Origin of the sequence: Halalkalibacter nanhaiisediminis, assembly GCF_007830185.1 — a bacterium.
Taxonomy (GTDB): domain Bacteria; phylum Bacillota; class Bacilli; order Bacillales; family Bacillaceae_D; genus Halalkalibacter; species Halalkalibacter nanhaiisediminis.
This window is the reverse complement of sequence record NZ_VLKZ01000006.1, coordinates 250,259-304,734: the sequence shown is the minus strand read 5'-3', so window position 1 is coordinate 304,734 and position 54,476 is coordinate 250,259. Positions and strand designations below refer to the sequence as shown.

Genomic DNA, 54,476 nt, shown 5'->3' with positions numbered 1-54,476 from the left:
GTCGAGGACTTATCCAAACATATTCTTGATACGTTGTTTCTTACACATTATCTAGTTTTGAGAGAATCATTTCTTTCAACATAGTTGAACAAAGAGAACCAAGAGATTCGAGGAAGCAACCGTACGAATGCCCGGAGCGTATGTGATGATACGTGAGGACATGAGAAGGGAAGCTGACGAAGAAGATCGTAGGTTATCTGACGTTCAAACAAATAGTCTGGTGGCGATAGCGAAGAGGCCACACCCGTTCCCATGCCGAACACGGTCGTTAAGCTCTTCAGCGCCGATGGTAGTTGGGGGCTTCCCCCTGTGAGAGTAGGACGTTGCCGGGCAATTAAAGCACAATCCAATAGGGTTGTGCTTTTTTATGTGCAAAAAGGTACCAAATTTGATTAAAAACTATGGTTAAATCAAAGAAATTGATACTAAACTAGAAACTTCATGAAATAGCGCCCTTTCAAACGTCATGATAGAAGTTAGGATGTTAAGGGGTGATAAAATATAATCTAATAGGATTGTATTTTATATATATAGAAATAACATGGGATCTTCTTGAAAGCGAGACATGTTTGGTGGTCACACGGAGAGTGAATACTAGGAGATTTTTATCGTTTATTTCAGTCAAGCACAATCCAAATAAGTTTGTGCTTTTTACATACAAAAATAGATGGTACTTCCTTTGTCCAATGAGCGAATATGCATGAACATCAAAATATTGGTAATCCTAACATTACATTATAGAGTTAGGGTAGGTGAAGCTTCTATGCCATCGATTGCTTCAGTCAGTACATTTACACTTCCACATGTATTGAATCAAGAGACAACAACAGAATTTGCACGTGAATTGTTTGAAGAAAATTTTCAAGACATAGAGCGTCTGTTAACGGTATTTGCTAATGGTCAAATTGAAGAGAGGCAATTTGCGGTTCCGATTGATTGGTTTCAAGAGGATCATACGTTGCAAGAACGGAATGATTTATATATTGAATTAGCAACGAACTATAGTGTTAAGGCTATTAAACGATGTCTGAGCCAATTAAGCTTTTTAAAAGAAGAGGTCGATGTTATGGCTATCGATACGATTATACTCGTTTCGAGTTCTGGCATGGCAACGCCTAGTTTAGATGCAAGAATTATGAATGTACTACCTTTTTCCAAGCATACAAAACGAATCCCTTTATGGGGACTTGGTTGTGCAGGGGGAGCTGTTGGGATTAGTCGAGCATATGAGTATTGCAGAGCGTTTCCAGAATCTAATGCTTTGGTTGTTTGCGTGGAGCTATGTAGCCTAACCTTTCAAAGAAATGACCGCTCTAAAAGCAATCTTATTGGTACTTCTTTGTTTGCAGATGGTGTGGCTTGTGCTCTCATTATAGGAGATCAATCTGAATTGATTACATTGGTAAATCGAGCTGTTCGCCCAGTTATTTTAGCGACGCAGTCCACATTGTTGCCGAATTCTGAAAAGGTGATGGGATGGGATGTGAAGGATTCGGGATTACATGTTGTATTTTCTCGTGATATACCGAGTATTATTAGCAATTGGCTAGAACCGAATGTAAGGAGCTTTCTTGAAGGGCAGGAATTAGACCTTGGTCAGTTATCTTCCTTTATTGCGCATCCGGGTGGAAAAAAAGTGCTGGATACATATATGAATGCGCTTGGTATAGCAGAAGAAATGATAACTGAATCGAAAAATGTTCTAAAGAGACACGGAAATATGTCTTCGCCGACTGTTATTTATGTCCTTGAACAAGTGATGATGCAAGGACATCGAGAAGGAGATTATGGTCTCATGGCTGCTCTTGGTCCTGGTTTTTGTTCTGAGCTTGTGCTTTTGCAATGGAAGGGGATTCAATAATGATTGGAATCTATTTATTCATTCTACTTGTTATTGTTCAAAGGCTGATAGAAGTGGTTATTGCTAAACGCAATGCAAGATGGATAAAAAGTCAAGGGGGATACGAGACGGGAAGCGAGCATTACAGATTAATGATAGCTACCCATGTCTTTTTTTTTCTCTCGTTGATCATAGAAGTGACATTAAAAGAGTATAGCTTTGCGGGATGGAGCCTGATTCCATTAACCGTTTTTTTGCTTGCACAAATAGCACGTGTTTGGGCACTGTCGTCATTAGGACGTTTTTGGAATACGAGAATTATGATTTTGCCAGGAGCAAAGGTTATAGCAAAAGGGCCTTACCGCTTTGTTCGCCACCCTAACTATGTAGTTGTTATAACTGAAATTGCAATGCTTCCCCTCATTTTTCAAGCGTACTGGACAGCAATAGTGTTTACGATTATCAATGCCCTCGTTCTTTCTATTAGAATTAAAGAAGAAGAGGCAGCCCTTAATAAGGCTACTGATTATAGAAATGTCTTTGCAAAGAGGAGTAGGTTTATGCCGAAGTATGAAGAATAATAAAAGATCATAAAGAAAACATCGAAAATTTAGATTCTCTATGCATAGGAAATCTATTTGATGTTATGATTGAAATTAAGATTAAAAAGTAACTGACTGTAAGTTATTTTTCTAAAAACGAGCTAAGTAAGGAAAACAGGGCATGAATAGATAGAACAGATGTTTTGAAGGAAGAGCGTTTATTGATAAGATTTTGACCTCTCTGCTGCAAGCATTGGTTAAAAAGCTTGATCTAAAGCCTTCCTTTTTTCTTGTGAGACAAAAGTTTTTTGAATTCATGGTATATGGAATACGGAGGTAAGTAAATTTGACGAAAAAACGAAAATTGCAATTTGAAGTAATGGAATCAGAGACAATTGAGGAGTGCCTAAATAGAATGAAAAAAGAAGGTTATCAGCCAGTGAGGCGTATGGAAAAGCCGATTTTTGAAGAAAGAACAACAAAATCGACGAAAGAATATGTTCCAGTTCGTCAACAGATTGTTTTTGAAGGGATTTTAATAGAAGGCGAACAATAATAGTCTGACATTTTTTATCGTTCGACTTTTTGTTGACAGTGTTCGTCGATCCTTGTAAGATATACCTATAAGAACGAATGAAAAACGAATAAAACCTCATATAACATTGGAAATATGGTCCAAAAGTTTCTACCCGATTACCGTAAAAAATCGGACTATGAGGGAAAGTGGTTGCAGTATCGCTGAACCATGAAAGCGTAGAAGTGGCTTCCTTTCTCTCAACTGAGCAGGTTAAGAAAGCTAATTCTACGCTTTTTTTATGAGAATAGATCAAGGTCATGAAAGGGGAACAAAAGCAATGAATCCTGAAGTTGGTGTCATCATGGGAAGTACATCAGATTGGGACACGATGAGTGCAGCCTGTAACGTGCTTGATGAGTTAGGAATTGCCTATGAAAAGAAGGTTGTGTCGGCTCATCGTACACCTGATCTAATGTTTGAATATGCAGAACAGGCAAGGGAGAGAGGCCTGAAAGTGATTATTGCTGGTGCTGGGGGGGCGGCTCACTTGCCAGGAATGGTCGCTGCGAAAACAACACTTCCTGTCATCGGAGTACCTGTTCAATCAAAGGCGCTAAATGGTTTGGATTCACTGTTATCGATTGTTCAAATGCCAGGAGGTGTTCCAGTTGCGACAGTAGCAATTGGAACAGCAGGTGCAACAAATGCTGGCTTACTTGCTGCACAAATTCTAGGTACACATCAAAAAGACGTTAGTGAGCGCCTTGAGGCACGTCGTGAAAAGACGAAACTAGCAGTCTTAGAAAGTAGTCAAGAGCTATGAGTCGTCTCGTTAAACCAGGTCAAACGATTGGTATCATTGGCGGTGGACAATTAGGGAGAATGATGGCGATCGCTGCAAAGCAAATGGGCTACCGCATAGCAGTGCTCGAGCCAACGACGGATTCACCATGTGGACAAGTTGCAGATGTCGTCATTGAAGCTGCTTATGATGACCGTAAAGGTGCACAGCGTCTTGCAGATGTATCAGAAGTGATTACGTATGAATTTGAAAATATTGATGAAGAAACAGCAAATTGGCTTACTGAGCAAACTGATTTTCCACAAGGTGCAAAGGTACTCGGTATTACCCAGCATCGTTTAACGGAAAAGGAAGCGATTCAGGACCTTGGTATTCCTGTTGCGCCATTTGAAGCGATTCGAACGGTTGCTGATGTAGATGCTGCGGCAAAGAAGATTGGATTCCCAGCAGTGCTAAAGACATGCCGAGGTGGCTATGACGGAAAAGGTCAAAGTGTTGTTAAAAATATAGAAGAATTTAAACAGGCAGCAGAAGAGTTAGTGGCGCACGGAGAATGTGTTCTTGAAGCGTGGATCCCATTTGCTTTAGAGCTTTCCGTGATTGTGACGCGCTCTAGAAACGGAGAAACAGCCGTATTTCCTGTTGCGGAAAATGAACATCGTAATAACATTCTTCATCGCTCCCATGTACCGGCTCGAGTAGGTGACGACGTTCAAAAGCAAGCAAAGGAAATCGCGCTTAAACTGGTGACAGAGTTAGATGTTGTTGGGACGCTTGCTGTTGAACTTTTTATGCTTGATGCTGGCAGATTATATGTCAATGAATTAGCGCCTCGTCCACACAACTCAGGTCATTACACAATTGAGGCATGTGAGACGTCACAATTTGAACAGCACATTCGCGCTGTTTGTGGTTTACCTCTTGGGGCAACGACACTGAAATCACCTGTCGTGATGGAGAACATCTTAGGAGAGCATTTAGAAGGAATTCTTGATGCAACGCCTAGACTATCAGAAGTTAAGCTTCACTTATATGGAAAAGAAGAGGCAAAGCCTAAACGGAAGATGGGGCATTTGACAGCAACGGCTGAATCAGTAGAGGAAGCGTGTCAGAAGCTAGATCGTCTTAATGGATAATTGTGCTAGAATAAATAAGGTTTTTAACATTTAAATATAGCGGAGGCTGGTATCATGATCGAACGTTACACTCGCCCTGAAATGGGTGCAATTTGGACAGAACAAAACAGATTTCAAGCGTGGCTTGAAGTAGAAATTGTTGCTTGTGAAGCATGGGCAGAGCTTGGAGAAATTCCAAAGGAAGACGTTGAGAAAATTCGTCAAAACGCTAGCTTTGATGTAGCACGTATTCACGAAATTGAAGAAGAGACACGTCATGATGTTGTCGCTTTTACTCGTGCAGTATCTGAAACGCTTGGTGAAGAGCGTAAGTGGGTGCATTACGGATTAACGTCAACGGATGTGGTTGATACAGCCTTATCTTATTTATTAAAGCAAGCAAATGATATATTACTAGCAGATATCGAGCGTTTTATTGACATTTTAAAAGATAAAGCAATTGAACATAAATATACCGTGATGATGGGGCGTACACATGGTGTTCATGCTGAACCAACTACGTTTGGTTTGAAACTTGCATTATGGCACGAAGAAATGAAGCGTAACCTAGAGCGTTTTAAGCTCGCTGCTGAAGGTGTTCGTTTCGGGAAGCTTTCTGGAGCAGTTGGAACGTATGCAAATATTGACCCAGCTGTTGAACAAATCGTGTGTGAAAAGCTTGGTCTTAATGCAGCGCCAATCTCAACACAAACATTGCAACGTGATCGTCATGCTGATTACATGTCTGCATTGGCACTTGTGGCAACATCAATTGAGAAGTTTGCTGTAGAAGTTCGAGGCTTGCAAAAAAGTGAGACGCGTGAAGTTGAGGAATTTTTCGCAAAAGGTCAAAAAGGGTCTTCTGCAATGCCTCATAAGCGTAATCCAATTGGTTCAGAAAACATGACAGGTCTTGCTCGTGTCATTCGTGGCTATATGTTAACTGCTTATGAGAATGTTCCGCTTTGGCATGAAAGAGATATTTCGCATTCATCTGCAGAGCGTGTCATTCTGCCAGATGCAACGATTGCACTTAACTACATGTTAAATCGTTTTGGAAATATTATTAAAAATCTTACTGTGTTCCCTGAAAACATGAAGCGTAATATGACGCGTACTTATGGGCTTATTTATTCTCAACGTGTGCTGTTATCACTTATTGATAAAGGTATGGTTCGTGAGGAAGCTTATGACCTTGTTCAACCAAAGGCGATGGAAGCATGGGACAAGGGTGTTCAATTCCGTGAGCTAGTTGAAGCGGAAGAGCGTATTACAAGCATGCTTTCACCTGAAGAAATTGAAGAATGCTTTAATTATGAGCACCACCTGAAGCATGTTGATACAATTTTCACGCGTGTGGGGTTAACAGAAAAATAATCGGAAAAGCGGAGGGCTTATCCCTCCCTATATACTAAGTAGTTCCAATATTCAGGACTTGGAGGGTCAAAGATGGAAAAAGGTGCCTTGCTCTATGAAGGAAAAGCGAAACAAATCTATCAAACAAGCAAAGAAGATGAATTGTGGGTAAGTTACAAGGATGACGCTACTGCTTTTAATGGTGAGAAGAAAGAAACATTAGCAGGGAAATCACGACTTAATAATGAAATTTCATCATTGATTTTCACTTACTTACAAGAGAACGGAATTGAAAGTCACTTTGTTAAAAAGTTATCTGAGACAGAACAGCTTGTTAAAAAAGTAGAGATCATTCCACTTGAGGTTGTTGCCCGTAATGTTGTAGCAGGGAGCCTAGCAAATCGTCTTGGTATGGAAGAAGGAACGCAACTCGAGTCACCGATTGTTGAATTTTACTATAAAGATGATGATCTTGGAGATCCACTTGTAACTGAAGATCATATCGCTATTTTACAAGTTGCTTCAAGTGAAGATTTAAACGTTTTAAGAGAAAAAGCGTTAGAAGTAAATAAACATTTAATTACGTTATTTGATGAATTGAATGTTCGTCTTGTCGATTTCAAATTAGAGTTTGGTCGCACGAGCTCAGGAGACATTTTGCTTGCTGATGAAATTTCACCTGATACATGCCGTTTATGGGATAAAGAAACGAATCAACGTTTTGATAAAGATATTTTCAGACGCAATTTAGGAAGTTTGCAAGAAGGGTATCAAGAAATTCTATCACGTTTAGGGGGATCATCATGGTCAAAGTAAAGGTTTATGTAACGTTAAGAGAAAGTGTTCTAGATCCACAAGGTGGCGCAGTAAAGCGTGCATTACACACAATGAATTACAACGAAGTAGAAGAAGTTCGTATCGGTAAATATATGGAATTAATACTGGAAAAAACAGATGATCTTGATAAGCGTGTTGATGAAATGTGCTCTAAGCTTTTAGCTAACACAGTTATTGAAGATTATCGCTATGAAATTGAGGAGGTAGTCTCATCATGAAATTTGCGGTGATCGTCTTTCCTGGTTCTAACTGTGATGCGGATATGTTTCATGCCATTAAGGACGCATTGAAAGAAGAAGTCACTTACGTTCGTTACGACGAAACATCGCTTGAAGGCTTTGATGGGGTGCTCTTACCTGGAGGATTCTCTTACGGCGATTACTTACGTTCAGGCGCAATCGCAGGTTTTGCTCCAATTATGACTGCTGTAAGACAATTTGCCGAAGCTGGTAAGCCTGTTCTCGGCGTATGTAATGGATTTCAAATGTTGCTTGAGCTAGGTCTACTTCCTGGCGCAATGAAAAGAAATGATGGGTTGAAGTTCATTTGTCGCCCAACTACACTAATCGTTGAAAACAATGACACAATGTTTACAACTGGCTATGAAAAAGGTCAAGAGATCACAATCCCTGTTGCACATGGTGAAGGGAACTATGAGTGTGATGCGGAAACATTAGCACAACTAGAGATTAATAATCAAGTAGTCTTCCGTTATAAAGAAAACATTAATGGTTCAAAGGCAAATATTGCTGGAATTAAAAATGAGCAAGGGAATGTACTTGGTATGATGCCACACCCAGAGCGCGCTGTGGAATCATTACTTGGCAGCGATGATGGATTAAGCTTATTTCAATCGATAGTACGAAATTGGAGGGAATCTCATGTCACAACTTCTTGAACCAACAGCAGAGCGTGTAAAGGAAGAAAAGCTTTACCGCGAGATGGGGTTAACAGATGATGAATTTGCCATGGTTGAGCAAATTATCGGTCGTACACCTAATTACACAGAAACTGGATTATTTTCGGTTATGTGGTCTGAGCATTGTAGCTACAAAAATTCTAAAGTTCTACTCAGAAAGTTCCCAACTAAAGGAGAACGAGTTCTTCAAGGTCCTGGTGAAGGGGCTGGTATCATTGACATTGGCGATGAGCAAGCGGTTGTGTTTAAAGTTGAGAGTCACAATCACCCTTCTGCGATTGAACCTTATCAAGGGGCTGCAACTGGTGTAGGTGGAATTTTGCGCGATGTCTTTTCTATGGGAGCTCGTCCAATTTCGTTGCTTAATTCCCTACGTTTCGGTGAGTTAGATGCATCACCACGCGTTCGCTACTTATTTGAAGAAGTCGTTGCTGGTATTGCTGGATACGGAAACTGCATGGGTGTTCCAACAGTTGGTGGAGAAATTCAATTTGATCCTTGCTATGAAGGAAATCCATTAGTAAATGCCATGTGTGTCGGTTTAATTGACCATAAAGACATCCAAAAAGGCCAAGCAAAAGGTGTCGGCAACACAGTTATGTATGTTGGTGCAAGCACTGGTCGTGACGGAATTCACGGTGCGACATTTGCTTCAGAAGAGCTTGGAGAAGACTCTGATGAGAAGCGTCCAGCAGTTCAAGTAGGGGATCCATTTATGGAGAAGCTTCTTCTTGAAGCATGCTTAGAGCTTATACAAAATGATGCCCTTGTAGGAATTCAAGATATGGGTGCTGCAGGCTTAACATCATCATCAGCTGAGATGGCAAGTAAGGCTGGTTCAGGGATTGAGATGAACCTTGACTTAGTGCCACAACGTGAAAAAGGAATGACACCATATGAAATGATGCTTTCTGAATCACAAGAGCGTATGCTGATCGTTGTGAAAAAGGGTCGTGAGCAAGAAATCAAAGACATTTTTGATCGTTGGGGATTATTATCTGCCGAGGTCGGTCACGTAACAGATGATAAGCGCCTTCGTTTGATTCATAAAGGTGAAGTGGTAGCGGATCTTCCAGTTGATGCACTTGCAGAAGAAGCTCCTGAATACCATAAGCCATCAAGTGTTCCTGCTTATTATGAAGCGTTCCAAAAGCAAGAAGAAAAGACTCCAGTTGTGAATGATTATAAAGAAACACTTTTAAAACTACTTGCACAGCCAACAATTGCGAGCAAGGAATGGGTTTATGATCAATATGATTACATGGTACAAACAAATACAGTCGTTGAGCCAGGTTCAGATGCAGCTGTTGTTCGTATTCGCGATACAAGAAAAGCACTTGCAATGACAACGGATTGTAATTCACGTTATATCTATCTTGACCCAGAAGTTGGCGGACAGATTGCTGTTGCTGAAGCAGCGCGTAACGTTGTCTGCTCTGGGGGTGTACCACTTGGCCTTACAGATGGTTTGAATTACGGAAGCCCAGATAAGCCTGAAATTTTCTGGCAGCTTGAGAAATCTACTGATGGTATGAGTGAAGCTTGTCGTGTTCTTGAAACACCGGTTATTGGAGGAAACGTATCTCTTTATAACGAAACAGCAGGTGTCGCAATCTACCCAACACCAGTTATTGGGATGGTTGGTTTGATCGAAGACATTGATCATATTACAACACAATCATTCAAACAAGCAGGCGATGTGATTTACCTTCTTGGAGAAACGAAGCCAGAGTTTGGCGGAAGTGAATTACAAAAGCTTGTTGAAGGTGATATCTCAGGAAAGTCTCCTTCTCTTGATTTAGAAGTAGAAAAGAAACTTCAAAAGCAGCTTTTACAAGCGATTCAATCAGGTCTTGTAGCATCAGCACATGATGTAGCTGAGGGTGGATTAAGCGTTGCTTTAGCGGAATGTATGACTGACGGAGAAGTTGGCGCAACGGTTACTCTTACTGGTGAGACAACGGCAGCATTATTTGCAGAGTCACAATCTCGTTTTGTTGTAACAGTTCCTCAAGAGAAGGCTGAGCAGTTCGAGCAATTGACAGACGCAACTCGCATTGGTGAAGTGACAGATTCACGCACACTTAAAATCGAAGGTGATAATCGCCTCATCCTTGAAGTAACACAGGATGAAATCGTAACGGCTTGGAAAGGAGCCATTCCATGTTTGCTGAAATAAAAGGCTTGAATGAAGAGTGTGGAGTGTTCGCGATTTGGGGACATAAAGACGCAGCATCTCTTACGTATTATGGTCTTCATAGCTTGCAGCACCGCGGACAAGAAGGAGCAGGCATTGTCGTAACAGACGGGGAAGAGCTAAAGGTTCATAAAGGCCTCGGTCTTGTGAACGATGTGTTTAAACCTGAAGATTTTGCTAATTTAACTGGAAAAGCAGCAATTGGACATGTCCGTTATGCAACTGCAGGAGGGGGAGGATTTGCCAATGTGCAACCTCTTCTCTTCCGTTCACAAAGAGGAAGCTTGGCGATTGCTCATAATGGTAATCTTGTTAATGCCAATAGCATGAAGCATCAGCTTGAAAGCCAAGGAAGTATTTTTCAATCAACTTCTGATACAGAAGTATTAGCTCATTTAATTAAGCGTAGCGGTTATTCAACGTTAGAAGAACAACTATATAGTTCTTTAGCGATGCTTAAAGGAGCATATGCCTTTGCTGTTATGAATGAAAATCAGCTGTTCATTGCCCTTGATCCAAACGGTTTGCGTCCACTTTCCATTGGTCGACTGGGAGATGCGTATGTTGTGTCATCAGAGACATGTGCTTTTGATTTAATCGGTGCGACGTTTGAGCGTGAAGTAGAACCTGGAGAGCTTATTACAATCGATGATAATGGTTTACGTTCACAGCGTTTTACAGGAAAAGCGCCAAGAGCAATTTGTAGCATGGAATATATTTATTTTGCACGTCCTGACAGCAATATCGATGAGTTTAACGTTCATACATCAAGAAAGAATTTAGGGAAGCAACTGGCAATGGAGGCACCTGTTGAAGCAGATGTTGTCACAGGTGTACCTGATTCAAGTATCTCAGCAGCTATTGGCTATGCTGAACAAGCTGGGATTCCATATGAGCTTGGAATGATTAAAAACCGTTATGTTGGTCGGACATTTATCCAACCGTCTCAAGAATTACGTGAGCAAGGTGTGAAAATGAAGCTCTCAGCTGTGCGTAAAGTAGTCGAAGGAAAACGAGTTGTCATGATTGATGATTCGATTGTTCGTGGGACGACTAGTAGACGAATTGTGAATATGCTGCGTGAAGCAGGAGCAAAAGAAGTTCATGTTCGTATTAGTTCACCGCCAATTAAAAATCCATGTTTTTACGGGATCGATACGTCAACGACAGGGGAGCTCATTGCGGCTAATCATTCTATTGAAGAAATGTGCGAAATGATGGGGGCAGATTCACTTGCTTTTCTATCAGTAGACGGGCTGACAAAAGGAATTGGCCGTTCAGCTGATGAGCCGAATTGTGGTCAGTGTCTCGCTTGTTTTACAGGAAATTATCCGACTGAAATTTATCCAGATACGTTACATCCTTATGCAAAGGTATAGAGGAGAAGGGAGCAAGAAGAATGTCAGAAGCATATAAACAAGCAGGGGTTAGTCTTGAAGCAGGCTACGAAGCAGTGGAGAGAATGAAGCAACATGTTAACCGAACAAAACGTGCGGGTGTAATGGGTGGACTCGGCGGATTTGGTGGTATGTTCGATCTGTCTTCTTTAAATCTGAAAGAACCAGTACTCGTTTCTGGAACAGATGGTGTTGGGACAAAACTAATGCTTGCGTTTATGCTCGACCGTCACGATACAATTGGTGTTGATGCAGTAGCGATGTGTGTCAATGATATTGTTGTCCAAGGTGCAGAGCCTCTCTATTTTCTAGATTACATTGCGTGTGGAAAAGCAGTTCCAGAACGACTTGAAGCGATTGTCAAAGGAGTGGCAGATGGCTGTGAGCAAGCAGGCTGTGCTCTTGTTGGTGGCGAAACGGCGGAAATGCCTGGGATGTACAGTGAAGATGAGTACGACTTAGCAGGTTTTGCCGTTGGTGCTGTTGAGAAAAAGCAGCTTGTGAATGGGGAAAAGATTCAAGCTGGTGATGTTGTTATTGGTTTATCGTCTAGCGGTTTGCACAGTAATGGCTTTTCACTCGTAAGAAAAATTTTGCTTCATGATAATGATTTCTCTTTAAATGATCATATTGATGAGCTTGGAAAAACACTTGGTGAAGAGCTATTAACACCAACAAAAATCTATGTTAAATCATTACTTGCTTGTTTAAAAGATCATGACGTTCATGGAATGGCGCATATTACTGGCGGAGGTTTTTATGAAAATATTCCGCGCATGCTGCCTGAAGGCGTTCAAGTTGAGGTTGAAAACGGATCTTGGCCGATTCCACCGATCTTTTCACTTTTGCAAAAATACGGAAAACTAACAGATAAAGAGTTATTCTCAACGTTTAATATGGGAATCGGAATGGTCGTTGTTGTGCCTGAAAAAGGTCATGAGGATGTCATTCGACTCCTTGAATCACACGGGGAATCTGCTCATGTGATTGGACGTGTACAGCCTGGTAGCGGCGTAACAATTGAGGGTATTGAGTAATGAAGATTGCCATTTTTGCTTCAGGTAGTGGAACGAATGCTGAAGCAATTATAGAAGCAACGAAAACAGGACAACTTGATGCAGAGGTTGTCCTGATCGTTACTGATAAGCCAAAGGCAAAGGTCATTGAGCGGGCGGATAAGTATCGTGTTCCTGTAAAGGCATTAGACCCAAAAAACTATCAAAATAAGGCTTCCTATGAACAAGAAATTGTTGACCAACTTAGGGCAAATGAAGTCTCTTTTGTTGTGTTGGCAGGTTATATGCGTTTAGTTGGAAAAACGTTACTTGAAGCGTATGAGGGACGGATTGTCAATATTCATCCATCCTTATTACCGTCTTATCCAGGGCTTGACGCGATCGGACAAGCCATTGATGCAAAAGTGAAAATAACGGGTGTGACGATTCATTATGTCGATGCTGGTATGGATACGGGATTGATCATTGCTCAAGAGCCAGTTAGAATCGAATCAACTGATACAATCGAGACATTACAGGCAAAAGTGCAAAAAGTTGAACATCAATTGTATCCTCGCACTTTGCAATCAATCATAGCAGAATCAACAGAATGAAAGGTTGGATTAGAGAATGAGTAAGAGACGAGCATTAGTAAGTGTATCGGACAAAACGGGCATTATTGAATTCGTTAAAGCTCTTGTCGAACAAGGTTTTGAAGTGATTTCAACAGGAGGGACAAAACGTTCGCTTGAGGAAGCAAATGTTCCTGTCATCGGAATTTCAGAAGTGACGGGCTTCCCAGAAATTTTAGATGGTCGTGTAAAAACACTTCATCCGAATATTCATGGTGGATTGCTAGCAATGAGAGATAAAGAAGAACATCAAAAGCAAGTCGCTGAGCATCAAATTGCCCCAATTGACCTTGTTGTCGTGAATCTTTATCCATTTAAAGAAACGATTACAAAGCCTGATTGTAAGTTTGAAGATGCAATTGAAAATATTGATATCGGTGGTCCAAGTATGCTACGCTCGGCTGCAAAAAATCATAACGATGTTATAGTAGTTGTTGATCCAGCTGATTATGAGGTTGTCCTAAATGAGCTTAAATCAAACCAAGATGTTACAAAAGAAACAAAGCGTCGTCTGGCAGCAAAGGTATTCCGCCATACAGCTGCTTATGATGCGTTGATTGCTGAATATTTAACAAATGCAGTAGGCGAGGAATCACCTGAAAGCTTAACGGTAACGTATGAGCGTAAGCAAGGATTACGCTATGGTGAAAACCCTCACCAAAAAGCAACATTTTACAAGAAGCCACTTGCTGATGAAAGTTCGATTGCAAGTGCGACGCAATTACATGGTAAAGAGCTTTCTTACAACAATATTCATGATGCAGATGCTGCGCTTGCAATCGTAAAAGAATTTAACGAGCCTGCAGTTGTGGCAGTTAAGCATATGAATCCGTGTGGAGTTGGAACAGGAGTGACAATCGAAGAAGCATACGGACGTGCTTATGAAGCTGACTCTGTTTCAATCTTTGGTGGTATTGTAGCGGCAAACCGTGAGATTGACGAAGCAACAGCTCTTAAAATGAAAGATATTTTCCTTGAAATCATTATTGCCCCTTCATTTACACAAGAAGCACTTGATGTGTTAACAGCTAAGAAAAACCTTCGTTTGTTAACAGTTGCATTGGATAAACAAGAGAAGCCTGAAGCGATGTTAACTTCTATTCATGGTGGACTTCTTGTTCAAGATGAGGATCATTTAGGCTTTGACGATGCAGAGATCTCGATTCCAACAAAGCGTGAACCAACAGAAGCTGAGTGGGAAGCATTGAAGCTTGCTTGGAAAGTCGTGAAGCATGTGAAATCTAATGCGATCGTGCTTACAAATGGTCAAATGACTGTTGGTGTTGGTGCTGGTCAAATGAACCGCGTTGGCTCAGCTGATATTGCCATTAAGCAAGCAAGTGAGAGAATTGAAGGAGCAGTAATGGGTTCTGATGCTTTCTTCCCAATGGGCGATACAGTTGAACTTGCAGGAAAAGCTGGTGTGACGGCTATTATCCAACCTGGAGGATCGATTCGTGACGAAGAATCAATTGAAATGGCTGATAAGTACGGAATTGCCATGGTCATGACAGGAGTTCGACACTTTAAGCACTAATTGAAAAAGAGGAGTGGAACGAATGAAGGTTCTTATAATTGGTAGTGGTGGTCGTGAACATGCACTTGCATGGAAAATGGCACAAAGTAAGCAAGTGACAGAAGTATTTGTCGCTCCAGGTAATGACGGGATGGTTGATGTTGCAACACCTATTAACATCGCAGAAGATAATCATGATGAGCTTGTTGCTTTTGCAAAAGAGCAAGAGATTCATTTAACGTTTGTCGGTCCTGAAGTTCCGTTGCTCGGTGGAGTTGTTAATCGTTTTCAAGAAGAAGGTCTACGTATTTTTGGACCGAGAAAAGAGGCTGCCCTACTAGAAGGTAGTAAGTCTTTCGCGAAATCGATTATGAAAAAATACAATATTCCTACTGGGAGCTATGAAACATTCACTGACTATGACAAGGCAGTAGCATATGTAAAAGAGAATGGTGCTCCAATTGTTATTAAAGCAGATGGACTTGCAGCTGGTAAGGGTGTTGTTGTTGCAATGACAGAGGAAGAAGCAATTAATGCACTTGATTCAATGCTAAATGATCAAGCGTTTGGTGAGGCTAGTGCCCAGGTCGTGATTGAAGAGTACCTTGAAGGTGAAGAGCTATCTTTAATGGCTTTTGTTCACCATGATAAGGTGATTCCAATGGTAGGCGCTCAAGATCATAAAAGAGCTTTAGATGGCGATCAGGGACCAAATACTGGTGGTATGGGTGCTTATTCTCCAGTCCCACAGTTTTCTGCTCAAGATGTAGAAGAAGCAGTGAAACATGTCCTGCAACCAACAGCTGATGCTTTGATTAAAGAAGGGACTCCTTTTACAGGTATCTTATATGCTGGGTTAATGATGACCTCAGCTGGTCCTAAAGTGATTGAGTTTAACGTACGTTTTGGTGATCCAGAAACACAGGTTGTTTTGCCGCGTCTAGATTCTGATCTTGTATCTGTGCTTGATGATTTACTTGACGGAAAAACTCCTCAATTGGCATGGACAGATGAAGCCATCGTTGGAATTGTCATTGCAAGTGAAGGCTATCCAGGTTCTTATGAAAAGGGAACCGTTATTAATGGATTAGACCTTTTAGACGAAGATATCCTTGTTTTTCATGCTGGAACGAAAAAAGAAGACGGAGAGTGGAAAACGAACGGTGGACGCGTCCTTCTTCTTGCAACGAGAAAAGAGACACTGCAAGAAGCACAAAAACGTGTCTATGAAGAAGTAAGTAAAATGGATTCAACTGGACTGTTTTACCGGACAGATATTGCGAACAAAGCTATTTCCCGCGTTTCTTCTTCATGAAGATAGCAATGAGCGCTAGTATACTTCCAATCAGTAGAGTATAAAGAAACAGGGAATCAGTTCATACTCTGTATATTCAGCATTTGGTTTCCTCCTATATTTGGATAAGAGTCTGCGCGCCTGGTAGAGAAACCCAGTGTGCAGGCTCTTTTTGCTTCTATGATGGATTGGTGTGGTCTTCATGTTCATGATGATGGTTATCGCACTCACACATATGCCTCATATTGTGTTCTGCAAAATAAACAAGCGGACAAAAACTTGTGATTCCCTCAGCAACCTTCATCCCACCTAACATTGCCATTATTAAAGGCAACATATCACTCGATCTTCGGGAAAGTTTAGCGGTAGACCAAGCGAGCATAGTGAAGCCCATTGAAATTCGGCATAAGGCATTAATACGACCAATATTTGGTTCCATAAAGAGACACCTCTCCAATTTTTAGTCTATTGTTACATAAAATTTGTTAAAAGATTTCACATCTTTAATGAGTTAAACCATAAAAATGTGGTACGATTGAAAAAATAGGAATTGACGAAATGGGTGATGATCAGATGACAGAGAGACTTTATCGCTGGACGAAAAAAAGATTACGACAGCAACTAGCTGTAGTACAAGGAGAAAGAGCTCCTTCACTGGTTCTCAAAGATGCAACCTATTTGAATCACGCTCGCCGAAAATGGTTAAAAGCAAATATATGGGTTGCTGAGGACCGTATTGTTTACGTAGGTAAGGGGATGCCTCCTGTACTAACAAATACAGAAATCGTTGATTGTTCGCAATCACGAGTTGTACCAGGTTATATCGAGCACCATGCTCACCCGTTTCAATTATATAATCCCCATAGCTTTGCGAATTATGCGGCAAGTCGGGGAACAACAACGCTTATAAATGACAACATGACGTTCTTTTTATATCTCGACAAAAAGAAAGCGCTTACTTTAATTGATGCTCTTGATGAGCTTCCAACCTCCATGTATTGGTGGTGCCGTTATGATGCTCAGACTGAGTTAAATGATGAAGAATTATTTTCTAATTCAAAAATGAAAGAATGGCTAGAACACCCTCTAGTGGTCCAAGGCGGGGAGCTTACTTCATGGCCGAAGGTGCTAACTGGTGATGATTCCATTTTGCACTGGATGCAGGAGACCACAAGACTCCGTAAGCCAATTGAAGGTCATTTACCAGGAGCATCTGAACGGACTCTCGCTCAGATGGCACTTCTCGGTGTGACATGTGATCATGAATCGATGACAGGGGAGGAAGCGGTTAGACGACTAGATTTAGGGTATATGACGTCTTTACGCCATTCGTCGATCCGTCCTGATTTACCAAAGCTGTTAAAGGAAATGCAGGAACTTGGTGTTGATTATTTTGATAGATGTTTAATGACAACAGATGGATCACCACCATCTTTTTATGAAGATGGATTAATGGATAAATTGATTCGTATTGCGATTGAAAGTGGATTAGATCCGATTGATGCTTACGCAATGGCAAGCTACAATGTCGCCAAATATTATCAACTTGATCACAAGCTTGGAATGATTGCACCTGGTCGTATTGCTCATCTAAATATCCTTGATTCAGTTGAAAATCCGACGCCGACATCTGTTTTAGCTAAAGGAAAGTGGATTGTTCGTGACGGAAAACAATGTGAAGAATATGAACCATTCCCTTGGGAGGAGTATGGTATCGGTTCATTTGAAGCAAATTGGGATTTAACAGAAAATGATTTGCATTTTTCAATGCCGATGGGTATTGAAATGGTTAATGCCGTTATTTTAAAACCGTATCAAATTCCAATTGAATGTACAGATCGAATATTAAGCATAGAGCATGAAGAAAGCTTTTTTGCCATGATTGATAAAAATGGTGAATGGCTTATTACAACGATGATTAAAGGATTTGCTACTCATGTCTTTGGATTTGCGAGTTCATTTTCAAATACAGGTGACATTATTTTAATTGGAAAAAGCGTTGCTGATATGGTTGCTGCTTTTCGAGCATTGAAGGAACAAGGCGGAGGAATGACGCTGGTCGAAGATGGTGAAGTAATTGGCAGTATACCGTTACAATTGTTTGGAATACTGTCTGCTAAGCCAATGCAAGAAATTATGAAAGATGAAAAAAAATTCGTTAAGCTTCTACGCGATCGTGGTTATAAGCATGAAGATCCGATTTATAGTTTGCTTTTCTTTTCATCTACACATTTGCCGTACATTAGAGTTACACAACGCGGGATTTACGATGTGAAAAAGAAAACGGTACTCTTTCCTGCTATTATGCGTTAAACTAGAAAAGGATATTTTTTAATGAGTTAAATCAGAAAAGGATTGTGCGTGAAGATGAGAATGAAAAACAAGCTATTATTGGTCTTAGCCTCAGCCTTCATATTAAGCGCATGTGGCAATGAGGAAGATATAGCTGGAGTAGAAGATGATCCGATTGTAGAAGGGTTTGAGGAAGTTATTGCTCATTTTCCCTATACTTATCCACTGATTGGTGTGGAAACAGAGGAACAGCTTGACCGACGTGTCATTGGTGTAACGATTAATAATCACCCTGCTGCAAGACCTCAATCTGGTATTGGAGATGCAGATCTTGTATACGAGGTGTTATCAGAAGGTGAGATTACACGCCTTGTTGCGTTGTTTCACAGCGAGCTGCCAGAGCGTGTTGGTCCAGTCCGCAGCTCGCGACCGTATCATATTGATTTAGTAAATGGGTATAATGGAATGCTTGTAACACATGGTTGGAGTCCAGAAGCAGAGCGACTTTTAAATGGTGGAAGAGCTGATTTTTTAAATGGACTACACTATGATGGTACGCTTTTCCAACGTTCAAATGAGCGCAAAGCTCCTCATAATTCATATATTACGTTTGATAACATTCTTCAAGGTCTAGATTCACGTGGGTATGAGTTAATTGGATCAGTACCGAACCTGTCTTTTTATGAAAATGAAGACGTGCCTTTAGAAGGAGCAGAAGCTAAAGAAATTGAGGTCAACTATCTAAATCGTAACTATGTCCAATATGTCTTTGATGATGAAACTGGGCTTTATGAACGCTTTAATGATGAAGAACAGACGATTGATTATGATACAGAAGAACCTATTCGCATTGCTAATTTGTTGATTGTTGAGACAGAACATCGTATTTTAGATAATGAAGGTCGACGTGCCATTGATTTGATTTCTGGCGGAGATGCGATCCTTTTTCAGGATGGTATTGCAAGTACTGTGAAATGGGAAAATCGTAATGGCCAAATTATGGCTGTTGAAAACGGTGAACTTATCCGTCTTAAACCTGGTCAAACATGGATTAATATTGTACCAACGTCGCCAGGGATAGAAGCAAGTGTTACATATTAACGTGTTAGAAAGGTGTGAATGTTCATGCAAATAGATAAACTTCGTGGGAAAGAACTTGATCAACTATTTAAAGCGATTCTATCACTGAAGGATCTTGAAGAATGCTATGAATTTTTTGATGACTTATGCACGATCAATGAAATCCAATCATTAGCACAGCGTTTAGAAGTGGCAAGAATGCTACAAAACGGGTATACGTATCATAAGATTGAAACGGAAACGGGTGCAAGTACGGCAACAATTTCACGTGTGAAGCGTTGTTTGAATTACGGAAATGACGGCTACAAAATGACGTTAGATCGTGTGAAGGAAGCAGAGCTACAAGTAGAAGAATAAAAATGGAAAGTCTGACTAGAGACGATCATTAATTGACTGAATGCGATTAATGAAAAGTTTTGGGTCAGGCTTTTTTGCTTTTTGTGAGATAATCTTCTGCATGTCGTGCATTTCACACGAATTCATACTACAATAGACGGACTATTATGTGGAGCAGGAGTGGGTCAAAAGATGAAACCAATGTTAAAAAGAAGGTTGGCGGCAGCGACCAAAAGAGAAAAAGCTGATCTTGTTGTCAAGAATGGAACCATTATAGATGTATTTACGTTAACGACTTATCAGGCGGATGTTGCGGTAACAGACGGCATCATTATCGGAATTGGCCATTATGAGGGCAAGAAAGAAATAGATGCAAAAGGTGCCTACATTTCACCAACTTTCATTGATGGTCATGTTCATATTGAGTCGGCGATGGTTCCGCCAGAGGAGTTTGCAAAAATTGTAGTACCTCGTGGTGTGACGACGATTATGGCTGATCCTCATGAAATTGCAAATGTAGGGGGCATAAAAGCTGTTCAATATATGATTGAAGCGTCAAAAGATTTACCACTTGATATTCAGATTATGGTCCCGTCCTGCGTGCCAGCAACTAATTTTGAACATAATGGAGCTGAGTTAACCGCAGAGGATATCGCTACATTGTTTGATGAAAATGGTGCGTATGGCTTAGCGGAAGTAATGGATTACCCGGCTGTTTTTGCTGGTGATGATCGAATGCTAGAAAAATTAGGTGCAGCGTGGGAACGTGGCAAATTGATTGACGGTCATGCGGCTGGTTTAGATGAGGTTGGATTGAATGCTTACGGTGTAGCTGGGATTAAGAATGATCATGAGGCTGTCACTGCTGAGGAAGCACTTGATCGTTTGCGAAGAGGCATGTATGTCCTTATGCGTGAAGGAACTGCTGCAAAAGATATCGAGGCCCTTCTTCCTATTTTGACCCCGCAAAACGCAAGACGCTGTGTCTTTTCTACAGATGATAAGCATTTGGATGACCTTGTTAGTGAAGGGAGTATTGATGCGAGTGTCAGAAAAGCAATTAAGCTAGGAGTTGATCCGCTTCAAGCGATTCAAATGGCCAGTTTAAATGCCGCAGAATGCTTTGAGCTTAAAGAAAAAGGGGCAATTGCTCCTGGTTATGAAGCGAGCTTTCTTTTCATTCGAGACTTAGAACAGCTTGAGGTTGAAGAGGTTTATGTGAAAGGGCAGGCTGTTGCCAAAAATGGTGAGATGATTATCTCGGTAAGAGAGCCTGTTGCACCACCTGACTTCCTTCTTGAGAGTGTTCTTGTGAAGCCATTTGAAGAACATATATTTGATTTAAAGATGGAGTCGACGAAAGCTCATGTGATTGGTGTAAAGCCAGGAACAATTGTAACGGATCACCTAATCGAGGAGGTAAAGGTAGAAAACGGATTATTTGTTCCTTCAATTGAAAACAATCAACTAAAGCTAGTTGTCGCAGAAAGACATAAGGCGCTTGGTCATGTTGGCATTGGAATCGTCAAAGGAATACCACTAAAAAACGGAGCAATTGTCGCGACGGTTGCTCATGATTCGCATAATATCGTGACCTGCGGGACAGATGATGTAAGCATCCGTTTTGCAATGGAGCATGTTATTAAGCAAAATGGTGGGATTGCAGTCGTCCAAGGGAATAACGTTTTAGCAGATTTGTCCTTGCCACTTGCAGGACTGATGTCGCTTGCTCCTTTTGAAGAGGTAAACCGCTCTTTACACGATTTGGAACGAGCTTTAAAAGAAATTGGTTTTGAAGGGGATTGGAATCCATTTTTAACGTTATCATTCCTTGCATTACCTGTCATTCCTTCATTGAAACTAACGGATACGGGCTTGTTTGATGTTGAGGCTTTTGCCCATATCAATGTTGTACAGAAATAATGTAATTAGAGAGAAGAAGCACTCACTTGTTGAGTGCTTCTTCTCTATGAGTATGCCTAAATTGATTTTTTAGGAAAATTCTTATAGACAATTAGAATTTTTTCTATTACTATTATTATCATTATAGATAATGATAATAATAGTAAAGACAATGATGGTGGGGTGAGAGAGCAATATGACTAAAAAAGCGGATGTGATGTTGCATCCTGTTAGAATGAGGCTAATTCAGACACTGCTTTCATATAATGCAATGACTGTTCAACAGCTTCTTGAAAAACTTGATGATATTCCTCAAGCAACGATGTATCGTCATTTAAAGCACTTAGTAGATGCTGACCTCATTGAAGTGATTAATACGAAAAAAATACGCGGAGCAATTGAGAAGACATACGCAATCAAGAAAGAGAATTTAACCATTTCAGAAGAAGAGGTGGCTGACACACCTGTCGAGGAGCATCTCCGTTATTTTATGACTTATCAAGCAAACTTATTGAAGGAATTTGAAAACTATGTTTTAAAGCATTCCGCAAAAGATTTTGCTAAGGATGGACTTGGTTTTTCACAAACGACGCTTCATTTAACAGCCGATGAAATGGCTCAGTTTGGCAGGGAACTTGGAGAAGTCATCCAACGCTTTGCGCAAAATGAGCCGAAACCAGAAAGACAAGCAAGAACGTTAGCTACGATTTTTATCCCACAAAAGTAATTGGAGGAAGCAAAGATGAGCGAACAAGCGATTACATTTGAACGAAATGGGACATTACATGGAACGTTATCAATTCCAGTATTTGAAAGTGAATCTTATCCAGCTATTCTTCTTATTCCAGGTTCAGGACCACTTGACCGAGATGGGAATGTGAAAAGACAGTCATTTAATCTGTATAATCAGCTTGCTGAATTTTTCACAGATAATGGCTTTGTCACATTGCGCTATGATAAGCGTGGAACAGGAAGAAGTGGTGGGGAATTTATTCGGGCAGGCTTTTGGGATTTAGTTGCAGATGCAAGAGCTGCTCTTCAATTTTTACAAGAGCATACATTAGTTGATAAGCAACGTATTTTTCTATTAGGACATAGTGAAGGATGCATGCTAGCACCTGAAATTACGCGTGACAAGGGGATAGCTGGACTAATCTTAGTAGCTGGAGCTGCTGAATCCCTGCTTGAGGCGCTTACCTATCAGCGAGAGCAGATTGTAAATGATTTAAAAGCCATAAAAGGATTCAAAGGAAAGCTTATCCGTCTTTTAAAAATGGATCAAAAAATAAAAAGGCAGGGTGTGAAATTTGATAAAAAAATTCGTACTTCTACACAAGATGTGATAAGGTCCCAAGGAGTGAAATTGTCAGCTAAATGGTTTCGTGAACACTTTGAGTACGATGTGTATGAGGGCTTGAGACAAGTTGAATGTCCAGTTCTTGCGATTACTGGCTCTAAGGATGTGCAAGTCACACCAGAACATGTGTATGAAGTACCAAAGCTAGTAAAGGGAGAAACAGAGGTTCATATTATTGAAGGAATGAATCATATGCTTAGAGATCAGCCAGAAGAGGCAAATATGCTGCAGTTGAAAAAGGTGTATAAGCGTGTTGGGGAACAGCCACTCTCACCTACATTTCTTGAGATTATGAAAACGTGGATACAGCGTCATGTCTGAGTCATTTAAATACTTGCTTATCGTTCTTGCTGTAATTGGGCAGTTAAGTGGAATTGTGCTGTCATTTATAAAGCTCGAATGGGCGTTAATGATGTTTAGTGTATATGGAATTGCTCTTATTGTATTGCTTGTCGTCTTTATTTTGGATCGTAAAAAAGAGAAAAAGGAGGAAATTAATTATGATGATTGTGACTACTGAACAGGTGGCTGGTTATGACATAACGGAGGTAATCGGATATGTCAAAGGAAGTACGATTCAAACGAAGCATGTTGGTCGTGATATTACGGCTGGATTGAAAAGTCTTGTGGGTGGGGAAATTCAAGGCTATAACGAAATGATGACAGAAGCAAGAAAACTAGCAATGCATCGTATGGTTGAGGAGGCAAAATCAAAAGGAGCAAATGCAGTTGTTGCGATGAGAATGCAGTCAGCAGCGGTGATGGCTGGGGCAGCGGAAATCATTGTGTACGGCACAGCTGTAAAAATTGAAAAGAAAGAAACTCTTGCATAATCAATTAAGATTCGGTAGTATGTACAATATATCGTAATTTGATTGATTATAAATAACTATATATTGATTTTTCGGAATGAATGGTGTCATAGACGACTTAATAGGGAATCTGGTGTGAATCCAGAACTGTCCCCGCAACTGTAAGTGTGGACGAAATGAGGCAACCACTGTACAAGCAGGTTAGAATCTAGCTCTTGTATGGGAAGGCTCAAAGTAGAAAGAAGCACGAGTCAGGAGACCTGCCATAATTCCTCAGTCAGCTATCTTCGGGGAGTGAGAAGTGAGACGGCAGAGATCACAGGTAAGTCATATATTGAGATAATATATGTGGCTATTTGTTTCTGAATCTACTTTTCACACGCCGTTTTACGCTCTTTCTCTCTTTGCTGAGAGGAAGGGCGTTTTTTGTTTTGGATTAGGAAACATGGCTAAGGTCACCTACATTTTGAAGGAGTGGAACGGAATGAAAGCTCAAATCATTTTAGAAAATAACCAGACAGAGGCAATGCTAGTCAAACGCTTTGCTGATTTACCGATTAAAGAATGGATTAGCAAGTTAGATGAGGACCTATCTTGGGAAAAGCGTGCGCTTGATGCACTTAATCACTTAGAAATGGAAGATCCAGATTGGACGTATGTTGCCGCTCAGTGTTATCTCTATTCCTTATATGAGCAAATCTATCAGGCAAGAGGTTGTTCTGTTGAGACGTGGACACAGACATTTGCTAATCATGTAGAAAGATTAATAGAAGAGGGAATTTATGACGAGCGTTTAGCAAGTTATTCGAAGGATGAGCTCGAGCAATTTGCCCAAATACTTGATCTGAAACGAGACGAACGCTTTACCTATATTGGTATTAAAACATTAGCTGATCGTTATTTGGCACGTCATTTTGATGGCGCCTTACTTGAATTACCACAAGAGCGCTGGATGGTTATCGCAATGATGTTAATGGTCAAGGAACCAGTGGAAAAAAGAGTGGAGCTCGTGAAGGAAAGCTACTGGGCCCTTTCGCATTTGTATATGACAGTTGCAACACCGACGCTTGCTAATGCAGGTAAAAAAGGTGGACAGCTATCAAGCTGCTTTATCGACACAGTTGAAGATGATTTACGATCGATTTTTGATAGTTGTACAGATGCAGCCACTGTCAGTAAAAATGGCGGTGGATTAGGTATTTATCTCGGGAAGATTAGAGCAAAAGGATCTTCAATTAGAGGGTTTAAAGGTGTCTCTTCTGGTGTGATTCCTTGGATGAAGCAATTAAATAATGTTGCTGTTAGTGTTGATCAGCTTGGACAACGTCAAGGAGCGATTGCTGTCTATTTAGATGTATGGCACAAAGACATTTTCTCGTTTCTTGATGCAAAATTAAATAATGGTGATGAACGTCAACGGACACATGATTTATTCACGGCCGTTTCGCTGCCAGATTTGTTCATGGAAGCCGTCGAAAAGCGAGATAGCTGGTTTTTGTTTGATCCTCATGAAGTACGCAAGGTTATGGGTTTCTCTCTTGAAGATAGTTTTGATGAAGAAGAAGGAGCAGGGACATTTCGTCGTCGCTATGAGCAATGTGTTGACGAAGAATCATTATCGCGTGTTGGAGTTCCAGCGATTGATATTATGAAGCGAATTATGTTGTCGCAGCTTGAGACAGGCAGTCCGTTTATGTTTTACCGGGATACGGTGAATCGTTTGAATCCAAATAAACATAGTGGGATGATTTATGGCTCAAATTTATGTACGGAAATCATGCAAAATATGAGTGCGACTGTAGTAGAAGAAGAGAATACAGAAGACGGGAAAATCATTACAACGAAAACACCTGGTGATTTTGTTGTCTGCAATCTTTCGTCGATTTCTCTTGCTCGTGCTGTTGGTGAAGCTGTACTAGATCGACTGATTACGATTCAAGTGCGCATGCTGGATAACGTCATTGATTTGAATGCCATCGAAGTGAAGCAGGCTCAGTTAACGAATGAGAAATACCGTGCTATCGGTTTAGGGACGTTCGGATGGCATCACTTACTCGCTACAAAAGGTATTGCGTGGGAAAGCGAAGAGGCTGTCGCGTATGCTGATGAAGTGTATGAAGAAATTAATTATCTAACCGTAAAAGCTTCGATGGAACTAGCAAAAGAAAAAGGAACTTACAAAGTATTTGCTGGATCAGACTGGGAGACAGGCGATTACTTCGAAAAGCGTAACTACACATCTGAAAAGTGGGCGGATTTACGAAAAGAAGTCAAAGAGAATGGTGTTCGAAATGGATATATGCTTGCTGTTGCTCCTAATGCGACTACCTCATTAATTGCAGGTTCAACGGCTTCAATTGATCCGATATTTGCAAAGTTTTATATGGAAGAAAAGAAAAATTATCGTATTCCAGTTGTTGCACCAGATTTAACGGCTGCGACAACATGGCTTTATAAACCTGCTCATTTAATCGACCAAAAGTGGAGTATTCGTCAAAATGGGAAAAGACAACGCCATGTCGATCAAGGAATCTCATTTAATCTTTATGTACCAAATACGGTAAAGGCTAAGGAACTTCTGGATCTACATTTGCTTGCATGGAGTGAAGGATTAAAAACAACGTACTATATTCGCTCAACATCTGTATCGGTTGATGATTGTGAAAGTTGCTCTAGTTAAAGAGAAGAGGAGAGAGATAATGAATACGCTGCAGCAAAGAAAACTTTATGATGTTCATGCACCAAATGCTTCTACAGCTCTCATTAATGGGGAGAGCTCCAATGTTTTAAACTGGGATGATGTCCGTTTTTCTTGGGCTTATCCTTTATATAAAAACATGCTTGCTAATTTTTGGACGCCATTTGAAATTAATATGACCCATGATGCCAAGCAATTTCCAACGTTAACAAATGATGAACAAGAAGCGTTCAAGAAAATTATCGGCTTACTCGCTTTTCTAGATAGTATTCAAACAGACTATACGCTAAGAGTAGCGGACTATTTAACGGATTCGAGTATGGCTGCGTTAATGAGTGTGTTGTCATTCCAAGAGGTTGTACATAATCAAAGCTATTCCTATGTGTTATCAAGCTTAGTTCCAAAAGCTGTGCAGGACGAAATCTATGAATATTGGAAAAATGATGAGGTTCTGCGCAAGCGTAATGAATTCATCGTCGATGGGTATGAGGCATTTGTAAGTGACCCAACACCTGAAACGCTTGCCAAATCAATCGTCTATGATGTGATTTTAGAAGGCTTGAACTTTTACTCAGGCTTCGCATTCTTCTATAATTTAGCTCGCAATCAAAAAATGGTTTCGACTTCTACGATGATTAACTATATTAATCGCGATGAACAGCTCCATGTATATTATTTTACGAATCTATACAAAGAGCTGTTAAAAGAAAATCCAGAGCTAGACACAAATGACATGCGCATGTTCGTTGAAGAAGCTTTTAAGACAGCGACACAACTTGAGATTGAATGGTTCCGTTATATTATTGGAAATAAAATAGACGGGATCAATCCAGATGAGATGGAGTCCTATTTAAAATTCATGGCTAATAAACGAATGAAACAGCTTGGCTATGATCCTGTTTATCCAGATCACCGTCTTAATACGATGAAATGGATTAAAGCATATGAAGATGTCAATGCAGCGAAAAGTGATTTCTTTGAACAAAAATCTCGTCAATATGCAAAAGTATCGACTGATAATGGATTTGATGAGTTATAATGAAAGTATGAAATGAATGAAAAATCGTGGCTTTGTAGCTACGATTTTTTTGCGATTTTTTAAAAATAATGAAATCATGACACTTCTAACGTTGGGCGACAACGATTCTTTTCTTTGATATAATGACGTTCAGATATGTGAACAGATTGAACGGATGAATCCTGTATATCGGGTGAATAGTGGGAGTTGAATGATAACAATGCTTGAGTATCAAGAGTGGCGACATGTTTATAAATTAGATCCGAATAAAGAGATTTCAGATGAGGACCTTGAAGCGATTTGTGAATCGGGAACAGATGGGTTAATTATCGGTGGAACGGATGGGGTAACACTTGATAATACACTGCAGCTGCTTGCTCGCATTAGACGTTTTACAGTGTCATGCGCGCTAGAGGTGTCAAATATTGAGGCGATTACACCTGGGTTCGACTACTTTTTTATTCCGTCTGTGATGAATAGTGCGAAAGTTGAATGGGTGCTAGGTTATCATCACAAGGCCATTAAGGAATACGGTGCAATTATGAATTGGGATGAACTAGTCGTTGAAGGCTACTGTGTGTTAAATCCTGAAGCGAAGGTAGCCCAGCTAACAGAAGCGAAGACGGATTTATCGGTGGATGATGTCGTTGCTTATGCACGGATGGCAGAAAAACTTTATCATTTTCCAGTCTTTTATTTAGAGTATAGTGGTGTGTATGGTAATTCTGACGTGGTCAAAGAGGTTTCGTCTGTGCTTGAGAGCACGAAACTATTTTATGGTGGCGGTATTCGATCGGTTGAACAGGCACGAAAAATGGCCGAATATGCGGATACCGTAATCGTTGGAAATCTGATTTATGATGACGTTGAAGCAGCTTTGAAAACTGTTGCTGCGGTAAAAGAGACATTGAAATAGAACCATGAACGAGGTAAAATAAAAATAAGAACATTTGTTTGGTGGTGGGAATGTGCAAGCGAAAATTATTGAGAAAATGCTCGCAGGACTGAATCCCGAGCAGAGAGAAGCCGTTACTCATACAGAAGGGCCACTTTTATTGATGGCAGGTGCAGGTAGTGGTAAGACACGTGTGTTAACGCACCGTATTGCTTACTTACTACGTGAAAAAGGAATTGCACCGTGGAGCGTGTTGGCGATAACATTCACAAATAAAGCTGCACGTGAGATGAAGGATCGTGTCGCGCAGCTTGTGGGACCAATCGCAGAAGATATTTGGATTTCGACATTTCACTCAATGTGTGTGCGAATTTTACGCCGTGATATTGATCGAATTGGCTATAATCGCAACTTTACGATACTTGATTCGACTGATCAATTATCGGTTATTAAACAAATTTTAAAAAAGAATAATATTGACCCAAAGAAGTTTGAACCAAGAAGTATTCTTGGAACCATTAGTAGTGCAAAGAATGAATTGAAGAAACCAGATGCCTTTGCAAGCACGGCGAAGGGGCCATATGAACAAACGGTTGCTGATGTCTACGTGGAATACCAGAAGCAGTTAAAGAAAAATCAGGCGTTAGACTTTGATGACTTAATTATGAAAACAACAGAGCTCTTTAAGCTTGTTCCAGAAGTGTTGGAATTCTATCAACGTAAATTTCAGTATATCTTAGTTGATGAGTATCAAGATACGAACCGTGCTCAGTACATGCTTGTGAATATGTTAAGTGATAAGCTGAAAAATATTTGCGTCGTTGGGGATTCTGATCAATCTATTTACCGTTGGCGTGGGGCCGATATTGCTAATATTTTATCCTTTGAGGAAGACTATCCGAACGCAAAGGTTATTTTGCTTGAACAAAATTATCGTTCGACGAAAACGATCCTTCAAGCTGCAAACCAAGTGATTGCTAATAACATGAACCGTAAGAAAAAGAACCTCTGGACAGAAAATGATAGTGGTGGGAAGATTGGTTATTTTTCTGCTGATACGGAGCAATCAGAGGCGCAGTTTGTCGTAGAAAAAATTCAAGAAGCAGTGAAAAATGGAACATACAAGTATTCAAATATTGCGATTTTATACCGGACAAATGCTCAGTCGCGTGTGATTGAGGAATTTTTTGTGAAGTCGAATATTGATTACAATATCGTTGGCGGAACTAAGTTCTATGATCGTAAAGAAATTAAAGATCTACTCGCTTATTTACGTCTGATTGCGAACCCTGATGATGACATTAGCTTGCAACGAATTGTTAATGTACCAAAGCGTGGTATTGGAGCAACGACGGTTGATAAAATCGGTGCTTATGCAACGGATCAAGATCTATCATTATTTGCTGCTCTGCAAGAGGTTGAGCAAATTGGATTAAGTGGTCGCGCGGTCACAAAGCTCCAAGATTTCTCGAAGCAATTGAACAATTGGGTAGACATGCAGGAATATTTGTCTGTGACAGAGTTAGTCGAAGAGCTACTTGAGCGAACGGGCTATCGTGACATGCTAAAAAATGAACAATCGATTGAAGCACAAAGTCGTTTAGAAAATATTGATGAATTTATCACTGTAACGCAGGAATTTGAAAAGCAAAATGAAGATAAGTCACTCGTTGCCTTTTTGACAGATCTAGCGCTTGTGGCTGATATTGACAAGCTTGATGAGGAAAACGAAGGTAAGCCAAAAGATGCGATCACACTAATGACGCTCCATTCAGCAAAAGGGCTTGAGTTCCCGCTTGTTTTCTTAATTGGTATGGAGGAAGGTATTTTCCCACATAGTCGCTCGTTGTTTGAGGAAGAAGAAATGGAAGAAGAGCGCAGACTTGCGTATGTTGGTATTACTCGGGCAGAAAAAGAGCTCTACTTAACAAATGCGAGATTACGGACATTATACGGGCGGACGAATACAAATCCACCATCTCGTTTCATTGCTGAAATTCCTGATGAATGTATGGAATCATTAAATGAAGTGAAGCAAGCACCAAGCTGGATGACGTCATCTCGTAAAACAGCGACGCCTCAGCCTTCATCGAGAACGACAAGATCCCAAGTTGTACAAACGGGTGGAGACCAAATTTCATGGAGTGTCGGCGATAAAGCAGAGCATAAAAAGTGGGGAGTCGGAACAGTTGTGAGTATGAAAGGAGAAGGAGAGTCGATTGAATTAGACATTGCCTTCCCTAACCCAACAGGTATTAAACGACTATTCGCTAAATTTGCCCCGATTACGAAGCAATAGAAAGGACGAAAGCAATGGATCGACAAGATGCTGTGAAGCGAATTGAAGAGCTTCGTAAGCAGTTAGAAGAATATGGCTATCATTATTATGTGCTTGATCATCCACTTGTTTCTGATAGTGAATATGACAAGCTGATGCAAGAGTTGATTAAGCTTGAAGAACAATACCCTGAGTTGATAAGTGATGATTCTCCGTCTGTACGTGTTGGGGGTGAGCCATTACCGTTTTTTGAGAAGGTTGAGCATCGTATCCCGATGTTAAGTCTCGGAAATGCCTTTTCTGCAGACGATCTGCGTGATTTTGATCGTCGTGTTCGTCAGGTCATTGACGGGGATGTAAGCTACAGCTGTGAATTAAAAATTGATGGCTTGGCTGTGTCTCTCATGTATGAAAAAGGGAAATTTGTTCGAGGAGCCACACGCGGAGACGGCACCATTGGGGAGGATATCACCGCTAATTTGAAAACCATTTCTGCGATTCCTTTGCGTTTAAAAGATGCGGTTGATATAGAAGTGCGCGGTGAAGCGTATATGCCGAAGCCGTCGTTCGAGAAGTTAAATGAAGCAAAAGAGCAAGCAGGGGAAGAAAAATTTGCGAATCCGCGTAACGCAGCAGCAGGTTCACTGCGTCAGCTCGATCCAAAACTAGCGGCGAAGCGTAATTTATCCATTTTTCTTTATGCGATCAGTTATCTTGAAGAGAAGGAAATTTCTTCTCATCATGAAGCTCTTTCGTATTTAAAAGAACTAGGCTTTCGGATCAATAACGAAAGTAAGCATTGCACGGATATTGAGGAAGTGATCGCTTATACGGAAGAATGGGTCGAAAAAAGAGCAACACTTCCTTACGATATTGATGGAATCGTTATTAAAGTTGATCAACTAGATCAGCAAAGGGAACTAGGCTTCACAGCAAAAAGTCCACGATGGGCGATTGCTTTTAAGTTTCCAGCTGAAGAGGTTGTGACGACATTAGAAGACATTGAGCTTAGTGTTGGTCGGACAGGCGTTATTACGCCAACAGCATTGCTTTCTCCTGTTACAGTAGCAGGGACAACAGTGAAACGTGCATCCCTTCATAATGAAGATTTAATTCGTGAAAAGGATCTTAAACTTGGTGATTCCGTTGTTATTAAAAAAGCGGGAGACATTATTCCTGAAGTTGTCAATGTCCTTTCCGATTTACGAACAGGCGAAGAGCGAGATTTTAAGATGCCGACGCATTGTCCAGCTTGCGAGAGTGAGCTTGTTCGCTTAGAGGGTGAGGTTGCCCTGCGCTGTATTAATCCACAATGTCCAGCGCAAATTCGTGAAGGGTTGATTCATTTTGTCTCAAGAAATGCGATGAACATTGATGGATTAGGTGAAAAAGTCATAAGTCAATTATTTGAGCATAGTCTTGTGCGTAATGTTGCAGACTTGTATAAGCTTAAGCGTGATGAGCTACTTCAACTCGAGCGCATGGGTGAAAAATCAGTCGATAACCTATTAGAGGCGATTGAAAAGTCAAAGGAAAATTCGCTTGAGCGACTTTTATTTGGATTAGGGATTCGCTTTGTTGGAGCTAAAGCTGCAAAAACACTTGCAATGGAATTTGAAACGATGACCAAGCTCCAAGAAGCATCGGAAGAAGAGCTTGTAGCCGTTAATGAGATCGGTGAGAAAATGGCGGCATCGATTGTCCGTTATTTTGCTAAGCCTGAAGTGACAGCATTACTAGATGAACTTGCTGACTTAGGTGTGAATTTAATCTATAAGGGAGCAAGACCTCCTTCTAGAGAAGAGGTCGCTGATAGTCCTTTTGCTGGTAAGACGGTTGTTTTAACAGGGAAGCTCGAGCAATTAACCCGTGGTGAAGCAAAAGAAAAAATTGAAGCACTTGGTGGCAAAGTGACGGGAAGTGTCAGTAAGAAGACCGATTTAGTCATAGCAGGTGAAGATGCAGGTTCTAAGCGTGATAAAGCGGTCGAGCTAAATATAGATATTTGGGATGAAGGACAACTTATAGAAGCTTTTGCTACACTTGAACAATCTTAGACATACGAGAGGGGGGAGACTGATATGATAAAACGAATCGGAGTAATATCGCTTGTCTTGCTACTGTTAGCAGGTTGTTTTCCTGTTTCTGAGCAAGAGGAAGAACAGGTTGTTGAAGAACCTACTGAAACAGAAGAACAGGTAGTGGACGTTGTTCCTCAAATTACAACTCCTGACAATTATTATCAAAGTGTTTTGTACGATGGTACGTATTTACATGGTCAATCAAGAGGTTTTGGAAATGCAGTTGTATATAACCGACTTGATTTGGACCAGTTAGAGATGGGCTTACAACGGATTGCTCAGGAATATTTTGATCCAGAGAACTACTTTTTTAGAGAAGGACAATTTATTACCCGAGATGAATTGAATAATTGGTTAATGCGTAATAGTGAAAATAATCCAGAAGGCTTGAACCCAGCTCTAGGAGAAGGGGGCACTATGCAAGAACGTGAAGAGAGTCAGCCACGCTATTTGTCTCATATTCTCGAGCATAATTATTTAGTTGAAGGAGAAGATGGACAATTAAACATTGGTGGAATCGTCATTGGGCTCTCGATGAATAGTGTTTATAATTTTAGAGTAGAAGATGAACAAGGACGCTATTACTTCTATGAAACACCGATTTCCGATGAGTCTCTTGAGAGAGAAGGTCGGCGAATCGGCCAAGAGGTTGTTGAACGATTACGCTCTGAAAATCGAGAAAATGGGGCGTTTCAAGATGTGCCAATTGTTGTTGCGCTATTTCGTGAGCAACCACGTGAATCCGTAATCCCCGGTCATTTTTTTGCGAAATCAGAGGCAACGCCACGAAGTGATTTAGAGAGATGGCAACGGATTAACGAGCGCTATTATCTCTTCCCTTCAAATGAAGCGACACAAGAGGCTCGTAATGAATCGGATCAATTTCAACGATTTAAAGATGATGTGCAAGAATTCTTTGATACGTTTATTGGCGTAGTTGGAAAAGGACGCTACGTGGATAATCAAATTCAAGAATTATCAATTGAAATTCCTCTTCGCTATCAAGGAAAGGCTGAAATCGTAGCTTTGTCGCAATATGTGGCAAGTCAGATTCAACAGCGTTTCCAAGGGGGATATAAAGTGAGTGTCTCGATTACATCTGTAGCGGGAAAAACCGAAAGTATTATTATCCAAAACCCAAATGAAGAACCTTTTATTCACGTATTTAATTAAATGAAGAAGGACCTGATCTTTTTTGATTGCAAATGATCATGCAGTCGTGGAACAGGTTCTTTTTTTTATCATTAATTCTTAAAAAACAAAATAATATAAACATGTTGAAAACGTTTTCTTTACTGGATTACAAGGAAATGCTAGATGAAGCGTTTTCTTCTTAAAATAGATTTTATTAATAGATAATAATAGTGAAAATTCATGAAAAAAGTATTTATTATTGATGGATTACATGATATATTTATGTCGTTCAGAGGATGTCTATTTATAAAGAGGTCTGATGTCTAACGAGCGTAGGTGAAAGTAGATCACGTTTTTCATTTTCATACACAAAATAATAGTTGTAGACAATGATTGGACAAACATGATTCTCTTTGGAATGAAGCATTGTTATAGTGGAACGCCAAGGACAATGTAAGTGTCGAATTTTGCTGCATTTATCGATTATTGGTGTATGCTTGTTAAGCGTTTTCAAATATGAAAAAGGGGGAATTACAAAGATGAAAAAGTGGTTACGTACATTAACAATGACTGCAGCAGCCGTTGTCGCACTTACTGCTTGTGGTGCAAGTGAAGAACCTGAGACAACGACAGATGAAGCAACTCCATCTGAGGAGCCTGCTGGTGAAAGTGAAGATTTTAAAGTTTCAATGGTAACAGATGTTGGTGGTATTGATGACAAGTCATTCAACCAATCTGCGTGGGAAGGTCTTTCTGCATTTGGCCAAGAAAAGGGTCTTGAAGAAGGAACGGACTACCGCTACCTACAGTCAGCAACAATGGATGATTTTGAATCGAACCTTCGTACTCTTGTTCGTGAAGAGTCTGATCTTGTCTGGGGTATTGGTTTCTTAATGGAGGATGCTGTACGTACAATTGCTGAGCAAAATGAAGATGGACAACTTGCTATTGTTGATACAGTTGTGTTAGATGCAGAAGGTAATCCATACGAAAATATTGCAAACGTAACATTTAAAGAGCATGAAGGTTCATTCCTTGTTGGAGTGATAGCTGGTTTACAAACAGAAGGAAACAAAGTTGGTTTTATTGGTGGCGTAGAAAGTGAATTGATTAAAAAATTCGAAAATGGATTTAAAGCAGGCGTGAAGGCTGTTAATCCAGATGCAGAAATTCTTACTCAATATGCTGAAAGCTTTAATGATGCAACTCGTGGCCAACAAATCGCAAACAATATGTATGGCCAAGGAGCAGATATTATTTATCATGCTGCTGGTGGGGCAGGTAATGGACTATTTACAGAGGCAATTAACCGTGCTCGTAACGGAGAAGCTGTATGGGCAATTGGTGTTGACCGTGACCAACATGAAGAAGGTTTGTACGGCGAAGAGTCTGTTACATTAACTTCAATGGTTAAACGTGTTGATACTGCTGTATACCTTGTTTCTGAACGTACAATGAATGGAGATTTCCCAGGTGGAGAAATTCTTGAGTATGGTTTAGAGGAAGATGCAGTTGGAATTGCACCGACAACAGATAATGTGACGGAGGAAGCTCTTGCTGCTGTAGAGGATTATAAAGCACAGATTCAAGCTGGTGAGATTTCTGTTCCACAAACTGATGATGAATATGAAGAGTATCTTTCATCTCTTTAAGAACTAAACTTCTTTAAAACTGCTCACTGAAGGTGGGTTTCATGCAGGGTGATTCATAGAGGTCTGACTCTGGCTAGTATTCACAATATATTGTGCGTGTTTCATAACTTTCGCCGAGTATTGCGTACTAGGAGTCATAATATTCCTTGTGAATCATCCTCTTTTTAATTGAAGACTAAAAGGGTGTTTAACTACAAGCATGGAGGCAAAAGGGACAATGATGGATTGCTATTTGCCCAATCCATCATTGTCCCTTTTTTCACTATAATATTTGAATGTTTAAAAGGTAAAAGGTTATAAATGAGGGGCATCATTTTCTTAAGTTATTAATTTAGAACAATAATAGAACATCGTCAAAGGCTAAAGCAGAGAGGTAAGGAGTGAATAAGAATGAGTTACGTCATTGAGATGAATAACATCCGTAAAGAATTTCCAGGGATTGTTGCAAATGATAATATTACGCTCCAAGTAAAAAAAGGAGAGATTCATGCACTTCTTGGAGAAAACGGTGCAGGGAAATCGACGTTAATGAATGTGTTGTTTGGATTGTACCAACCAGAAAAAGGTGAAATTGTTGTTCGTGGTGATAAGGTGAAGATTACAGATCCTAATGTCGCGAATCGACTTGGAATTGGAATGGTTCATCAGCACTTTATGCTCGTTGGAAAATTCACTGTGACAGAGAATATCATTCTAGGAAGTGAACCGAAAAAATTTGGAATGGTTAATATTAAAAAAGCGGCAAAAGAAGTCGAAGCCATTTCAGATCGCTATGGCCTAAAAGTAGATCCATACGCAAAAATTGAAGATATTTCAGTGGGAATGCAGCAGCGTGTTGAGATTTTAAAAACATTATATCGTGGTGCAGACATTCTCATTTTTGATGAACCTACAGCCGTTTTAACTCCACAAGAGATTCAAGAGCTTATCAGTATTATGAAAACGCTTGTGGCAGAAGGGAAATCTATTATTCTTATTACACACAAATTAAAAGAGATTATGTCTGTTTGTGATCGTTGCACCGTTATTCGACGAGGAAAAGGAATTGGTACAGTTGACATTAGCGAGACAGATGTAGATAGTCTTGCAGCGATGATGGTTGGTCGAGAAGTGAATTTTAAAGTTGAAAAAACACCAGCAGAGCCTAAAGAAGTTGTGCTTTCTGTTAAAGACCTAACTGTTAAAGGGTCACGGGGAGTAAATGCTGTAAACAATTTAAACATTGAAATGAAGGCTGGCGAAATTATCGGTCTTGCAGGGGTAGAAGGAAATGGACAAACGGAATTTATCGAGGCCATTACTGGTCTCCGTAAAGCTGATTCAGGAACGGTTACATTAAAAGGACAAGACATCACGAATTTAATGCCACGTAAAGTAACGGAGTCAGGTGTTGGTCATATTCCAGAGGATCGTCATAAGCATGGTCTCGTCCTTGATTTTGCCATTGGTGAAAATATTGTGTTGCAAACGTACTATCAGCAACCATTTTCGAAAAATGGAATCCTGAATTATCCCGAAATTTACAAAAAAGCACGACATTTAATTGAAGATTTTGATGTGCGTACACCTAGTGAATATACGGAAGCTCGTGCTCTTTCAGGTGGTAATCAGCAAAAAGCGATTATTGCTCGTGAAGTCGATCGTTCTCCAGACTTCTTGATTGCAGCTCAGCCAACTCGAGGATTAGATGTAGGTGCAATTGAATCGATTCATAAACGATTAATTCAAGAGCGTGATAAAGGAAAAGCGGTCTTGCTTATGTCGCTTGAGCTCGATGAAGTGCTAAATGTAAGTGATCGTATTGCCGTGATGTATGAAGGAGAAATAGTCGCTATTGTCGATGCAAAAAGTACGAATGAGCAGGAGCTAGGACTTATGATGGCGGGCGGTAAGAAACAAAAGGAAGGTGAAGCGCAGTGATAGAGAAGTTGCTTCCTAAAGGAAGATTACTATCATTAGTTGTTCCATTAATAGCGATCAGTCTTGGTGGTATTATTGGCGCCATTATTATGCTTATTAGTGGTTATAACCCTATCTTAGGATATTCAGCATTAATCAAAGGAATATTCGGTGATACGTATTATATGGGTGAAACAATTCGATCGATGACTCCTTTGATTTTAGCAGGGTTAGCAGTAGCCTTTGCTTTTCGGACAGGGCTATTAAACATTGGTGTTGAAGGTCAATTAATTATTGGTTGGTTAGCTTCTGTTTATGTAGGGATTGCTCTTGAATTACCGAAAGTGATTCATTTGCCAGTAGCAATACTAGCAGGTGCTCTAGCAGGTGCGCTTTGGGGCTTCATTCCTGGTTTATTAAAAGCGCGTTTTCACGTTCATGAAGTGATCGTGACGATTATGATGAACTATATTGCATTGTATACAGCAAATGCTATTATTCGTGCCTACTTATTTGTGCCTGGGGAACGTACGGACTCCATTAACGAAACGGCATCGTTAGCCTCGCCATTATTGCAGTCTTTGACAGATTACTCACGGCTCCATTATGGCTTTATTGTCGCACTTCTTGGTTGTGTCATCATGTGGTTTATCCTTTGGAGAACGTCAAAAGGATATGAGCTAAGAGCCGTTGGCTTTAATCAACATGCTTCTCAGTATGCTGGGATGAATGTTGGAAGAAACATTGTCCTTTCGATGGTTATCTCAGGAGGATTTGCTGGTGTTGCAGGTGCAATGGAGGGGCTAGGAACATACGGTTATATGAGTATTCTTTCAGGCTTCTCTGGTGTGGGATTTGATGGTATTGCGGTTGCTTTACTTGGAGCTAATAGTGCTGTTGGAGTTGCACTTGCCTCTTTCTTATTTGGCGGATTACAAGTAGGGGCACTGAACATGCAATCACAAGCGGGAGTGCCAACAGAGCTTGTTGACATTGTTATTGCGCTTATTATTTTCTTTGTTGCTTCTAGTTATATTATTCGCTGGGTTATAAATCGTGTGAAGAAGGAGGATGTATGATGGACATCATGCAAATTTTGGCTCTTGTTATTCCTTCAGCCATTTACTTAGCAGCGCCACTCATCCTAACCGCACTCGGCGGACTATTTAGTGAGCGTTCAGGTGTTGTAAATATTGGGCTAGAAGGCCTAATGGTTATGGGGGCATTCACAGGGATTGTCATAACGTTAACGTTAGAAGGTATGGGAGTTGGCGGTGCATCAACATGGATCGCCATGCTAGTAGCGATTGTGATCGGTGCGTTATTTTCGCTCTTTCATGCAGTTGCTTCCATTAGCTTCCGTGCTGACCAAATTGTCAGTGGTGTTGCCCTAAACTTCTTAGCAGTTGGTTTATGTGTATTTTTAGTGCGTCTTTTCTATAATAAAGGGCAAACGGATTATATTCAAAACCGTGTTTATCGTTTTGATGTTCCTGTATTAAGTGATATTCCGATTATTGGACCGCTTTTCTTTTCAAGTGCATATATTACTTCTTATATTGCGATTCTACTAGCTGTCATCGTTTACTTTATCGTTTTCTATACACCGTTTGGGCTTCGTCTTCGTTCAGTTGGTGAGCATCCAATGGCTGCGGATACGATGGGGATTAATGTGAACAAAATGCGCTATATTGGTGTAATGCTTAGTGGTGCATTCGCTGGTCTCGGTGGTGCTGTTTTCGCTGTCACCTTCTCTGGAAACTTTTCTGCTACAACGATTCTAGGACAAGGGTTTATGGCCCTAGCGGCATTAATTTTTGGGAAGTGGCATCCGCTTGGTGCAATGGGTGCAGCTCTATTCTTTGGACTGGCTCAAGCATTAAGTATTACAGGACAACAAATTCCGTTACTTGCAAATGTTCCCTCGGTTTACCTTTTAATTGCTCCTTACGTCTTAACGATTCTTGCTTTGGCTGGATTCGTAGGTCGTGCTGAAGGACCGAAAGCAATTGGAAAACCGTATGTGAAAGGATCACGTTAAAATAGTACAAGATGAAAGGGCCTTCCATGTCCAAATGGAAGGCTCTTTATTTACATAGAACTCTTAAGCTAGACCACACAGTTACAATGTACTAGAATGTTCAGAATTAAATAATATATTATGGTTATTAACGTAGTATGTTTTGAAATATTGTAAAATAAAGTTGTATTATGTAATGAGGATGTACAAATTTGCATAATTATTATATAGAACAACTTGGCAGGAGGTGTGAAGATGGATTATGGGTTGACGACAGCAACTTGGCTTTTATTATACATCCCGATGCCCTTATTGATTATTTTATCGCTTTTTTCATTAGCGATGAGAAGGAGAGATTAATATGGAATTAGCAACGATTATGACGTTTATTGTTTATTTAGTCGGAATGCTTGTGATTGGACTATTAGCTTATAGGTTGACGAGTAATTTATCAGACTATGTCCTTGGAGGACGCCGTCTTGGCGGGGGAGTTGCTGCTTTAAGTGCTGGTGCTTCTGATATGAGTAGTTGGCTTTTACTTGGCTTACCTGGTGCGATGTATCTTGGTGGTATGGGCGAAATTTGGATCGCTGTCGGATTAGCAGTTGGTGCATATTTAAATTGGCAGTTTCTTGCGGCACGTCTTCGCATGTACACAGAGATTGCAAAGGATTCGATTACATTGCCAGATTTCTTTGAGAACCGATTTCGTGATAAGTCAAAGTCATTACGAATTATTTCTGCCCTTGTTATTCTTGTATTCTTTGCTTTCTATGCATCTTCAGGGCTTGTCGGAGGTGCCCTATTGTTTGAAGCATCATTTGGTATGACGTATACGCAAGCCTTATGGATTGGTGCCTTTGTCATTATTTCTTATACTTTTCTTGGTGGATTTTTAGCAGTAAGCTGGACAGATTTCTTTCAAGGGCTTCTTATGTTCTTAGCGCTTGTGATTGTTCCAATCAGAGCCATTTCAGAAATCGGCGGATGGAGCGAAACGGTCAATGCGGTTGGAGCAATTGATGTGACTTATTTAGATGCATTTCAAGGAGCAACGATCATTGGTGTTGTCTCATTACTAGCGTGGGGATTAGGTTATTTCGGTCAACCGCATATTGTCACGCGATTTATGGCTGTTAAATCAGTGAAAGAGATTCCAAAGGCTCGTGCAATCGGGATGACCTGGATGATTCTTGCTTTATTTGGCGCTATTTTTACTGGTTTTGTAGGGATTGCTTACTTTTCAGCTAATGGGCCTGGTGGTCAGCCTCTTGCTGATGGAGCTCATGAAACAGTGTTCATCTTGTTTACCTATCTTTTATTTGATCCGTGGGTATCAGGTTTCTTACTAGCAGCCATTCTTGCTGCAATTATGAGTACGATCGATTCGCAGCTACTTGTTTCATCAAGTGCTCTTGCAGAAGATCTTTATAAAGGATTTATTCGAAAAGATGCATCTGAAAAAGAATTAGTCTTTGTTGGGCGGATTGGTGTTGTAGTCATTGCACTTGTGGCGATTATGCTTGCTTATAATCCAAACAGCTCTGTGCTTGATCTTGTAGGTTATGCATGGGCAGGGTTTGGTGCTGCATTTGGTCCTGTTTTGATTTTGGCTCTTTTCTGGAAGAGGATGACTCGAAATGGGGCATTAGTAGGGATGATTACAGGTGGTGTAACGGTTATTGTGTGGGCTGAGTTAGATACATGGTTTAATCTATCAGCTGAGCAATTTCCAATTCTAGGCCTTTACGAAATTATCCCTGGGTTTCTTTTGGCATGGATTGCGATTATGGTTGTCAGTCTTCTTGATAAAGAGCCTTCTAAAGAAATCCAAGAAGAATTTGATCGAGCAAAATCGGCTACGTTATAATCCTGTAAATGACTCTCTCAGTTATAAATGCTGAGAGGGTTTTTTAATTCTGAATTGTAAGCGTTTTACACACTGGGCTTTGTTGCCTACAGCAGTGTAATTTGGTATCATATGAATATTGTCAATACGCTCGAATTTTCTCGGAGGTGAATGAAGAATGTCCCGAATCCAAGTAGACCAAGTGAAGCATGTTGCGAATCTAGCACGACTTGCGATCACAGATGAAGAAGCAGAAATGTTCACAGAACAACTTGATGCGATTATTACATTTGCAGAACAGTTGAATGAACTAGATACAACAGGTGTTGAGCCGACTTCTCATGTTCTTGACATGAAGAATGTGTTACGTGAGGATAAGGCAGGAAAAGGCTTACCGATTGAAGATGTATTAAAGAACGCGCCAGACCATGAAGATGGACAAATCCGTGTACCATCAATTCTAGAATAGTTAGGAGGAATCATTTCATGTCATTATTTGACCATAAGATGTCAGAGCTGCATACAATGCTTCAAAACAAAGAAGTGAAAGTATCTGACCTCGTTGACGAATCATATAAACGCATTGCAGAAGTAGACGGTAAAGTAAAAGCGTTTGTTACATTAAACGAAGAAAAGGCGCGCGCTCATGCTGCAGAGCTAGACGAAGCACTTAGCTCAAATGCTGAACGCGGGCTTTTATTTGGTATGCCAATTGGTGTAAAAGATAATATTGTGACGAAGGATCTTCGTACAACTTGTTCAAGCCGTATTTTGGAGAACTTTAATCCAATTTATGACGCTACTGTTGTACAAAAGCTTCAAGCTGCACAAGCAATTACAATCGGAAAACTGAACATGGATGAATTTGCAATGGGTTCTTCAACGGAGAACTCTGCATTCCAAGAAACAAAAAATCCGTGGAATCTTGACTATGTTCCAGGTGGATCTAGTGGTGGATCAGCTGCGACGGTTGCTGCTGGTGAAGTGCCATTCTCACTAGGGTCTGATACAGGTGGTTCCATCCGTCAGCCTGCTGCTTATTGTGGTGTTGTTGGACTTAAACCTACATATGGTCGCGTATCTCGTTTTGGGCTTGTTGCGTTTGCATCTTCACTTGATCAAATTGGTCCGATTACACGCAACGTTGAAGATAATGCTTACTTGCTTCAAACCATTACAGGTGTTGACCCAATGGACTCAACATCAGCTAATGTTGAAGTGCCAGACTTCCTTTCTGCTCTTACAGGAGATGTAAAAGGATTAAAGATTGCGGTTCCGAAAGAATACCTTGGAGAAGGTGTTCAAGAAGAAGTGAAGCAATCTGTCTTAGACGCACTAAAAGTTCTTGAAGGACTAGGAGCTACATGGGAAGAGGTTTCCCTTCCGCATTCTAAGTATGCTCTTGCAACGTACTATTTACTATCATCTTCTGAAGCGTCAGCAAACCTTTCACGTTTTGATGGTGTACGTTATGGTTACCGTACAGATAATGCAGAGAACCTGATTGAAATGTACAAGCAAACTCGCGCAGAAGGCTTTGGTAACGAAGTAAAGCGTCGTATTATGCTTGGAACATTCGCCTTAAGTTCTGGTTATTATGATGCTTACTATAAGAAAGCTCAACAAGTTCGTACCCTAATCAAGCAAGATTTTGAAAAGGTATTTGAGAAATATGACGTCATTATTGGACCGACAACTCCAACACCTGCATTTAAGATTGGTGAAAAGACAAGTGATCCAATGACGATGTATGCTAATGATATTTTAACGATCCCTGTGAATTTAGCAGGTGTACCTGGAATTTCGGTTCCGTGTGGTTTCCAAGATGGTCTTCCACTTGGTTTGCAAATTATCGGTAAACATTTCGATGAAAGCACAGTATACCGTGTTGCGCATGCGTTTGAGCAAGCGACTGATTATCATACACAAAAACCAACACTGTAAGGAGGGAAAAAGCGATGAATTTCGAAACAATTATTGGACTTGAAGTGCATGTAGAGTTAAAAACAGAATCGAAAATTTTCTCAGCTAGTCCGAATCATTTCGGATCTGATCCAAACACGAACACAAGTGTCATTGATCTAGGCTATCCAGGCGTTTTGCCAGTGTTGAATAGATCGGCTGTAGAATTTGCGATGAAAGCGGCAATGGCCCTAAATTGTGAAGTTGCAACAGACACGAAGTTTGACCGTAAGAATTATTTCTATCCTGATAATCCAAAAGCTTATCAAATTTCTCAATTTGATAAACCGATCGGCGAGCATGGCTGGATTGAAATTGAAGTAGAAGGTAAGAAGAAGCGTATTGGTATCACGCGTCTTCACCTTGAAGAAGATGCAGGAAAATTGACGCATTCAGGTAATGGTTACTCGCTTGTTGACTTTAACCGTCAAGGAACACCACTTATTGAGATCGTTTCAGAGCCAGATATTCGTACACCAGCAGAAGCATACGCGTATCTTGAAAAGTTAAAATCAATCATTCAATATACAGGTGTATCTGATTGTAAGATGGAAGAGGGCTCACTTCGTTGTGATGCGAATATTTCACTTCGTCCAGTTGGACAAGAAAAGTTTGGTACGAAAGCAGAGCTTAAGAACTTGAACTCCTTTAACTTTGTTCGCAAAGGACTTGAGTATGAAGAGAAACGTCAAGAACAAGTTCTTCTTTCTGGAGGTATTATCGAGCAAGAAACACGTCGCTATGATGAAACGGCTAATAAGACGATCTTAATGCGTGTGAAGGAAGGATCTGATGATTATCGTTACTTCCCTGAGCCGGATTTAGTTGCTCTTCACATCGATGATGAGTGGAAAGCTCGCATTCGTGCTGAAATTCCAGAGCTTCCTGATGCTCGTAAGCAGCGTTATGTTGAGGAGCTTGGCCTTCCTGCATACGACGCAATGGTGCTTACATTGACGAAGGAAATGTCTGATTTCTTCGAAGAAACGATCAAGCAAGGCGCTGATGCTAAGTTATCATCAAACTGGCTAATGGGTGAAGTTTCTGCTTACTTAAATGCAGAACAAAAAGACCTTCAAGATGTGGCTCTTACACCTGAAGGTCTTGCAAAAATGATTCAACTAATTGAAAAAGGTACGATTTCATCGAAAATTGCTAAGCAAGTCTTTAAAGACCTAATTGAAAAAGGTGGAGATCCAGAACAAATCGTGAAGGACAAAGGCCTTGTTCAAATTTCGGATGAAGGCGAGCTTCGAAAAATGGTCACAGAAGTACTTGATAACAATGAACAATCCATTGAAGATTACAAGAACGGTAAAGACCGTGCGATCGGCTTCTTAGTTGGACAAATTATGAAAGCTTCAAAAGGGAAAGCAAACCCCCCAATGGTTAATAAACTATTGCTTGAAGAAATCGCTAAACGTTAATAACATGAACGTCTTTCTCCAAAGTGGAGGAAGGCGTTTTTTTAAGAGTGAGCAGAGTGCAGTAAATGGGATTCATAAGCAAAAGGAGTGTTGTTTCCTATCATTTTGATGTACAATACAAGCAGTAAACAGTGACAAAAAGTGGATGAAAAATCATTATAAATGAAATAGGGGATGCGATATGAAAAGAGCTCGTCTCATATATAATCCAACGTCTGGACGCGAACAAATACGTAAAAACTTAGCTTATGTGCTTGAACGTCTTGAGAAGGCTGGCTATGAAACATCTGCTCATGCAACCACTGGTGAAGGATGTGCGAAAAGAGCTGCACGAAAGGCTGGCGAGAATGGTTATGACTTAGTGATTGCGGCAGGAGGGGATGGCACGATTTTTGAAGTGGTGAATGGTCTTGCTGATTTAGAGAAAAGACCAATGCTTGGCTTAATACCAGCGGGGACAACAAATGATTTTGCGCGGGCTCTTGGAATTCCGCGAGATATTGAAAAGGCTTGTGACATTTTGTGTGGTGATCATGTTGAACCAATCGATATTGGTAAAATTGATGATCGATATTTCATTAATATTGCTGCAGGTGGAACATTGACGGAACTTACATATGAAGTGCCGAGTAAGCTTAAAACAGCTGTTGGTCAGCTTGCTTATTATATAAAAGGAATTGAGAAGCTGCCCCAAGTTACTCCAACAAATGTAAAGATTGAATACGACGGAAAACTTTTTGAAGGTGAAATTATGATGTTTCTCATTTCAAATACGAACTCAGTTGGTGGATTTGAGAAACTAGCTCCAGAAGCATCTATCCAAGATGGCATGTTTGATTTTATCATTGTGAAAAAACTTTCCTTTCCAGAGTTTCTCCGCTTGGGCTCTCTGGCGTTACGTGGCGAACATTTAAATCATGAAAAAGTTATGTATGTACAAGCGAATCGGATCAAAGTTCAAGTTGAAGGCAAGATGCAACTGAACCTTGATGGCGAATATGGTGGAACACTCCCAGCCGAATTTGTGAATATGTATCAACATTTTCAAATGCTCACACCGAAAGAGAGAAAACGTAAATCCTAGAAAAAAAGCTGGCTCAGTATACAAGCCTGCTCTATTAATAAGTGCTCTATCAAAGAAGATAGAGAGAACGGATTATAGGGTAGGTGAAAAATGGGTCAGCTTTTTGTTTTGTTAAAAGATCGTGGTACATTCGAAATTACCTCGCCCTTTTTCAAGAAAGTATCATGTGAAAGATCATCAAGATAGAGAAGTGGCTGTTTTTACGCGTGTCGATAGCTTTTTTTCTTCACCTGCTTTTAAGCCAGAAAACAAATCAACGAATCTATCGAGCGAAGAATTAATTGTAGTGATTATGAGTGTTAGTGCGATAGAAAAAGACGTTTAAATAATGGGGCAGGTGCAAGTGGAAATTAAGATGAAAAGGGGCGGCGTACAGTAAGGCTATTAAGAAATATTGAATCTGGATGGTCGCTGTTGGATTCGCCTTTAGTGTAAATATGGGAATTTTTGATGAGTCATTTTTTCTCTTTTCTTACTAGCAATTGGATTAGCTGTAATGACCCTATCAAATCTTCTTAGACTAAAGCAAAAAAGATGAATTATCGAAGTTACTCATTGTTGGACAATGCTCATTGGCCGTATTTGGGGGACTCTTTTTCATTCGATTATTGAACGCTGGTGGTATGAATATTGTTGGACTTATTGGTGCTGTGATTGGTGGAGTGCTCTTTACCATTGGGCAAGTCCAGAGGAGGTAGAAATGATAGCATGTAAGCTACAAGAAGCACGAGGCATGAACTAAATTTTACCCATGTCTCGTGCTTGTTAATAGGCGTATGATTCTCTAACTGGAAGCTCGTCATCAGATGCTTTTCTCTCTAGTAATGGTAATCCTATAATTACCTTTGTGCCGTCTTCTCCATTCTCAAAACGGATCGTTCCTTTATGCTCTTGGATGATTCTTTGTGAAATTGATAATCCTAAACCAGTTCCACCTTCTTTTGTCGAAAAGAAAGGTTCGCCGATTCTACCTATGATGGATATTGGTATACCTGAACCGTTGTCTGTTACTTCAATAACTACCTCATGATCATTGTAAGTATTTACTTCGATATCGACTTTCCCTTTTTCTTTGCAACCTGCCTCTATCGCATTTTTTAAAACATTGATCAGAACTTGTTTTATTTGTGATTCATCAACAGATACATGAGTCTTTGGTGTTTTTAACGAAAGAGTAATCTCGACATTATGAAGAGTTGCCTCGCTTTCGATAAATTCGACCGTGTCAGTAACGATTTGTTTTAAGTCATGATCTACTCGCTTTGGAGCTGTTGGTTGTGTTACAAGTAAGAAATCGCTTACCAAATCATTTATTCGATCCAATTCTCCTAAGACAATATCGCGGTAGTGCTCCTCTTTTTTATCTTCAAATAAGAGCTGCACAAAGCCACGAACAGATTGCATAGGATTTCGTAATTCGTGCGCCAGTCCTGCAGATAGCTGACCAAGCAAGGCTAATTTTTCGAGCCTCATTAGTTTATCATTATATTCATCATAACTTGATCTTGTTGCATTTTCTAATATAACGGAGACAAGGGATGATAGTCTTTCGATGGCTTCAATTTCTTGATCGTTAAATGCATAAGGCTCTGGATCGATTGCGCAAACTGTTCCAAACATTTTGCCATTTGATAAATAGACGGGCATGCCTAGATAAGACCCGATATTTGCGTCGTAAATGGCATCTAACACATTTGCTCTCGCATCTTGTTTTGTATCATTTATAATTAACGGTTCCCGACCGTTAGTAGGAATAAGGTGTCATATAGAATGATCTTTTGGTAATTCTATACCCTCTGGTAAATCACTTCCGTTTTGGTTGAACACTTTTATTACTTTAAACGTTTCCTCAATATGGCTGACGAAAAGTGTCCTTGACCCTATTAATTTGCTTGTAAACCACAAAATATCTTCTAATGCCTTATCATATCGAGCTGTCACATAATTACCTCCTCATCTAATTGAGTAGAAAGATGAATTAATTAATTTAATATAAGTATGTACAAAATTGATGCCAAAACAGCGGATCTACTTTTATATTATCATCCTATTAACTAAAATGCCCTATTATTTAATCGACAAACTTCGAAGTAATATTTGACCAAATGAGCTCGATTAATTTAAATATGGTTTACTCTTAACTTACTAAACTTTATAATGAATGGATAGAAAACGGCAAACTTATTGAAAAGTAAGGACGCAAAGCTATAGGGACTAACGGGAAACCCATGTCAGCCAGTTGCCTGTGAAAATGAACTCCTTAACATGTAATTTTCATTTGGCATCAATTTAATAAGGAGTGAGTCGTAAATGGAATTAAAAGAACCAGAGCTTAAAACCATTTTACAAAAATTTGATAACATGATCATGGAAGTTCCAGATGAAAAGCGGTCTATACCTCAATTTAAGCAGTTTATCTCGACCTTCTTAAGGACGAAAACGAAAGAAGTGACATTACCAGTCGCAGATGTAATGGCCATAATGAAAAAAAAGAAACCTTTCGTATTTGCAGCAATTCGAAATCAATATAGTCATAATGTCATGTTTAATGTGGTGACACATATTGATGTTGACTATTATGAAGCATATAAAAGGTTAAACGATTTAAAACAGAAACTATGTATCATTAAAAAATATTAAAGATGATAATAGAGCGGCGCTTTTACAATGTAGAAGCGTTTTTTTAGTGTGTAAAAACAACCAACTAATTCTAATTGCCGAAGAGTAAGTTGATTGTTATCTTTTATGGTACAATAGCTACCATGAATAGATCAAAAAGGACGGAATAGAATGACAAAACAACTACCTGTACAAAAAAATGAGCAGCTTCAGGTAACGATTGAAGATTTAACACACGAAGGCGCAGGCGTTGCTAAGGTAAATGGTTATACACTATTTGTACCAAAGGCTTTGCCAGGTGAAGTCGTTGACATCAAAGTAACCAAAACGAACAAAGGCTATGGCTTTGCTCGTCTCCTTAATATTGAAAAGCAAAGCGAAGATCGAGCCGAACCCCCATGCCCGATTTATAACCAGTGTGGTGGCTGTCAAATGCAACACCTAAACTACGAGGCTCAGCTTATTGTAAAGCAAAAGCAAGTTCAGGACGTGCTTGAGCGCATTGGTGGACTAAAAAGTGTGCTAGTTCACCCAACTCTTGGCATGGACAACCCATGGCGTTATCGCAATAAAGCTCAAGTTCCCGTCGGCGAAAATGAAGGTGGCTTAATTGCAGGCTTTTACCAAGAGCGAAGTCACCGCATTATCAGTATGGATCAATGCTTAATACAGCACGAAGAAAACGACGAAATCATTCGCAGTGTCAAAAGCATTGCGATAAAATACGGGATCCGTGGTTATGATGAAGAAAAGCACCGGGGCACGCTTCGGCATGTCGTTGCAAGACATGGCAAGCAGACTGGCGAAATCATGGTCGTCCTCGTAACAAGAGGAAAAGAATTACCGAATAAGAAAAACATCATTGAAGAGATCTGTAATCAGATCCCAAATGTGAAATCGATCGTGCAAAACATCAATCCAAAGCGTACAAACGTCATCTTCGGTGAAGAGACACATGTTCTTTGGGGCGATGAATACATTCATGATTACATTGGCGATATTAAATTCGCTATTTCTGCCCGCTCTTTCTATCAGGTCAACCCAGAACAGACGAAGGTTCTTTATGATAAGGCGCTTGAATATGCAAACCTAACGGGGAATGAAACAGTAATTGATGCTTATTGTGGAATTGGGACAATCTCTCTATTTCTTGCCCAACGTGCCAAGCGTGTATACGGGGTAGAAATTGTTCCTGATGCCATTGCTGATGCCAAGCGTAATGCCGAACTAAATGGAATTACAAATGTAGACTTTGCTGTCGGCGAAGCAGAAAACGTTATGCCGTGGTGGTACGCCCAAGGCATTCGCCCTGACGTCATCGTCGTTGACCCACCGCGAAAAGGCTGTGACGAAAAGCTACTTGAAACGATTCTTGCTATGAAGCCACAACGTGTTGTCTATGTCTCCTGCAACCCAGCAACCCTTGCACGTGATTTGAAGATGCTTGATGAAGGGGGATACGAGACAAAGGAAGTACAGCCGGTCGATATGTTTGCGCATAGTACGCACGTGGAGGCGGTCGTGAAGCTTGAAAGAAAACACGGCATAAAATAGGGCATAACCTACTTATCATGTAACAATATAATGTGTTAGTAGAAAAAAATGATATCTTCCCTCATATAGCAGAAGCTGTGTGAGGGAATCGTATTTTATTGGGATCATTATTTGTAGAAACAATAAAGGGCTAACAGAAGGAGAAGACGATGAACAATTATAAATTAACCATTCAATATGATGGTGGACGCTATAAGGGCTGGCAGCGGCTCGGCAATGGTGAAAATACCATTCAAGGAAAAATAGAAAATGTATTATCAGAAATGGTAGGGGAAAAAATCGAAATCATTGGTAGCGGCAGGACTGATGCAGGTGTACATGCTCTTGCTCAAACAGCCAATTTTAAGATCAGTGATAATCTGGCTGAAGCTGACATTAAGATATACTTAAATAAATATTTACCTCAGGATATTAGCGTTACTGAGGTTACGCTAGTTCCTGAACGTTTTCATGCTCGGTATAATGCAACGGATAAAACCTATCTGTATAAGATCTGGAACGAGGCGCACATAAATCCTTTTATGCGAAAGTACAGTATGCATATTGAGAAAAAGTTGGATATCACAACGATGGAAAAAGCAGCTAAACATTTTATTGGTGAACATGATTTTACTGCTTTTTCAAATGCAAAGTCTAAGAAAAAGTCCATGGTGCGTAAAATCCACTCTATTGATATAGAAGAAAATAGTGGCTTTATCGAAATTAGAGTGCGCGGTAATGGGTTCCTTTACAATATGGTTAGAAAAATGGTCGGGACGTTGATAAATGTTGGATTGGGTGAAATACAGGCTGATGCAATACCTGACATTTTACATTCAAAAGAACGGAATCATGCAGGCTTTGCAGATGCATGTGGACTGTACTTAGAAAAGATTGATTTTAGAGACTGGGAGACTTGGAGGAGAAACTGAAATTAGGTAGGATTAAATTTTAAGTGAGCATCTACACTGAGCTGTGTGGGTGCTTTTTGGTGTTGAACAGGAAGTTATCGGCTGTTAATAGTTAACGCTAATAACTGAGAACAGGTGAAACCTTTTTTATCATTTTCGACGTAAAAACAGTACATATGTAACTGAACTCAGAAAGAGAAAATAAGATGTAAGAGGGTGTTTAGAGTATTGGGGCGTAGAACGAATAGGATATTGACAAGGGGAGAAGATGAAAAAAGAAGTATATCAGTTTGAAACAAAAGCGATACATGCCGGTTATGATTCGAAAAATCATTTTGATAGCTTAACTCCACCTATTTATTAAACTTCAACATTTACTTTTCCATCATTAGAGCAAGGGGCTATTCGACTTTTAGGTGTGGAGGAGGGCTACATCTATTCAAAGCTGTCTAATCCAACTGCTACAATTTTAGAAGAACAAATCATTTCAAATATTCAAGAACATAAAACGTGTATTTATATAGAGACCCTAATAAAATCCAACAATGAGACTAATTGATTTAGAATTAGTTGTAATCATTGTTAAGAAAAAGGATATTAAGGTTATTATCGATCATACTTTTTCCACTCCGTATTTGCAAAAGCCACTAAAAATAGGCTGTGATAGTGTCATTCATAATGCAATTAAATACATTGGCGGGCATGGCGGTACAGTTTCAGGCATCGTAGTTGGAGATACTTATTCCCATTGCAATAAGCCTTGGAGATGGGGAAATACTTACTTTAGCGCCCAGCTTCAATGACACATGCAACTGTTCCAGAAGAAGTAAGAAAAGAGATGAGTATTTCTAATACATTATTACGCCTATCAGTTGGACTTGAAGAATGGGTCGATATTTGGAATGACTTAAAGTGGGCTTTGGTTCGATATGGTTAGATGGTTTGTATTGCAAACGGAATATAATCATATATGTTTAGATATTTTTTTTGAAATAATTAGCAGCACTTCTTGTGTTTCATGATATACTTTTAAACAGGTTAAAATGTTAGCGGAATTGAAAAGCAACAGCTAGCTTGAAAAATAGGTTGGAGGTTGGGAGAGATTATTTAATTTTCCGCTTTTTAAATATCTCTGATTTTAGTCGGAGGATAGTACTTGAAAGCGATGAAGTGAATCATTTTAGTGGAATTCACTTTTAAATGTCTCGTTTAGATATTTTTTTCGAAATGTGTTGTCAAATCAGTTTTAATATGTTAAATTATTAAACGTCGCCTCAGTTAAAAAGTCTATAGCTGTTAGAAGTAGTCGAATTCAGTTTTGTCGATTATGGTAGATGGACTGATGACTAATACGATGTTTGATTGTTCTCGAAAGAAGGACAATTTAAGGATTATCAATTTTGGGGCCTTAGCTCAGCTGGGAGAGCGCCTGCCTTGCACGCAGGAGGTCAGCGGTTCGATCCCGCTAGGCTCCACCAATATTATTATTATATTATGGCGGTGTAGCTCAGCTGGCTAGAGCGTACGGTTCATACCCGTGAGGTCGTGGGTTCGACTCCCTCCGCCGCTATTATGTAAGGATCCTTAGCTCAGTTGGTCAGAGCGGTCGGCTCATAACCGATTGGTCGTAGGTTCGAGTCCTACAGGATCCACCAGGGAAAGATATTTGGAGGAATACCCAAGTCTGGCTGAAGGGATCGGTCTTGAAAACCGACAGGCGGTTCAAACCGCGCGGGGGTTCGAATCCCTCTTCCTCCTCCATTTTAAACTTACATAAATAGCGAAATGGTGTTTTTGAAAATAACGTGTGGTGGAGCGACGAGCGATTCAACATTGGGTTTGCTACGTGTAACATCGACAAATGATTGATTATTGAACAAGCTTGTAGAGAAAGACGTCCTCTATAGTGAGGAAATATCATACGATTACTTTTGTAACGACGCGGGGTGGAGCAGTCTGGCAGCTCGTCGGGCTCATAACCCGAAGGTCGGCGGTTCAAATCCGTCCCCCGCAACCAAAATGGTCCGGTAGTTCAGTTGGTTAGAATGCCTGCCTGTCACGCAGGAGGTCGCGGGTTCGAGTCCCGTCCGGACCGCCATTTCCTTTAAGTATAAAGGAAGAGAAGTGAGTAATTAAGAGATATAAAAAGTCGAGCGTGTTTATTTCTGTGAACAGTGCAGACTTGAAATGGACAAAGAAGTTACGTGGTTTATGTTCATTTATATGGCTTGGTAGCTCAGTCGGTAGAGCAATGGACTGAAAATCCATGTGTCGGCGGTTCGATTCCGTCCCAAGCCACCATTGTTTTTAAATAAAGTGGCGGTTGTGGCGAAGTGGTTAACGCACCGGATTGTGATTCCGGCATTCGTGGGTTCAATTCCCATCAGCCGCCCCATCTTTAAAAAATATATTGGGCTATCGCCAAGCGGTAAGGCAACGGATTTTGATTCCGTCATGCGTTGGTTCGAATCCAGCTAGCCCAGCCATACGCGGAAGTAGTTCAGTGGTAGAACACCACCTTGCCAAGGTGGGGGTCGCGAGTTCGAATCTCGTCTTCCGCTTTTAGTAAAAGTCCTGCCGGGGTGGTGGAATTGGCAGACACACAGGACTTAAAATCCTGCGGTAGGTGACTACCGTGCCGGTTCAAGTCCGGCCCTCGGCACCATTATATATTGCGCCCTTAGCTCAGCTGGATAGAGTGTTTGACTACGAATCAAAAGGTCGGGAGTTCGAATCTCTCAGGGCGCACCATTTTTATGAAAGTTCAATGATTTTATTAATAGTTACGGGAAGTGGCTCAGCTTGGTAGAGCACCTGGTTTGGGACCAGGGGGTCGCAGGTTCAAATCCTGTCTTCCCGACCATCATTTTTATATGCGGGTGTAGTTTAGTGGTAAAACCTCAGCCTTCCAAGCTGATGTCGTGAGTTCGATTCTCATCACCCGCTCCAAAAGGGGCCTATAGCTCAGCTGGTTAGAGCGCACGCCTGATAAGCGTGAGGTCGGTGGTTCGAGTCCACTTAGGCCCACCATGTTCCACAGTAGCTCAGTGGTAGAGCTATCGGCTGTTAACCGATCGGTCGTAGGTTCGAGTCCTACCTGTGGAGCCATTTTATCGGCCCGTTGGTCAAGCGGTTAAGACACCGCCCTTTCACGGCGGTAACACGGGTTCGAATCCCGTACGGGTCATTTTTATGAGCAGGATATTCATTAGGATATTCTGTACTTCGGAGGATTAGCTCAGCTGGGAGAGCACCTGCCTTACAAGCAGGGGGTCGGCGGTTCGATCCCGTCATCCTCCACCATTTAAGAGCCATTAGCTCAGTTGGTAGAGCATCTGACTTTTAATCAGAGGGTCGAAGGTTCGAGTCCTTCATGGCTCACCATTTTCATATTTGCGGGTGTGGCGGAATTGGCAGACGCGCTAGACTTAGGATCTAGTGTCTTATGACGTGGGGGTTCAAGTCCCTTCACCCGCACTATTTATCTCAATAAATTTGTTTTTGAAAAAAGTTTTTAAAAAACTATTGCATAAAACGAATTATTGTTATATGATATTACTTGTCGTCAACAAGCGACACCGAGTTCTTTGAAAACTGAACAAAAGCCAAGCGAAATAGAGATACATGATATCTCGTCAATTATTAAGAAGTATCGTTAGCGATACATTTTGAGCTAAT

Annotated in this window: 46 protein-coding genes, 20 tRNA genes, 1 rRNA gene, 1 pseudogene and 3 riboswitches; of the genes and pseudogenes, 65 read left to right on the top strand and 3 right to left on the bottom strand. The window is 40.4% G+C overall.

What is annotated here, in order from left to right; genetic code table 11:
* The first annotated feature begins 216 nt into the window (after positions 1-216).
* The 16 genes from rrf (at position 217) to purD (ending at position 15,980) form a co-directional block, all read left to right on the top strand.
* A 5S ribosomal RNA gene (gene rrf / locus IQ10_RS12880) occupies positions 217-332 on the top strand.
* A 431-nt stretch (positions 333-763) separates the two neighbouring features.
* Positions 764-1,861, top strand: coding sequence for a type III polyketide synthase (locus IQ10_RS12875; RefSeq protein WP_144450884.1), 1,098 nt, complete (start codon positions 764-766; stop codon positions 1,859-1,861).
* A complete protein-coding gene (locus IQ10_RS12870) occupies positions 1,861-2,421 on the top strand; it encodes an isoprenylcysteine carboxyl methyltransferase family protein (protein WP_144450883.1) in 561 nt (186 codons plus the stop codon). Before IQ10_RS12875 ends, IQ10_RS12870 begins: the two co-directional genes overlap by 1 nt.
* Before the next feature lie 340 nt (positions 2,422-2,761).
* Positions 2,762-2,938 carry an NETI motif-containing protein gene (locus IQ10_RS12865; protein ID WP_437177690.1) on the top strand — a complete coding sequence of 59 codons (177 nt, stop codon included), beginning with the start codon at positions 2,762-2,764 and terminating at the stop codon, positions 2,936-2,938.
* Between the two features lie 76 nt (positions 2,939-3,014).
* Positions 3,015-3,116: riboswitch (purine riboswitch) on the top strand.
* 120 nt (positions 3,117-3,236) lie between these two features.
* Positions 3,237-3,722 (top strand): 5-(carboxyamino)imidazole ribonucleotide mutase, encoded by a 486-nt coding sequence (purE, locus tag IQ10_RS12860; RefSeq protein ID WP_144450881.1) that lies wholly within the window; start codon positions 3,237-3,239, stop codon positions 3,720-3,722.
* The gene (purK, locus tag IQ10_RS12855; protein ID WP_144450880.1) at positions 3,719-4,837 is read left to right on the top strand and encodes a 5-(carboxyamino)imidazole ribonucleotide synthase; all 1,119 of its coding nucleotides are present in this window, start codon (positions 3,719-3,721) and stop codon (positions 4,835-4,837) included. Before purE ends, purK begins: the two co-directional genes overlap by 4 nt.
* Positions 4,838-4,891: 54 nt before the next feature.
* Positions 4,892-6,193, top strand: coding sequence for an adenylosuccinate lyase (gene purB / locus IQ10_RS12850; protein WP_144450879.1), 1,302 nt, complete (start codon positions 4,892-4,894; stop codon positions 6,191-6,193).
* 72 nt (positions 6,194-6,265) lie between these two features.
* Positions 6,266-6,988 carry a phosphoribosylaminoimidazolesuccinocarboxamide synthase gene (purC, locus tag IQ10_RS12845; RefSeq protein ID WP_144450878.1) on the top strand — a complete coding sequence of 241 codons (723 nt, stop codon included), beginning with the start codon at positions 6,266-6,268 and terminating at the stop codon, positions 6,986-6,988.
* Positions 6,976-7,227: a phosphoribosylformylglycinamidine synthase subunit PurS gene (gene purS, locus IQ10_RS12840; protein ID WP_144450877.1), complete on the top strand. Its 252-nt coding sequence runs from the start codon at positions 6,976-6,978 to the stop codon at positions 7,225-7,227. The genes purC and purS overlap by 13 nt, the downstream gene beginning before the upstream one ends.
* Positions 7,224-7,907: a phosphoribosylformylglycinamidine synthase subunit PurQ gene (gene purQ / locus IQ10_RS12835; protein WP_144450876.1), complete on the top strand. Its 684-nt coding sequence runs from the start codon at positions 7,224-7,226 to the stop codon at positions 7,905-7,907. Before purS ends, purQ begins: the two co-directional genes overlap by 4 nt.
* Positions 7,891-10,107: a phosphoribosylformylglycinamidine synthase subunit PurL gene (gene purL / locus IQ10_RS12830; RefSeq protein WP_144450875.1), complete on the top strand. Its 2,217-nt coding sequence runs from the start codon at positions 7,891-7,893 to the stop codon at positions 10,105-10,107. Before purQ ends, purL begins: the two co-directional genes overlap by 17 nt.
* Positions 10,092-11,504, top strand: a complete 1,413-nt coding sequence (gene purF / locus IQ10_RS12825) for an amidophosphoribosyltransferase (protein ID WP_144450874.1) — start codon at positions 10,092-10,094, stop codon at positions 11,502-11,504. The genes purL and purF overlap by 16 nt, the downstream gene beginning before the upstream one ends.
* A 20-nt stretch (positions 11,505-11,524) precedes the next feature.
* On the top strand, positions 11,525-12,559 hold the full coding sequence (gene purM, locus IQ10_RS12820; protein WP_144450873.1) for a phosphoribosylformylglycinamidine cyclo-ligase: 1,035 nt from the start codon (positions 11,525-11,527) through the stop codon (positions 12,557-12,559).
* Positions 12,559-13,131, top strand: a complete 573-nt coding sequence (purN, locus tag IQ10_RS12815; RefSeq protein WP_144450872.1) for a phosphoribosylglycinamide formyltransferase — start codon at positions 12,559-12,561, stop codon at positions 13,129-13,131. The genes purM and purN overlap by 1 nt, the downstream gene beginning before the upstream one ends.
* 16 nt (positions 13,132-13,147) lie before the next feature.
* A complete protein-coding gene (gene purH / locus IQ10_RS12810) occupies positions 13,148-14,686 on the top strand; it encodes a bifunctional phosphoribosylaminoimidazolecarboxamide formyltransferase/IMP cyclohydrolase (protein ID WP_144450871.1) in 1,539 nt (512 codons plus the stop codon).
* A 22-nt stretch (positions 14,687-14,708) separates the two neighbouring features.
* Entirely contained in the window at positions 14,709-15,980 is a 1,272-nt protein-coding gene (gene purD, locus IQ10_RS12805) for a phosphoribosylamine--glycine ligase (RefSeq protein WP_144450870.1), read from the top strand.
* Positions 15,981-16,137: 157 nt separating this feature from the next.
* On the opposite strand, the gene IQ10_RS12800 is transcribed toward purD, so the two are convergent.
* Positions 16,138-16,398: a YgaP family membrane protein gene (locus IQ10_RS12800; protein ID WP_144450869.1), complete on the bottom strand. Its 261-nt coding sequence runs from the start codon at positions 16,396-16,398 to the stop codon at positions 16,138-16,140.
* A gap of 134 nt (positions 16,399-16,532) precedes the next feature.
* On the opposite strand from IQ10_RS12800, the gene IQ10_RS12795 reads away from it, so the two are divergent.
* The 25 genes from IQ10_RS12795 (at position 16,533) to IQ10_RS18585 (ending at position 46,433) form a co-directional block, all read left to right on the top strand.
* Positions 16,533-18,272 (top strand): adenine deaminase C-terminal domain-containing protein, encoded by a 1,740-nt coding sequence (locus IQ10_RS12795; RefSeq protein WP_144450868.1) that lies wholly within the window; start codon positions 16,533-16,535, stop codon positions 18,270-18,272.
* A 54-nt stretch (positions 18,273-18,326) separates the two neighbouring features.
* Complete coding sequence (locus tag IQ10_RS12790; protein ID WP_242009822.1) at positions 18,327-19,352, top strand: DUF3048 domain-containing protein; 1,026 nt, start codon at positions 18,327-18,329, stop codon at positions 19,350-19,352.
* A 24-nt stretch (positions 19,353-19,376) separates the two neighbouring features.
* Positions 19,377-19,688 (top strand): YerC/YecD family TrpR-related protein, encoded by a 312-nt coding sequence (locus IQ10_RS12785; protein WP_144450867.1) that lies wholly within the window; start codon positions 19,377-19,379, stop codon positions 19,686-19,688.
* A gap of 171 nt (positions 19,689-19,859) precedes the next feature.
* Complete coding sequence (gene ade / locus IQ10_RS12780) at positions 19,860-21,590, top strand: adenine deaminase (RefSeq protein ID WP_144450866.1); 1,731 nt, start codon at positions 19,860-19,862, stop codon at positions 21,588-21,590.
* Positions 21,591-21,765: 175 nt separating this feature from the next.
* Positions 21,766-22,296, top strand: coding sequence for a helix-turn-helix domain-containing protein (locus IQ10_RS12775; RefSeq protein WP_144450865.1), 531 nt, complete (start codon positions 21,766-21,768; stop codon positions 22,294-22,296).
* A 15-nt stretch (positions 22,297-22,311) separates the two neighbouring features.
* Positions 22,312-23,247, top strand: a complete 936-nt coding sequence (locus tag IQ10_RS12770) for an alpha/beta hydrolase (RefSeq protein WP_144450864.1) — start codon at positions 22,312-22,314, stop codon at positions 23,245-23,247.
* Positions 23,240-23,446, top strand: coding sequence for a hypothetical protein (locus IQ10_RS12765; RefSeq protein ID WP_144450863.1), 207 nt, complete (start codon positions 23,240-23,242; stop codon positions 23,444-23,446). The genes IQ10_RS12770 and IQ10_RS12765 overlap by 8 nt, the downstream gene beginning before the upstream one ends.
* Positions 23,427-23,759 carry a heavy metal-binding domain-containing protein gene (locus IQ10_RS12760; RefSeq protein WP_144450862.1) on the top strand — a complete coding sequence of 111 codons (333 nt, stop codon included), beginning with the start codon at positions 23,427-23,429 and terminating at the stop codon, positions 23,757-23,759. The genes IQ10_RS12765 and IQ10_RS12760 overlap by 20 nt, the downstream gene beginning before the upstream one ends.
* Before the next feature lie 63 nt (positions 23,760-23,822).
* Positions 23,823-24,020, top strand: a riboswitch (cobalamin riboswitch).
* Positions 24,021-24,183: 163 nt separating this feature from the next.
* Positions 24,184-26,418, top strand: coding sequence for a ribonucleoside-diphosphate reductase subunit alpha (locus IQ10_RS12755; RefSeq protein ID WP_437177688.1), 2,235 nt, complete (start codon positions 24,184-24,186; stop codon positions 26,416-26,418).
* A 19-nt stretch (positions 26,419-26,437) separates the two neighbouring features.
* Positions 26,438-27,475 carry a ribonucleotide-diphosphate reductase subunit beta gene (locus tag IQ10_RS12750; RefSeq protein ID WP_144450860.1) on the top strand — a complete coding sequence of 346 codons (1,038 nt, stop codon included), beginning with the start codon at positions 26,438-26,440 and terminating at the stop codon, positions 27,473-27,475.
* A gap of 199 nt (positions 27,476-27,674) precedes the next feature.
* The gene (gene pcrB / locus IQ10_RS12745) at positions 27,675-28,370 is read left to right on the top strand and encodes a heptaprenylglyceryl phosphate synthase (RefSeq protein WP_144450902.1); all 696 of its coding nucleotides are present in this window, start codon (positions 27,675-27,677) and stop codon (positions 28,368-28,370) included.
* A 76-nt stretch (positions 28,371-28,446) separates the two neighbouring features.
* Positions 28,447-30,648 (top strand): DNA helicase PcrA, encoded by a 2,202-nt coding sequence (pcrA, locus tag IQ10_RS12740; RefSeq protein WP_199757427.1) that lies wholly within the window; start codon positions 28,447-28,449, stop codon positions 30,646-30,648.
* Positions 30,649-30,662: 14 nt separating this feature from the next.
* Complete coding sequence (gene ligA / locus IQ10_RS12735) at positions 30,663-32,684, top strand: NAD-dependent DNA ligase LigA (protein WP_144450858.1); 2,022 nt, start codon at positions 30,663-30,665, stop codon at positions 32,682-32,684.
* A 24-nt stretch (positions 32,685-32,708) separates the two neighbouring features.
* Entirely contained in the window at positions 32,709-33,881 is a 1,173-nt protein-coding gene (locus IQ10_RS12730; RefSeq protein ID WP_144450857.1) for a CamS family sex pheromone protein, read from the top strand.
* Between the two features lie 500 nt (positions 33,882-34,381).
* Positions 34,382-35,494 carry a BMP family lipoprotein gene (locus IQ10_RS12725; protein ID WP_144450856.1) on the top strand — a complete coding sequence of 371 codons (1,113 nt, stop codon included), beginning with the start codon at positions 34,382-34,384 and terminating at the stop codon, positions 35,492-35,494.
* 390 nt (positions 35,495-35,884) lie between these two features.
* Positions 35,885-37,414, top strand: coding sequence for an ABC transporter ATP-binding protein (locus tag IQ10_RS12720; RefSeq protein ID WP_144450855.1), 1,530 nt, complete (start codon positions 35,885-35,887; stop codon positions 37,412-37,414).
* On the top strand, positions 37,414-38,472 hold the full coding sequence (locus tag IQ10_RS12715) for an ABC transporter permease (protein ID WP_144450901.1): 1,059 nt from the start codon (positions 37,414-37,416) through the stop codon (positions 38,470-38,472). Before IQ10_RS12720 ends, IQ10_RS12715 begins: the two co-directional genes overlap by 1 nt.
* Positions 38,472-39,434 (top strand): ABC transporter permease, encoded by a 963-nt coding sequence (locus IQ10_RS12710; RefSeq protein WP_144450854.1) that lies wholly within the window; start codon positions 38,472-38,474, stop codon positions 39,432-39,434. Before IQ10_RS12715 ends, IQ10_RS12710 begins: the two co-directional genes overlap by 1 nt.
* Before the next feature lie 340 nt (positions 39,435-39,774).
* Positions 39,775-41,283, top strand: a complete 1,509-nt coding sequence (gene putP, locus IQ10_RS12705; RefSeq protein ID WP_199757425.1) for a sodium/proline symporter PutP — start codon at positions 39,775-39,777, stop codon at positions 41,281-41,283.
* A gap of 157 nt (positions 41,284-41,440) precedes the next feature.
* Positions 41,441-41,731, top strand: coding sequence for an Asp-tRNA(Asn)/Glu-tRNA(Gln) amidotransferase subunit GatC (gene gatC / locus IQ10_RS12700; protein ID WP_144450852.1), 291 nt, complete (start codon positions 41,441-41,443; stop codon positions 41,729-41,731).
* A gap of 17 nt (positions 41,732-41,748) precedes the next feature.
* On the top strand, positions 41,749-43,206 hold the full coding sequence (gene gatA, locus IQ10_RS12695; protein WP_144450851.1) for an Asp-tRNA(Asn)/Glu-tRNA(Gln) amidotransferase subunit GatA: 1,458 nt from the start codon (positions 41,749-41,751) through the stop codon (positions 43,204-43,206).
* A 14-nt stretch (positions 43,207-43,220) separates the two neighbouring features.
* Positions 43,221-44,651: an Asp-tRNA(Asn)/Glu-tRNA(Gln) amidotransferase subunit GatB gene (gene gatB / locus IQ10_RS12690; RefSeq protein ID WP_144450850.1), complete on the top strand. Its 1,431-nt coding sequence runs from the start codon at positions 43,221-43,223 to the stop codon at positions 44,649-44,651.
* 181 nt (positions 44,652-44,832) lie between these two features.
* Positions 44,833-45,735 carry a diacylglycerol kinase gene (locus tag IQ10_RS12685; protein WP_144450849.1) on the top strand — a complete coding sequence of 301 codons (903 nt, stop codon included), beginning with the start codon at positions 44,833-44,835 and terminating at the stop codon, positions 45,733-45,735.
* A 166-nt stretch (positions 45,736-45,901) separates the two neighbouring features.
* Positions 45,902-46,060: a hypothetical protein gene (locus IQ10_RS18055; protein WP_158640041.1), complete on the top strand. Its 159-nt coding sequence runs from the start codon at positions 45,902-45,904 to the stop codon at positions 46,058-46,060.
* Between the two features lie 247 nt (positions 46,061-46,307).
* Complete coding sequence (locus IQ10_RS18585; protein WP_277878017.1) at positions 46,308-46,433, top strand: hypothetical protein; 126 nt, start codon at positions 46,308-46,310, stop codon at positions 46,431-46,433.
* A gap of 67 nt (positions 46,434-46,500) precedes the next feature.
* Here the strand turns inward: IQ10_RS18585 and IQ10_RS12680 are convergent, their stop codons facing one another.
* Both IQ10_RS12680 and IQ10_RS12675 read right to left on the bottom strand, forming a co-directional pair.
* Positions 46,501-47,463 (bottom strand): ATP-binding protein, encoded by a 963-nt coding sequence (locus tag IQ10_RS12680; protein WP_277878020.1) that lies wholly within the window; start codon positions 47,461-47,463, stop codon positions 46,501-46,503.
* A 33-nt stretch (positions 47,464-47,496) separates the two neighbouring features.
* Positions 47,497-47,676 carry a hypothetical protein gene (locus tag IQ10_RS12675; RefSeq protein ID WP_144450847.1) on the bottom strand — a complete coding sequence of 60 codons (180 nt, stop codon included), beginning with the start codon at positions 47,674-47,676 and terminating at the stop codon, positions 47,497-47,499.
* Positions 47,677-47,899: 223 nt separating this feature from the next.
* A riboswitch (cyclic di-GMP riboswitch) is annotated at positions 47,900-47,982 on the top strand.
* Positions 47,983-48,045: 63 nt separating this feature from the next.
* On the opposite strand from IQ10_RS12675, the gene IQ10_RS12670 reads away from it, so the two are divergent.
* From IQ10_RS12670 to IQ10_RS12555, 24 genes and pseudogenes are all read left to right on the top strand, one after another.
* Positions 48,046-48,375 carry a hypothetical protein gene (locus tag IQ10_RS12670; RefSeq protein ID WP_144450846.1) on the top strand — a complete coding sequence of 110 codons (330 nt, stop codon included), beginning with the start codon at positions 48,046-48,048 and terminating at the stop codon, positions 48,373-48,375.
* 150 nt (positions 48,376-48,525) lie between these two features.
* Positions 48,526-49,908: a 23S rRNA (uracil(1939)-C(5))-methyltransferase RlmD gene (rlmD, locus tag IQ10_RS12665; protein WP_144450845.1), complete on the top strand. Its 1,383-nt coding sequence runs from the start codon at positions 48,526-48,528 to the stop codon at positions 49,906-49,908.
* Between the two features lie 149 nt (positions 49,909-50,057).
* The gene (gene truA / locus IQ10_RS12660) at positions 50,058-50,819 is read left to right on the top strand and encodes a tRNA pseudouridine(38-40) synthase TruA (protein ID WP_144450844.1); all 762 of its coding nucleotides are present in this window, start codon (positions 50,058-50,060) and stop codon (positions 50,817-50,819) included.
* 247 nt (positions 50,820-51,066) lie between these two features.
* Positions 51,067-51,735, top strand: a pseudogene (locus IQ10_RS12655) (PLP-dependent transferase).
* Positions 51,736-52,200: 465 nt separating this feature from the next.
* Positions 52,201-52,276 (top strand) — tRNA-Ala (locus tag IQ10_RS12650).
* 18 nt (positions 52,277-52,294) lie between these two features.
* A tRNA-Met gene (locus IQ10_RS12645) sits at positions 52,295-52,368 on the top strand.
* Between the two features lie 8 nt (positions 52,369-52,376).
* A tRNA-Ile gene (locus IQ10_RS12640) sits at positions 52,377-52,453 on the top strand.
* Between the two features lie 13 nt (positions 52,454-52,466).
* Positions 52,467-52,559 (top strand) — tRNA-Ser (locus tag IQ10_RS12635).
* 179 nt (positions 52,560-52,738) lie between these two features.
* A tRNA-Met gene (locus IQ10_RS12630) sits at positions 52,739-52,815 on the top strand.
* Between the two features lie 4 nt (positions 52,816-52,819).
* Positions 52,820-52,896 (top strand) — tRNA-Asp (locus IQ10_RS12625).
* A 127-nt stretch (positions 52,897-53,023) separates the two neighbouring features.
* A tRNA-Phe gene (locus IQ10_RS12620) sits at positions 53,024-53,099 on the top strand.
* A gap of 18 nt (positions 53,100-53,117) precedes the next feature.
* Positions 53,118-53,193, top strand: a tRNA-His gene (locus IQ10_RS12615).
* 16 nt (positions 53,194-53,209) lie between these two features.
* Positions 53,210-53,284: transfer RNA gene (locus tag IQ10_RS12610), tRNA-Gln, on the top strand.
* Positions 53,285-53,287: 3 nt separating this feature from the next.
* Positions 53,288-53,359 (top strand) — tRNA-Gly (locus IQ10_RS12605).
* A 15-nt stretch (positions 53,360-53,374) separates the two neighbouring features.
* Positions 53,375-53,463, top strand: a tRNA-Leu gene (locus tag IQ10_RS12600).
* A 9-nt stretch (positions 53,464-53,472) separates the two neighbouring features.
* Positions 53,473-53,549 (top strand) — tRNA-Arg (locus IQ10_RS12595).
* A gap of 35 nt (positions 53,550-53,584) precedes the next feature.
* Positions 53,585-53,661: transfer RNA gene (locus tag IQ10_RS12590), tRNA-Pro, on the top strand.
* 12 nt (positions 53,662-53,673) lie between these two features.
* Positions 53,674-53,747, top strand: a tRNA-Gly gene (locus IQ10_RS12585).
* A 4-nt stretch (positions 53,748-53,751) separates the two neighbouring features.
* A tRNA-Ile gene (locus IQ10_RS12580) sits at positions 53,752-53,828 on the top strand.
* 3 nt (positions 53,829-53,831) lie between these two features.
* Positions 53,832-53,906: transfer RNA gene (locus tag IQ10_RS12575), tRNA-Asn, on the top strand.
* Between the two features lie 7 nt (positions 53,907-53,913).
* Positions 53,914-53,985, top strand: a tRNA-Glu gene (locus IQ10_RS12570).
* Positions 53,986-54,025: 40 nt separating this feature from the next.
* Positions 54,026-54,101 (top strand) — tRNA-Val (locus IQ10_RS12565).
* 5 nt (positions 54,102-54,106) lie between these two features.
* Positions 54,107-54,182, top strand: a tRNA-Lys gene (locus tag IQ10_RS12560).
* Between the two features lie 11 nt (positions 54,183-54,193).
* A tRNA-Leu gene (locus IQ10_RS12555) sits at positions 54,194-54,275 on the top strand.
* Positions 54,276-54,476: the final 201 nt, after the last annotated feature.

Coding starts and splice junctions, on each gene's coding strand:
- IQ10_RS12875 (WP_144450884.1), top strand. CDS start 764: ATGCCATCGATTGCTTCAGTCAGTACATTTACACTTCCACATGTATTG.
- IQ10_RS12870 (WP_144450883.1), top strand. CDS start 1,861: ATGATTGGAATCTATTTATTCATTCTACTTGTTATTGTTCAAAGGCTG.
- IQ10_RS12865 (WP_437177690.1), top strand. CDS start 2,762: ATGGAATCAGAGACAATTGAGGAGTGCCTAAATAGAATGAAAAAAGAA.
- purE (WP_144450881.1), top strand. CDS start 3,237: ATGAATCCTGAAGTTGGTGTCATCATGGGAAGTACATCAGATTGGGAC.
- purK (WP_144450880.1), top strand. CDS start 3,719: ATGAGTCGTCTCGTTAAACCAGGTCAAACGATTGGTATCATTGGCGGT.
- purB (WP_144450879.1), top strand. CDS start 4,892: ATGATCGAACGTTACACTCGCCCTGAAATGGGTGCAATTTGGACAGAA.
- purC (WP_144450878.1), top strand. CDS start 6,266: ATGGAAAAAGGTGCCTTGCTCTATGAAGGAAAAGCGAAACAAATCTAT.
- purS (WP_144450877.1), top strand. CDS start 6,976: ATGGTCAAAGTAAAGGTTTATGTAACGTTAAGAGAAAGTGTTCTAGAT.
- purQ (WP_144450876.1), top strand. CDS start 7,224: ATGAAATTTGCGGTGATCGTCTTTCCTGGTTCTAACTGTGATGCGGAT.
- purL (WP_144450875.1), top strand. CDS start 7,891: ATGTCACAACTTCTTGAACCAACAGCAGAGCGTGTAAAGGAAGAAAAG.
- purF (WP_144450874.1), top strand. CDS start 10,092: ATGTTTGCTGAAATAAAAGGCTTGAATGAAGAGTGTGGAGTGTTCGCG.
- purM (WP_144450873.1), top strand. CDS start 11,525: ATGTCAGAAGCATATAAACAAGCAGGGGTTAGTCTTGAAGCAGGCTAC.
- purN (WP_144450872.1), top strand. CDS start 12,559: ATGAAGATTGCCATTTTTGCTTCAGGTAGTGGAACGAATGCTGAAGCA.
- purH (WP_144450871.1), top strand. CDS start 13,148: ATGAGTAAGAGACGAGCATTAGTAAGTGTATCGGACAAAACGGGCATT.
- purD (WP_144450870.1), top strand. CDS start 14,709: ATGAAGGTTCTTATAATTGGTAGTGGTGGTCGTGAACATGCACTTGCA.
- IQ10_RS12800 (WP_144450869.1), bottom strand. CDS start 16,398: ATGGAACCAAATATTGGTCGTATTAATGCCTTATGCCGAATTTCAATG.
- IQ10_RS12795 (WP_144450868.1), top strand. CDS start 16,533: ATGACAGAGAGACTTTATCGCTGGACGAAAAAAAGATTACGACAGCAA.
- IQ10_RS12790 (WP_242009822.1), top strand. CDS start 18,327: ATGAGAATGAAAAACAAGCTATTATTGGTCTTAGCCTCAGCCTTCATA.
- IQ10_RS12785 (WP_144450867.1), top strand. CDS start 19,377: ATGCAAATAGATAAACTTCGTGGGAAAGAACTTGATCAACTATTTAAA.
- ade (WP_144450866.1), top strand. CDS start 19,860: ATGAAACCAATGTTAAAAAGAAGGTTGGCGGCAGCGACCAAAAGAGAA.
- IQ10_RS12775 (WP_144450865.1), top strand. CDS start 21,766: ATGACTAAAAAAGCGGATGTGATGTTGCATCCTGTTAGAATGAGGCTA.
- IQ10_RS12770 (WP_144450864.1), top strand. CDS start 22,312: ATGAGCGAACAAGCGATTACATTTGAACGAAATGGGACATTACATGGA.
- IQ10_RS12765 (WP_144450863.1), top strand. CDS start 23,240: ATGTCTGAGTCATTTAAATACTTGCTTATCGTTCTTGCTGTAATTGGG.
- IQ10_RS12760 (WP_144450862.1), top strand. CDS start 23,427: ATGATGATTGTGACTACTGAACAGGTGGCTGGTTATGACATAACGGAG.
- IQ10_RS12755 (WP_437177688.1), top strand. CDS start 24,184: ATGGCTAAGGTCACCTACATTTTGAAGGAGTGGAACGGAATGAAAGCT.
- IQ10_RS12750 (WP_144450860.1), top strand. CDS start 26,438: ATGAATACGCTGCAGCAAAGAAAACTTTATGATGTTCATGCACCAAAT.
- pcrB (WP_144450902.1), top strand. CDS start 27,675: ATGCTTGAGTATCAAGAGTGGCGACATGTTTATAAATTAGATCCGAAT.
- pcrA (WP_199757427.1), top strand. CDS start 28,447: ATGCTCGCAGGACTGAATCCCGAGCAGAGAGAAGCCGTTACTCATACA.
- ligA (WP_144450858.1), top strand. CDS start 30,663: ATGGATCGACAAGATGCTGTGAAGCGAATTGAAGAGCTTCGTAAGCAG.
- IQ10_RS12730 (WP_144450857.1), top strand. CDS start 32,709: ATGATAAAACGAATCGGAGTAATATCGCTTGTCTTGCTACTGTTAGCA.
- IQ10_RS12725 (WP_144450856.1), top strand. CDS start 34,382: ATGAAAAAGTGGTTACGTACATTAACAATGACTGCAGCAGCCGTTGTC.
- IQ10_RS12720 (WP_144450855.1), top strand. CDS start 35,885: ATGAGTTACGTCATTGAGATGAATAACATCCGTAAAGAATTTCCAGGG.
- IQ10_RS12710 (WP_144450854.1), top strand. CDS start 38,472: ATGGACATCATGCAAATTTTGGCTCTTGTTATTCCTTCAGCCATTTAC.
- putP (WP_199757425.1), top strand. CDS start 39,775: ATGGAATTAGCAACGATTATGACGTTTATTGTTTATTTAGTCGGAATG.
- gatC (WP_144450852.1), top strand. CDS start 41,441: ATGTCCCGAATCCAAGTAGACCAAGTGAAGCATGTTGCGAATCTAGCA.
- gatA (WP_144450851.1), top strand. CDS start 41,749: ATGTCATTATTTGACCATAAGATGTCAGAGCTGCATACAATGCTTCAA.
- gatB (WP_144450850.1), top strand. CDS start 43,221: ATGAATTTCGAAACAATTATTGGACTTGAAGTGCATGTAGAGTTAAAA.
- IQ10_RS12685 (WP_144450849.1), top strand. CDS start 44,833: ATGAAAAGAGCTCGTCTCATATATAATCCAACGTCTGGACGCGAACAA.
- IQ10_RS12670 (WP_144450846.1), top strand. CDS start 48,046: ATGGAATTAAAAGAACCAGAGCTTAAAACCATTTTACAAAAATTTGAT.
- rlmD (WP_144450845.1), top strand. CDS start 48,526: ATGACAAAACAACTACCTGTACAAAAAAATGAGCAGCTTCAGGTAACG.
- truA (WP_144450844.1), top strand. CDS start 50,058: ATGAACAATTATAAATTAACCATTCAATATGATGGTGGACGCTATAAG.